Here is a 57671-nt window from a genome sequence, read left to right as displayed (position 1 = left end):
CTTCGATTGAAATCCCCTGCTTCCTACAGCCTGCATGAACGGCAGCGGAATCGGATGCTCCGGCAGCCTCAAGTCAATCACGGTATCTTTATCGCCCCAAGGTGGCTGCGCTTTCCGCTCTTCTTGAAGAGGGCCGTCCTCATCGCGCGACATCCGTACATCCAGAGAACAACCGCCGTCCCGCAGCCCGGAAACAATCCGCAGCGTCCCGTCGCTTGAGCCGTCGTCCATAAAGGTTACCCGCAGCCGCTTCCCCGTCAGAAAAGACTGGAGCGTCATCGCGCGGATGATCCCCTCCACTACAGATTCATGATTGCGGGCAATCAGAATGTAGTGAAGCCATTTTCCCGTCTCACGGGCCGCCTGCATCTTTTCGCGGAATTTAAGCGCATGCACGCACATTACCGCAGATGCATATACGGCTCCAATCCAGATTAGCTGGGCCATCATGGAGATGCACCTCCTCTTATACCAACACTATATGCCGGCAAAAGAGAAGAGGTGACTTGCGCAAAATTTCGGATACGCGCTTTCGGGGCTATTTTACAGCGTTACCCAACCGTATTTGATCGAATTGATAACCGCCTGGGTGCGGTCGTCAACCTCCATTTTTTGCAAAATGCTGCTGACATGGTTTTTGACCGTCTTTTCGCTGATAAACAAATATTCGCCGATCATCTTGTTGCTCTTTCCTTCAGCCATCAGTCGCAGCACCTCGGCTTCGCGGCGGGTCAGCGGATTGTTGTCCCCTGCCACGAACTTGACTCCCGCTTCCTTCACTGAAGTTTCCGCAATCGCGCCCGTTTCGTTCAGGTAAGTCATCCGCCGAAGCTGGTTAATCAGCTTGCCCGTCACTTTGGGATGGATAAAGGCATGCCCCTCGCAAACCGACCGGATCGCATTGATCAGCGACTCGGCTTCCATATCCTTCAGCAAATAACCGTTGGCGCCTTTTCGCAGCGTTTCGAATACGTAGCTTTCATCATCATGGATGGACAAAATAATCACTTTGACGTCGGGGAACATTTCCCTCAATTTTTCCGTCGCCTCCACGCCGTTCTCAATCGGCATATTGATGTCCATCAGCACGATGTCCGGTTTAGTCTGGTTGCAGAACTCCAATACCTGTATGCCGTCGCCGCACTCGCCGATGACCTCGATATCTTCCTCCATATTCAAAATACGTTTGAGTCCTTCTCTAAACAGCTGATGGTCGTCAGCCAAAAGCACTTTAATGGGTGTCTTGCAGGAATTCAGGTTCTCCATTACATTACTCCTTTCCCTTGTCCACGTTCGTTGGAATATGGATAATGATTGCGGTTCCTTGGTTCTCGGCAGATTCAATTTCCATTCTTCCTTCCAGCAGTTCCACGCGTTCACGCATCCCAACCAGTCCAAAGCTCTCCCTGTCGATCTGCTCTTTTTTCATTCTCTGTACGTTGAAGCCTATTCCATTATCCTTAACAACAATTTTAATCAACTGTGCCTGATATGTAATTTCCACCAATACGTAGCTGGCACAAGCATGCTTTGCCACATTGGACAACGCCTCTTGAATAAGCCGGTAAACGGCTGCTTCCATAGCTGACGAAAGGCGGTGTTCCTTGCCTCTTGTTTCAAAAGAGGTCCGAATTTTAGTCTTCTCCTCGTAGTCATGAACATACTTGCGCAGCGTGGGAATAAGTCCCAAGTCATCCAATGCCATCGGCCGCAAATTAAAAATGACTTTACGCATTTCCTCCAGGCTTGAACGCACCTGTCCTTTTAAATCTACTATTTCGTCCTGTACCAGTCGAAATTCCTGCTTCACGAACATTCTTTCCACAATTTCCGTCCTTAGCACCAGGTTGGCCAACATTTGAGCGGGGCCATCATGGATTTCGCGGGCAATCCGCTTGCGTTCCTCTTCTTGGGCCAAAATAATTTTGAGACCGATGATCTGACGGTTTTTTGCCGATTCGACAATTCGCGTTACATGTCCCAGTTCGCCGGTCAGATACTTTAAGACCACACTCATTTGCGAGCCGATCGATTCCGCCCGCTCCACCGAGTTCTCGACGCTTCGAACCCGCTTATGCAGCTCATCGCGTCTGTTTCTCAGATAAGCTTCTCTTTCCCTGCTCATCATAAGCTCAAGCTGGAGCTCCGTCGCCTTCTCGTAGGCAATTCGGATATCTTGTTCTGTATAACGAACAAAATCACGGCTGACCTCCGTTAACCGGATACGTGACCGGCGGTAATCCACCTCCAGCTTATCCACCTTTTGCAACGTTTCATCCGTCTCCTGCCGAACCTGGTGCAGTTCATTGTTGAGATTTGCAAGCTCCTCGCGGGCAGCTTGCAAAATCTCAAAAATCTGATACTTGCTGTCTTCCATTACGTCAATCGTATTCTTGATTACGCGGTCAATGGCATCGGTTTGGAATTCCACGGACAATGGCCCCATTTCTGTCGAATCATATAAAGGCACGCCTTTATATTAACATATCATGATTCGATCGTTACGGTCTTCGTTTCCTGTTCCCATTTTACGGTGAGTCCAAGCTGCTCGGAAACTAAACGAAGCGGGACTAAAGTCCTCCCTTGTAGGAGTAAAGGCGCTACTTCTGCGCTTTGCCGCTTTCCATTTAGGACAAATTCCTTCTTGTTCACAGTAAGGTCAAGCGCTTTGGAGCCACGGAGCACCATAATCTTCCGGGTTGCCGGATCCCAGGACGCGCTGCCGCCAAAAGCGTCCAACACATAACGTATCGGCACATAGGTTGTTCCGTTCTGAACCAGCGGCGCCGAATCAATGGCTTTCTTCGTTCCGTTTACCGTTAACGTCTTCTGTCCGATCGTCATGGCCGCCGTTCCCGTAGGCAATCCCGCCTCACTGGACAGCGAAGGCATCGTGAAGGAAATGTTGTCAAATGCCACAGTGCCGGTCTTGGCCCGTTCATCCTGCCCTTCCTCGACGTTGACGACATACATCCGTTTTAGCGTTACCGGAAACTTCATTCCTGAACCTGATAGGTCGATGTCCAATGTCTTCCATCCGGTCCAGTCGATCGTTTTGGCAAGATCTACGTAGACCGTCGCTCCGCCGGCGTCCGTAAATTCGGCGCGAAGCCAATTCAGACTCTGATCTCCCATCACATCAAGCGACATCGAGGTTGCCGCCGCCGGAACCGATTTGCCTGATGCGCCGTTGAACTGGGCGTAAGCGTACATTTTACCCGTACCCGCCGTCATGTCATAGCTAAGAGACAGCACCTTCGACCCGGCGTGATCGCCACTGCTGGTGGTGATGGCAGCTGTGCCCTGAACGCCCGAGGCATTCGTTGTAAAAGCGACCGGATAGGCCACATTTTCAAAATCCTCCCATGGGACTGCCGCAGCTGTCGTCAGAACAACCGCCGTGCTGAACCCGTCGTAACGCGCAATGGCGTACCCGGTCGTCACACCCGGATTCACCGAATTCACGGTCAGCTTGCCGCCCTGCACGCTGCCCTTGAAGCCGACAAACTCCCATTTTACCGCGGAATCCGGCACGCTGATGGAAGATCCGTTTTTCGCGGCCGCGGTAATCGGCACTGCAATCTCCGTCCCCGCCTTCAGCGGACCGGTTTCCGTTCCCGCCGTCAAACGGGTCAAATCGTCGCCGCCAAGCACGGTAACCGTCGTAGAGGCGCTTACCGACCCGCTGGTCGCGGTCAGAGCAGCCGTGCCCGGCTTCACCGCCGTAGCCTCGCCTCCGCTGACGCTCACACTGCCGCTGCTTGATTTCCAGGATGGATTGCCGGAGGCGACGTCAATCGGATTGTAATACGTATCGTAGCCTTTCAACGAATAGGCTGCTTTCTGGCCAATCAGCAGAATGCTGCTGCCGCTGATTTTGATTCCTTTAACTTCACCCTGCGGCGCGGTTGTATATACGCCAAGCCCATTCACAATGCTGCGCTGCTCTGTGCCGTATTCCGTATCGAACGTGAGGCTTGTCTCGGTTTCGGCAAGCGGCCGGTCGACCATTGTCGTTGAACCGCCGCCATCCAGGTTAAGTCCTTTATATACGCCGACGCTCGTCATAAAGGACTGCAATTCGGACAGGGACATCCCCGAGCTGCTGTCATTCTTCTCCACCGCGACAATGTAAGCGTAGCGCCCGTCCTCGGAATACCCAAGCGCCGTTCGTGCACGGTAGCCGCCGATACTGCTGACGGAACGGGAGAATGCTGCCGCTTTGCCTTTATCGACCAGAATCGTATGCCCTCCGATCATCATCTGCAGACTCGCCGGATCGACGGTCTCGCCCGTTGTTGCCGAGCGCAGCGAGCAGGCCATTGCCAAAGGCTGTCCGACCTGCAAATGATCGGCGACGAACTGTGCAGCCGTTCCATGCGTTCGCAAAATAAAGGCCCCCGCCGGCACAGTGATCGGCAGCGCGGTATTTCTAGCCGAAATTTGAGTAATGATTCCATTTTCGACAAGCACTTCGGTTGGGGAAGTCGAGCTGTTTTTCGGGCGATCCAGCGCTGTCCAAGCATCCGTATAAATATACGCTGCATTGACATGACTGTAAGTGGACGCTCCGCCTTCCGGATTGTATGCCCCTTTGTTGATTCCCGCTAAAGCAAGCTGCGAGCCGTCCGCCGCTGTGACCGTTCCCTCGAACGAGAATTGGTCAATTATCGGCTTTCTGTCAGTCGTTAGGGCAAAAGCATAAAGTCCATTCAGCTGTGATGGAGTCGATACCAGTGTCCCCCCGGATACTTCGCCACCAATCGGCGCACCTTCGCCGCCGGTATTGAAATAGTCCCCGTTCACCGCCGCTACCGCGCCCGTCTCTTTGGCCATCCCGCCGGTGCTCTGGCGCGTGGTTAACTTTCCATTCTTGCCTGTCATGACGTCAATGGAAACGTAAGGATTGTTCAGATCAACGCGGACGATATCCGCCAGGCCAGTTGCTTTGCTCCCGGAGCGCGTTACGGTATATTTATATTTCAGCTTCGTGGCGCCCGAAGTAATGATTTCTTCACTCACTTTGGTTGCCGTGAACGTGGAAGCGGCCTCCACTATTGAAGAAGATCCCTGTTGAAACAACGGCAGCTCGCCGCCAATTACAGGCATGATCCACAGCACACCCGCGAGTGAAGCAGCCACCCATTTAGGGGCGACGGATTTCTTATTGCTCCCTGGTTTATCTTTTCTAGTCTGGTTCGACGAACAACTACTATTCATTCACAGTAACTCTCCCATCCACATTTATTCCCCCACCGCTTTCCGCCTACATAATTAATAGACTAAGTTTTACCGAAAAAGTTACGAAATTGACATAAAAAATGTTCTTTCATAGACTTCGGGCAAGCAAAAAGGCCTTCCGTATGGAATCCGTTCATTAAGAACTTCTCCACACAAAAGGCCCTATTCTTAAATTTCCCGTAAGATGAAATCCATCTCGCTTGTTAAAATTACAGACCAGCCTGCTCCCTGAGCAGCGCCGCTTTGTCCACACGTTCCCAAGGAAGATCCAGATCGGTGCGTCCGAAATGTCCGTAAGCAGCGGTCTGTTTGTAGATCGGTCTGCGCAGATCCAGCATGGAAATAATTCCGGCAGGGCGAAGGTCGAAGTTGCCGCGCACCAGCTCGACAAGCTGTTCTTCACCAATCTTACCTGTGCCGTATGTATCGACGTTAATGGAAACCGGGTTCGCTACGCCAATTGCATAAGCCAGCTGAATTTCGCATTTGTCGGCAAGACCAGCGGCTACCAGATTTTTCGCTACATAACGCGCAGCATAGGCAGCGGAACGGTCGACCTTTGTCGGATCTTTTCCGGAAAAAGCGCCCCCGCCGTGACGGGCATAACCACCATACGTATCGACGATGATTTTCCGTCCGGTCAGCCCGGCATCTCCCTGCGGTCCGCCAATAACAAAGCGTCCGGTCGGATTGATGAAATACTTGGTCTCTTTATCCAGCAAGCCATCGGGCACCACCGGCAAAATGACATGCTCCTTGATATCCTTCTGGATTTGTTCCAGTGAAATTTCCTCCGCATGCTGTGTGGATACGACGATCGTATCAACACGTACAGGCTTGTCATCCTGATACTCAATCGTAACCTGTGTTTTACCATCCGGTCTCAAATAATCCAAAGTGCCATTTTTGCGAACTTCGGACAAACGGCGGGCGATTCGGTGGGACAAAGCAATCGGAAGCGGCATCAGTTCGGGCGTTTCATTGGTCGCGAAGCCGAACATTAATCCCTGGTCCCCTGCGCCAATATTGGCCGTTTCTTCAGCAACCTGAGCAGGGTCGCGATGCTCCAGCGCCGCGTTAACCCCTTGGGCAATGTCCGCGGACTGCTCGTTAAGCGAAGTCAGCACGGCACAGGTATTGTAATCAAAGCCGTATTTGGCGCGCACATATCCGATATCCTTAACTGTATTCCGTACAATGGCCGGGATATCCACATACTCCGACTTCGTGCTGATTTCTCCAATAACGAGAACTAGACCAGTCGCTACCGATACCTCACAAGCTACGCGCGCGTAGGGATCGTTGGTGAGGAACGCATCCAGAACCGCATCAGAAATTTGGTCGCAAATTTTATCCGGATGTCCCTCTGTAACAGACTCGGAAGTAAACAAATGACGTCCTTTAATAGGCATGAATCCAACCTCCTATATAATAGGTAGAAACTGCTCAACCAGTCCCCATATTCGATCTCATTTTGCATATAAATTCATATAAGTTCACTACTTAACCCGGCAAAAAAATCAACCTTTTCCACATGGAAAAGGTCGGTTTTCCTCAAAAGTCATATTAACTTATTTGCGTGGCAGTGTCAATCAAAGCCCCTCTGTTACATGCCTGATTGTCACCCTTCTATTCTATAAGAAAAGGGCTTGCTCGGCCTGCTTGACGAGCCGCTTCGTAATTTCACCGCCAACAGAACCATTATCCCGGGATGTTATATGTCCGAGATAGGGGGTCCGGGATGTTGCTGAAACTCCTCCCAGCGATCCCAATTCGGAAGCAAACTCCGTATCCGCTCCTGCTCCAGGAACGGGACCATAAAGACCAAATTCGGCTGCAATTTCGAACTTCATCTGCTTCAGCATTTCCCGGCTTTCAGGAACAACCGTGCGATTATTGCGGGCCATGAACTGCACCTCCTGTATAGTTGTATAAGTTACAGGATTATTGTGTGCAGCCATCTTTCTTTCAGTCGCAGTAATGTTTGTTGGTTTTGGCAGTATAAAACAAATCAAATCTGCCAATGCTTTTATAAATGCATCCCTGTGTCAACTAGTTGGTTACTTTAAAGTATGCCCGCCTCTTACCATAACAACTAATCCAAGGGTTTGACCGTCTTGTACGGCAATTCCGCGTCCATCCCTTGGAAAGGATAATAAATGGTTGGATGGCGCTGACTGGCCATTCGTTAAATCAAGGCCGTCTGTCAGATCGGCTACACCGTTTGAATCCTGAGAATAGATCACGGCCTTGCCAGCTCTAACAATAAATTCGGCTCCTGCAGAGGCGATTAAGGTTTGTCCCGGCTTCACATCCACAATAATGCTATCATTGCCGCTTCCCGTATTAGGTGCCGGAGATGCAGTGGCTGTTGCTGCTGGTTTCGCAGTGGCTGGTGTAGAAGTGGCCGCTGCAGTTGGACTGGGCGACGGGGATTTGGTGGCAACCGGAGACGTTACTATGCCACCCTGAAGCACTTTTTGAATCTGCTGATCCACGTAACTCTTGGTAACTACAGGATCATCGGCAGTTCCCGGCTGATTTCCGACATCAGCTCCTTGCGCCGTATTGCTGACAATTGAACCTGCCCAAATACCGCCTGCCAGCAGTACAGCGGCAAACGTTATTTTCCAAAGCGGCTTCATGGAGTTCCTCCTTCTAATGTAGGTATAAAAAAAGAATAGCCTCCGAAGAGGCTATTCTTGCTTCGGTTAGGAAGCTTATTATTTACCGGAAACCGTAGTTCCCTTAGTGATGTTGTTGCCAGCTCCGTCAACGATAGAAGTTGTAGTTTCATCCTTGACAGTTACAGTGATGGTGTAAACGTAGCTTGCAGCCAGGTTCAGGTTGCCAGCAGCATCGCCAGTGTAAGCGATGATTTCGTCTGCTTGAATACCAGCTTCTTTACCGTTCTCAACATAGAGGACGGAGTTTCCGCTGTAGTCACCCTTAGCTACCGGTACGTTCAGAACCCATTTCTTGCTGGAGCCAGTAGTTCCGCCTGTCAGCTTCTCTACGTTAGCAGCAGAAACTTCTACTCCGTTAACAACAACCTTCAGATCGCCAGCGTCCACTCCGCTAACATCCTCGGAGAAGGTCAGGATCAATCTGCTGGAGATGTCGGAAGATACTGCGGCAGAAGACAGAGTCGGAGCCACGCTATCAACGAAGTTTTTGATTGTTTTCACTACAGGAACAATAGTGTTGCCTGCAGTATCCTTGATACCGTTGATCACCAGATCTTGATCATCGGCCGAGGAGATGGAAGCAGAAGGAATGTACAGCGAAGCTGTTACATTAGTTGGGTTGCCTGTTCCATTGTAGCTAGTTGTGATGTAAGAACCTGCTGGAAGTGCTTTGCCACCCAGAGTGTAGTTGTTAACATCACGTACTGTGGAAAGGTTAAGGCCCGTTGTATCATATACATCGAACGTTACTCTTTGGTCAGTACCTACCACTACAGCATTACTGATGTTGTTAGCACCTGGTTTGTCGGTATCAGTTGAAGTCGTTGTCGTAATAGTTACAGGCAGAACAACTGCAGCGTTGGCATTCTTAGCAGCTGCTTTATCTTTAACCAGACCTGCTGGCAGACGCAGCGTGTAAGATCCGGCAGCCAGACCTGTTACATTCTTAAATGTAACTGTAGCGCCATCAACAGAGTAAGTGCTGTCGGAAACAGTGAAGCCATTTGCAAATCCAGTTGCATCGGAGATCAGCGTGATAGCATTTCCGGCAACAGTTACGTCTTCGGAGAACTTAACTACCAGACCAGCGCTTCCGTAAGTAGCACTTACTACTGTAGGAGCAGCTGTATCTTTAGTGAAGGTAACAGCTTGGGAATACGTGCTTGCCAGTGTATTGCCCAGGGAGTCACGGATGCTCGTTCCGAATACGATCGTACCAGTGAATGTGCCGCTGCTTGGGAACGAGAATGCCGGAGCAGTCAACGTGTAAGTTTTGGAATCTTTTTTGGTTACGATGAATGCGCCTTTGCTTTCGCCATTAGCGTCCAGCAAGCGGATGCTGCCGTTCAGGGAAAGCTGATCAATGCTCTTGTTGAATACAACTTTAACTGTGTTTTCGCCTGTTACCGTTACACTTGCTACCGTAGGAGCAACAGTATCGGAAACAACCGTTACAGTAGTCTTAGTTGGGTTAGGGGAAATGTAGTTGCCTGCAAAGTCTTTAACGTTAAGCAGGGATACGTCATAAGTTTTGCCGGCTTCCAGCGTACCGGTAGTCAGTACCAGTTCATCCAGGGAATCGCCGTTAGCAATGCTATTCACAGCAGCTCCGTTAACATAAGCGATAGTACCCAGAACTTGTACTGGTTCGCTCAGTTTAACCGTTACTTTGTTTGTTGTAGCTTTAGCTACTGCGGATACCGAAACAATAGCCGGAGCTACAGTGTCGTCAACATTCAGCAGTTGTGTATAAGCCGGGATTTTCTCTCCAGCTGTCGTCTTAACAGCGTCAGTCAGCGTGAAGGCATATTGACCGTCAAGATATTCAGAACCAGCAAGAGTAATAGTTGCGTCCGTACCATCGGCTCCAATAACAACGTTAGCGATGTTAGGAGTTACTGCAGGTGCGTCGCCAAGTTTGGTCAGGCTAACTACGCCGTCAACCAGAGTAGTGTTGCCATATACCGTTTCGGTAATAGTGCTAGCGTCAACCGGACGGTTGAATTTCACAACGACTTGCTTGCCGTTCGGAGCAGTTACGGAAACTACTTTCGGAGCAGCCAGCGTTACTTTCGCTGTGTAGTCATGACCGTTGTAAGTAAAGTTGATTGTTTTTTCAACGCCTGCAACCAGAGCTTCGGTCAAAGTAACTGTAGTCGTTGCTTTGTCGGAGAAAGTTACGAGCACGCTAGTCGGGCTCAGCGCTTCAGCAGATGCAACCACTGGAACAGTGGACAGGGTGCTTACAGCATAAGCAGTTTCAACTACCAGGGAACGAGTAGCGTTGCCTTTGAAGTTCGTGCTAGCTGCTACCAGGCCTTTGTTGATTACAGCTTGAGCATAACCTTTAGCCCATGTCGATGCGTTGTTGTCGGTAGTAGTAGGAGCTTCCAGTTTCAGAGCGCGGAACAGTACTGTTGCCACTTCTTCAACTGTTACTTTACCGTTATAGTCGAAGATACCTTTTACAGTATCTTTACCTTGCATCAGGTTAGCTGCAGTAACAGCTTCGATGTAAGGAACTGCCCAGTTCTTCGCGTTGTAACCTTTGTCTTTGTAAGACAGTTTGTTGGTTACTTCAGTCAGGTTGAACAGTTTGGTTACGATCTTCGCGAACTCAGCGCGAGTCAGATCTTTTTCCAGATGTGCTTGGCCGTCCGGATATCCGTTCAGGATACCTTTCGCTGCCAGAGCGTCGAATTTAGCTTGCGGGGTTGTTGCAGTTTCACCAAATGCTACAGAGGCAAACATCGAGAATGCCATTGCTGTAGACAGTGCTACGGACAAAATTTTCTTCATAACCTTTTTTTCTCCTCCTTGAACATTCATGAACTGAGATTCTTGTTTAGTTGGGTAGCTCATGTCACTCATTAGCCGATGCACCCCCTTTCCCGAGTTGAGCAAGTTAAGTATAAATGATGTCTGTGACGGGTATCACAGAAACTGGTAAATGAATTCAAGGCATAACAATACTAGATTCCTAATTCTACCTTAGTATTATACAATGTGCCTTAAGTCACGTAAAGCTAATTTTTCCAAGTGGTCTAACTAGCTTTACAGTCATTAATCCAACAATCCGCTGTTGTAATGACTCTACATCTTTAACGCAGTAGTTTCTCAAAAGTTGCGGTTCACTCAAAAAAAACTAAAAATATATTTTCCACCGAACTCCTATTAGATGAACCTCTTATATGTAATTCAAACTATTGTTAAACTTGTGCGGCTACGGAAGGCAGTTTATCACGCTCTTGATTCGATGGTCATTAAGAAATATTTTCTAAAGGGCTGCTAACTCATATCGATTATCCCCACAAAATAAAATGAGCGCCGAAATCCGGCGCCCTGAAACTACATAGTTATCTGATTTTCATGGAAAGCTGGATCAGTTCCTGCCGTTTTTCAGGGCTGGAATTCACATTATTATATAGAGCATCAATGGCCTCACGGTTCTCTCGGTAGCTTTTCTCATGTTTAATCGTGGAGTGGGACCAGTCAATCAGTGCGTTTTCCGCAATCACAAGGTCATTGTATGCATCATGGAATCCAGTCGCTTGAACAAGCTCTTCCATAACCTCCTGGGTAATTTCCTGAAGCGCGCGTTTCGCCTCAATTTCCTTCTCCATTATTTTTGCTGTATTCTCAAACTTGTTTTTGGCTTTCATGTAGTCAATTTGGGCTTTTGATAAAATCGGTTTCATCTAGCGTTCTCCTTCTTGCTTGAGTGTGTACTTTCACCTTCTTACGTCATTGTAACGTAAAGTACGCCACATTTCAAAGAATTGTAATTGGAAACTGCATAACAGAAGCCCCCCTCCCAATATCGGGGAGCAGAGGCTTCCGTTGCAGCTTGCATCCAAGCATTTAACAATGAATTACAGCTTCTTCATTTTCACCATCATTCGGTATGCCATTCCCGCTCCGTCGGCCCGAGTGAATTTCGCCTGCGGATCAAAGCGATAGGTTACTTTTTTCTGGCCTGCAACAAGCTTATTAGCGATTCCCGGGATAACTCCGGCTTTGTATACCGCCAAAATAGACGGCACCGAATATTTGGATACAATAGAGCCACTATCGGTAAACTGCTTTTGTAGTGTGGCCAAATCTTTGTCAACCGTGCCCAATTTCAGGTTCATAGCTCTGGCGATTATAACCGCAGCATCCTCCCGGGTTAGCGCACTATTGGGAGAGAATACTCGAGGAGCGGTTCCTTTGATCAGTCCCTTCCGAACTGCCGTTTCGATATAGCGGTAATCCCAAAGAACATTGCTGCTGATCGGAACGTCCGCGAACGTCATTTTTTGTTGGTCGGCTTCATAATCCAATTGAATACCCATAATCTTCACCAGCATCGTTGCAAATTCGCCACGTGTCATATTGTCGTATACACCAAACTCATTATTGTCTTTGGGATTCAGAATCCCTTTTGCCAGAACGGTTTCCAGTTCATTTTTCAGTGTAGGGTGAGCGACAATATCGTCGTAGCTATAACGCAGTCCCATGACGGTGTAATAGCCGAACCCATCAAATCTGGCGGTAATGGTCTTGCTGCCTGTGTTTACAGCTCCCCCCATATTATACCAGGTTCCGTCTACGTTTTTCCAAACTGACAGATTAGATGCCGCAGCATTGGCTATCGACGAATCATATTTCAAAGTAATGGTCCCTTGCTGTGTAGGCTCCATCCACTTTCCTTTATGCCCGGAATAGAATTCGTTTCCTACCTTGTAGGGATTAGAAGCCACGACAGTGTTGTAATCGTTCAAAGAAGCGCTCGATACAAAATAGCCGGGATCGATCCAGTAGAGATTAGACGCATAACCATAGTGTACTTTGGGCGTCAGATATGTGGTTGCCAACGAGTTGGCGTTAACTGGCGTAATCTTCCCATCCTTATATTCGAGAGTTGCACCGCTGCCTTCAGTTTCACCCACGCGATTATACTGCTTGACCGTACGGCCGTCCTGCTTGTCAGCAATACCGAGCAGAATATACTGTTCATTAAACAGATTAATTTGGGGGGTGTTGCTGCTTCCCGGCTGAGGCGAGGCGTCCCGCAGCATGGTGCCCTTCGGGAAATTCAAGACAACCGAATTCTGGAAAGCGTTCAGTTTGCCGGAGGAATTCAGCGTCGTCTTAAACTGTGCGCCCTGCAGCACTTCATCCGAATAGGTGATGCTGAATGAACCATTTGTCTTCTGTGTGCCATTGGTGATTGTAAACTTGATCGTATTAACGCCCTTCTTCAAACCCTTAAGCTCGGTCCTGAAAATATCCTCCTTACCTTTAACAAGCGCAGTCTTGCCGATAACAACGCTATCAGCGCCTTCTGCCTGAATGCTTACATCCACAAAGTTCTGCTTAATTACGCTCTCGTTCGGAAGCAAGGGCGACAAAATTTTATAAGGCGGCACCTCGCGTGTAATCTGCAGAGCCTGTGAGACAGTCGAGGTTTGCAGCCGTGCCGATATGACGAAAGTCCGGATTCCCGTAGCCGGCAGACTCTGCGCCTTCAACGTGAATACGCCATCCCGAACTGAAGGAGTCAATAACTGACCCGGTGTTGTCGTACTCCACGAAACGCTCCAGGCTGTGCCAGTCCAGCTTGCCTTCAAAATCTGCGATCCATCAACGGTAATAACAATCTCATCGGCGTTACCCGTCGTGAACTGGATATCCGCGTTCTTTTGGTTGGTAGTATATTGGAGCTTGTCCGTCTCGACAAACAGTTGGCCAGAATCAGTTGTCTGGTCATCTGGGTTAACGGGAAGCGGAGTGACATCTACCAGTTTTGGCAAGTTGCTCGAGAATAAATATACGTTGACACTGGAGGTTACGGGCACTCCATTGGCCGTTCCTGTAATCGTAATTTTATTCGCTCCTTCCACCAGGGAATAGAGAGCGTTGCCGGTCGTAGCAAAGTTAAATGTATTCGTTGTCGAATCAACTGTCAGACCCGTCGTGGAGCCATTGATCGAGATTTTCAGCGAGCCCGTATCCGTCGGCAAGAAATTGATAAGCTTACCCTGGACCGATGTGAAATCACTTGCGTTGGTAAATACCTGGTTATTGTACAGATTGCTGATCTCAATGTAAGGCGCTGATACATAGTTGATCGGAATATAGCGGCTGTCTTTATTGGCCCCGCTGCCTACAGTGATATGAAGCGTCTGTTTGCCGGTAGGCAGGCTAGTGATCTTGAATACCCGATAACCGCCGTCATTACTCGTATATGCCTGTTGTGCAAGCACTGGGCTGGCCGTCGAACTGCCATCCGGAATTGTCGTCAGCGATATACTGCTCAAAGTCGTCGAGTTGGTATCGCTTGTTTTAACAAGCAGCCACAACGGAAGTTGAAACAAGCTGGTGTTATCGCTGAATGTTCCCGCAGAAGTATAAGATACGGCCGTCGTACCAGTTACAGTGGGACTGTAAACTTGCTGGACATCCGTAATATATGGCGTTGTGCTGTTCCGGAATTTAAAGTCAACGGAAGAGATGCTCTTGCTGTCATAGCTTCCATTGAAATAGATTGTGTAATTACCATTACTAGTTAATGTATGATCCGTCGTACCCGTATAACCAAAAGTAATAAAGTTACCGGAGGTGGTCGGAGTGCTCACCGTCGCCGCCTCATTCAGAGCAATAATTTCACCGGTATCCGTGTTCTTGAGAGTGAAGGTAAGTGCGGTCAGGTTGGAGACCGCCGTATCCGGAACTGCGAAGGTGATGGAGCCGCTAAGCTTGCCTGTAGCGGAAGAGACGACCCCGCCCGTATCAACGGCTGTTGAGCCAATCTTGGTGTTGTACGGAGTCCCGGTTCCCGTAGGAGCATAGATCACCTCGCGGGTTACAGAATATGTCCGGGTTCCGCCATCCGTTGTCGCCACGAATGTCAGCTTATTATATCCAGGATTCAGCGTGTAATCGGCGATGACAAAAGTTGAACTGCCGCCGCCATACATCTTCGAAGAATTGAGCATGACCTCAGAGGCGTTCGGCGCTTCCAGCATCACTGTCAATCCTTGTGTATTTACCAATGTAGGCGCACTCTCGTTAAGAAGACTTCCATCCGGCAGAGCTATGTTATAAATCGCAGGCACATTGGAAAAATTGACGTAGGCCTCGCTGCTGACCATACTTCCATCCGATGTAGTTCCATATAGGGTAATCCGGTTAAGACCCTGAGTCAGTTGGACATTGGTAAACGAAAAATACTTCTCGTTCGTAATCGTTGGCTTGACATCGGTGCCATTAGCACCAGGTACCACTGTTCCGTTAATTAAACCATCCACTTTATAGTAGATACTGTCAGCAGACACACCATTAAAGGTCCCCTCGACATCAACGGTGCTTGTATTCACAGATGTTGGTGAGTTCTGGTCCGTACTGAATTTGGTAAAGGTAAAATATTGCCCTGCAGCGGCATATGCCGCTCCCGATGCCGAAAGAGTCGACAGCAGGATTACAGCCGCCATGACGAAACTGCCTATCGACTTGATTCTGTTCTTCACGTATGAAACCTCCTACTGCTATATTGGTTTGTGGTCTAGGACGTGACATCTCCCGTGCTTCATCCATCCTCTTTTATTTTATCGGCGAACCTCAATCTATTAATTAGCAATTAATTAACAGAACAATAAAAAACCTCATTCGAATGAATGAGGTTTCAGGAATTATATAAGTTCGTAAAAGACGCTTCATTATATATATCAGGATTTTGAACCTTTTTCCGCGCTCACTTTCATGAATACCCGGGAAAGGAAGCTCAGCAGCGGTTTCTTGGTTTGTCCAACCAAGCCGATAACCTCGGCGCCAATCTGCAGGAAGAAGAGCATTACACAAATGACTACGAAAGTAACCCAGTTCGCTTCATACAGAGCGGAAGAGGATTGAATAACGGCCAGGATTCCGAAAAAGCCTGCAATTCCGTAAATAATGAGCACCGTCTGCCGATGGCTGAATCCAAGCTCACGGAGGCAATGATGCAGATGGCCTTTGTCCGGAGCAAAAATCGGTTTCTTCTGCAGCTTGCGGCGAACGATCGCGAAGAACGTGTCCGACAACGGCACACCGATAATAAGCAGCGGCGTAATAAAGGAAACGACGGCGATCTGTTTGAACCCGAGCAGTGCCAGCATGGCCAGACAGAATCCGAGGAACAGGGAGCCCGCATCACCCATAAAGATTTTGGCCGGGTGGAAATTGAAAAAGAGAAAGCCCACAATGCTGCCGAGGAGCAGCAGACAGAGCATGGCAACCATCACATTACCCATCAAGAAGGCCATTGTAGCAATAGTTGCAATAGCGATACCCGAAACGCCGGCAGCCAGCCCGTCCAATCCGTCGATCAAATTAACGGCGTTCGTGACGCCGACAATCCAAAAAATCGTAAGCGGAATAGCGATCCAGCTCTCAAGCGAAGAATAAGTATTGTTAAAAGGAATATTCACAAAGTCCACCGTAATGTCAAAGCCGAACACTACGATGCAGGCTGCGGCAATTTGACCAAGCAGCTTTACTTTGGCCGATAACTCAAACTTGTCGTCAAGTCCGCCAAGCAGCACAATAAGACCGCCGCCGCTAAGCAGCGCCTTAATAAAATTAATATCCCGTGTGGAAAACTCGTAAGGAACAAACGGCGATATGGCAAGCAGTCCTAACACAAACGCCAGAAAAATACCCAAGCCTCCAAGGCGCGGCATTATTCTCGTGTGCACTTTGCGGGCATTAGGCACATCCGTGGCGCCAATAGCAAGAGCGAATTTCTTGACAAGCGGCGTCAAGCATAATGCAAGTCCCATGCATACGATAAATCCGGCGATGTATATGATTAACATTGGTCTAGTCAACCCCCATTTCTCTACCGCATTGAATTATACTCTGTTCCAAAAACAAATTCCAATTCCGTTTTCAGGCGATTTTCGATATATATTCGAGGAAAATCGGCGTTTTATCCGTTTTTTGTGACTCTATCTCTCTCCCGTATCACTTTTACTGCGAATTTCGGCAGCGCAAGCATTCTTTTGTACCTGGTCGGTTCTTTGAGAAGACGGTAAAACCACTCCAACCGCAGTTTTTGGAACGCTAGAGGCGCACGCTTCGTTTTGCCGGAAATGACGTCAAAGCTTCCGCCGACCCCCATCATAACCGGAATGCCCAAACGCGATTTATGCTTCGCAATCCAAGGTTCCTGGGTATCCGCGCCGCGAGCGACAAATAAAAGATCCGGTTTTGCTTCAACGATCGTCGCGATGACTTCATCATCCTCCGCCGCACCGAAAAATCCATCGCGAAAACCGGCGATCGTTATCCCCGGATATTGCATTTGTAACCTACTTGCCGTCTCACGAATCACTTCGGGAGTCGAACCAAGCAGATAGACCCTCCAGTGATAGTGTTCTCCCTCTTTCATCAATTCATGTAGCAAATCGTATCCGGGCACTCTTTCCTTGACGGGATTTCCGCCGCGTTCGGCCGCCCACACCACTCCCGTGCCGTCGGGAACGACCAGCTCCGCGGAGACCATGATCTCCTTATAAGCCGGATTTTCCAAAGCGGCCATTACCATGATCGGATTCGCTGTGATCACCTGATGCGGCGTCCTGGAATGTATGGCTTCAATTAAATAGGAGATCGTTTCCTTCATATCCATTTTGGACACCGGTATGCCAAAAATCGCTACCGTAGGCAAAGCGCCTGCGTGTTTCACTATAAATCACCCTTTATGGCTTAAATATTCAACAATTTGCCGGGCCGGAGCTTCCGCTTCATGGATTAATGAATCAATCCGCGATTCCCGCTGCCCCCGCCAAGCGGCTCCGTCCTTCAGAAGCCTGACAATCTCCCCGGAAAGGGTTCTGCTGTCCAAGGAAGCCGTTGTGCCGACAGGACGGCAATCGATACGGCTTAAAAAATGATCGATCTTGGGATCGTACGATATTCCGAGCAGCGGCACGCGGCGTCCGGCGGCATAAATGAGGCTGTGCAGCCGCATACCGAGCAGCACGCTGCACGCTCCAACTTCGCGGAGCATTTTCTGCGGATGGTCGGCTTCTTCGCTCAGGCTTACAACGCTTCCGCTTTCAGCGATATCGCCAAGCCTGTCCATGCAATATTTCGACGCTTCGGTATCGGAAGGAAGATGAAACGGCAGAAACCGCAGGTGCACCGGAAGGGTACGGCATACCTGCCGCAAACCTTGGGCGATAGCCTCCAGCTCCCGCCGGTCCTTCTCCCAGTAACGCACGGAGACACCGACGATCGGAAGCTCAGAACTCCTGAAGCCGGGACTGGCGCCAGAATCTGCTTTAGCTCCATCCGCCTCGCGAGGCTGTCCCGCCAACGCGCTGCTGGGGGCTGTTTCTTCCGGCAGGGTCAGACCCATGACGGGATCCGGCACAACCTGCACATCGGCCTGCCGAAGGCCCATGGACATAAGCAATGCCCTGGATTGTTCATCACGTACGGACACATAAGCACATTTGCGGAATACCGATTTGATCATCGGATGGAACCATTTCCGCTGCACCGGCCCGATTCCTTGGGCATATATGAATGTCGGCTTGCCCATCCATTGAGCAAGCTTGATAATGCCGAGATAATACGGAATGGATTTGCCGCTTGTTACATCCTGCAGCAGGCTTCCTCCGCCGCTGATCAGCCCGGAGCTTTCGCCTATAACCCGTCGGACCTCAGCCAGCTTCATGCGGTGCACCGCTTCAACGCCGTAAGTAGCGGAAGTCCATTCCGGATCGATGGATAGTACGACCGGTTTAATGGATATACCCGCCGATTCAGATTGGCGCTTCAGTGCAATCAAAATCGATTGAAGCACCGCTTCATCTCCGCTGTTGCGGAAGCCGTAGTAACCGGACAACACTATTTTTTGAGCAGGGGCAGCCATCGTTTCCAACATCCTTCCGCAATTTGCCACACGATTACCGCGATCACGCCAAGGATAAGACCCAGGCCAAGCCCAAGCAGCCCACGGACAAGCGAAATCAGAACAGGCGAATGAATATGCGCGAACGTATCCACCATAGACAGTTGGCCGATTACGGCAACAATCATAAGATAGGCGGCGTTCCGGTATTTAAGGGCCAGAAAAGTTCCAAGAATAAACACAGGATGGGCAAGCAAAAATTCCTTGCTGCGCGGCCGCACGCCGAAGACATTTTCCATAAAGTTCCGGAAGGCCAGCTCATAGGAACTGGCGGTGCCGCTGTTCCCGGTGCGACTTAAATAGTACAAGCCGATTATCCCCAGCACCCCGGCCGCAACAACCATGGCCAGCGTGATAGGCGTTCTTAACAGCTTGCCCGTTTTATTCAAGACGAACTCGCCCCGGTACAGAAGCACATAAATGGCTACAAGCCCGATCGGAGCGATATGCAGCAGACTGACACCTCGGAATTGGTTTAACACCAGGCTGTAAGTAATATTATTCAGCAGCGCGATAACGAACGGCACCGCGCTGAGTGAGATCAAGGCTGTCTTTACGTACAAAACAAGACTCTGGACCAAGCGTCGCTGCGGATTCATAACTCCCTGCACGGAACCGGGGATGCTCCCCCGAACCGTTGTCGCTCCCTGAACGGCCAGCGGCGGACCCGATCTATTGATTTTGCGAATGGCGAGCACCATCGCTACTGTCGGCGCGCTGATGGCAACCGCAAGAGCAAGCGCTTGTTCAAACAGCACGGGCCTCACAAGCAGCAGTCCCGCGCTTCCGATAAGACCAAGGGTCCAAGCCAAAAGCGTCAGCCACGGAACGAAGTAAGAGATCATCAGCGCAACCATCGCCACGGCTCCGATGACGGCGGCCAGCTTGAAATAACGTTGGAACGGTGAATCTACTACATCAAAAGCAGCAGCTTGTCCCAGCGTAAAGCCGTTGTCCTTGATCTTGTCCACTGCCCCGCCCGGCTCACTCAGACTGGTAACCAAATTGTCCACAGAGTCGTCGATCTGCGCCTTGGCGGTATTTCTCGTGGGGGCGGTGTTCAAGTACAGCATGCGAATATTGCGGTCCTTGGTCGCCAGTGCGAAGCGGTCGGCAATAACATCCGGTTTCAGCGTTGAATCGTTCTCGCTCAGTGAGTACAACCGGGTCACATTGTAATCGAGCAAAAATGCAAGCTTGTTGAACCCTTTTTGCTGCTCTTTAAGATTCTCGATGGTGGCTATGCCGATGCCGTTTTGTTTCAGCAGCTCAGCAAAGGAAGCAATACTCTGAAGGTCCTCATTGTCGTTAAATCCTTTGACCGAATCGCCCTCGAACAGGATTCGCTTCACATCAAGACTTTTAAAACGTTGGATTAGCCGATTCATCGCTTCTTCATTATAGGGAAGGGAATCCACAAGCCGGGGAACGATATGGAATCCCTTGTCATGCAAAGTTATAAGCGTAGATTCGTCCGGAGCCATCGGCTTCAACAGCGCATCTTCCACCGGAGTCTCAATAATCAAGCCCTGTTGGCCGCGAAAGTTCCAATCCTCCGCCCTAATCCCAAGATCGCTGAACGTATCCCGGATCGTGGGCGCAAGCGCCTCAGCGTTAGCTTTGCTTGTAAAAAGCACATACGTATAATTCTCGTTCTCCGGAATGACGCTATCCGTTAAGTTGGCGATATCCTGTGCGCCCCAATACATGACGCGACGGGCTTTGCGATAATCCTCAAGCGTATTTTCATATACAGCCATACTTTGTACACCGGCTTCTTTAAGCCGATCCAACTGCCGGGATATGTAGTCCTGCGGGTTGGCCCGGTAGCTCGCGGCGTCCACGAGATCTCGGTAATCGAATACAATTTCCACCGTCTTAGATGATTTCTCAGTCTGCAAACGGTCGTAAACAACAGGCAAAGCCGCAATCAGGCCAATCACAACCACGATCCAGAGCCATTTCCGGGAATTCAGGTTCCAACGCTGCCATTTGTGCTGCACCAAAAGCTCCTCCTCTTTCCATAAACGAATCTCTTCTACAAAAGACAACCCCACAAAGTGAGGACTTGGCTTCGAAGCCTGATCAGGTACTTTTCGTGGTCCCCGAAAAAAGAAACGGTTTCGCCCTCCATTCCCAATCGGAGGGCGGCACCCGTTTCCCGTAAAAGAGATTCAAATCATCATCTATTAGTTGCTTCCGCCGTCCACTCGTCCCATAACTTCCCCGGTGAGTGCGGCAACCTTGGATTTGGCATCCTCTAGCGACTCACCGCGTACGGCGAAGTACACCTTGATCTTGGGCTCGGTGCCCGAAGGACGCAGGCAGAACCAGGAGCCGTCGGCAAGCAGATATTTCAGCACATTCTCCTTCGGAAGTCCATCCAGACCCAGAGAGTAATCCAGCACCTCGCTTACGGCAATTCCCGCGACTTCCTTAGGCGGGTTCTGCCGCCAATCGCTCATGATGCCCTGGATTTGGGCGACTCCGTCCTTGCCCTTAAGTGTACGGGATTCCAGGCTTTCCAGGAAATAGCCGAACTGCGCATAAAGCTCCTGAAGCACCTCGTAAAGGGTCTTTCCTTGAGCTTTGTAATAAGCGCCCGCTTCGGCAATCAGCATGGAAGCCAGAACGGCATCCTTGTCCCGGGCATAGTTACCGGCAAGATATCCATAGCTTTCCTCATATCCGAACAGATATGTGTAGTCGCCCGACGCCTCAAACTGCGTCATTTTTTCACCGATGTACTTAAAGCCCGTCAATGTGTTAAACACTGTTGCTCCATAATGGCTGGCGACCGCAGCGCCCATTTCACTGGTTACAATCGTCTTGACTACCGCGCCATTGCTCGGCAGCTTGCCCAGTTCCTGCAACCGGCTCAGATAGTAGTGAATCATCAGCGCGCCGGACTGGTTGCCCGACAGGACGACGAATTTCCCCTCCGGGTCGCGCACGACGGCGCCCATCCGGTCCGCGTCTGGGTCAGTCCCGATGAGCAGATCGGCCCCAAGTTCCTCGCCAAGCTTGATCGCCAGCGTAAAGGCTTCCCGCTCTTCCGGATTGGGCGATTTCACTGTAGAGAATTCGGAATCCGGCTGTTCCTGCTCCGGCACGACAAGCACGTCCATGAAGCCGATCTTGTTCAGTACGCTGCGCACCGGAAGATTGCCTGTCCCATGCAGCGGCGTATATACAATTTTAAATTTGCTGCCGAGACCGCCGGCGATATCCGACTTGCCGACACTGACCGCCGCAACGGTGTCGGTGTAGGCTTCGTCTTCTTTCTCGCCCAGCCAATGAAGGAGTCCGGCAGCTTCAGCCTCTTCCTTATCGGCACGCTTGACGGCATTAAAGGAACCAACTTCGAATATGTAGGAGATCACCTTCTCGGCTTCATCCGGAACAAGCTGACCGCCTTGAGAATTATATACTTTATACCCGTTATATTCCGGAGGATTATGACTCGCTGTAATGACGACTCCGCCTGTGGCTCCCAGATGGCGAACGCTGAAGGACAGCTGCGGTGTGGAGCGAAGAGAAGGATACAAATAAGCTTCGATTCCGTTGCCGGCCAGAACCAGCGCGGTTTCCAGCGCGAACTCCGGGGAGAAGCGGCGGGAGTCATGAGCAATAACTACAGATGGACGACCCTCGCCAATATGCTGTTCCAATATAAAATTGGCGAAACCTTGAGTTGCTCTTGCTATCGTGTAGCGGTTCATCCGGTTGCTTCCTGCGCCGATCACGCCGCGCAAGCCGCCTGTCCCGAATTCCAAATCCCGGTAGAAGCGCTCTTCAAGCTCCTGCGGATCATTTTCCAGTCCGCGCAGCTCCTGCTTGGTGGTCTCGTCAATGGATGGATCTTGCAGCCAGCGTTCCAGGGTTTCTGCAGCTTTTGGACTCAATTGGGTCATAAAAATCTCTCCTTCTCCAGGTATGATTTAATTCAGCGCAAACATAATTTCGCCTTCGGCCACAACTTTGTCTTCCACTTTGGCAACTGCTTTCCCTTTGCCGATACTTCCTTTAAGACGCGTAATTTCCACTTCTAGCTTCAGGGTATCCCCCGGCACTACCTGTCCACGGAAACGGAAACCGTCCAGACCCGCCAAAAAGCCGATTTTGCCGCGGTTGGCTTCGACGCCCAGGATCGCTACTGCCCCAACCTGCGCGAGAGCCTCCGTAATCAGTACGCCGGGCATAACGGGGTAACCTGGAAAGTGCCCTGTAAAAAAGGGCTCGTTCACCGTGACATTCTTAATGCCTACCGCCCGTTTCCCCATTTCGATTTCGATGATTTTGTCCACCAGCAGAAAAGGGGGACGATGGGGGATAATTTCCTGAATTTGATTGACATCCAACATGTAACCTTGCTCCTTCCGGTTCGAGAGAAGGGCCTTGAAAGACAGCCTCTCGGTATAAAGGCCTCTTATTCCCGCCGGCATGCATAAATAAAGCTCTCTTTGGCAAGAACTATACTTATCCTTCACCGGCTGCAGAAGTGGAGGTTGAGATAAGGGGCTTCTCTCGCTGCAACAGCGGAGAGGGCCCTTTTTGATCTCCAAAGCCCCCAATCATTATACATTTTCCAGTATAAAAAAGAAAACTCCCTTGTACAAGTGTACAAGAGAGTGCATTATCCTGGTCTTTACGGAGCAAAGACCAGATCGTATACGTGCTTCCAGGTGCTCCAATGAAACACATCGCTCAGTTCCTTATTTCCGAGGACGACGTAACCCGCCGCCAAGCCGCCCCCGAGAGCAAGCAGAAGCAGCAAAGGAATCAGAAACCATTGAATAATTTTCCACTTTGATCGTTTGCGCTTTATCGGCGCATTATCCTCGGTCAGTTGTTCTTGTTTCAAACGATCTTCTTTCTGACGGCTCATTCCTTCACCTACCCGCGCATGTTATTTGCCAAACCAAGCATTTGGTCGCTGGAGGAGAGGGCTCTGGCGGCAAGCTGATACGTGCGCTGAATCTGCATCATTTCCGTCATTTCTTTGTTCAGATCAACATTGGACTGTTCAAGCCAGCCGGAGCGAACTGCCACTCCTCCGCCTTGGCCCGATGCCGCAAAGGCCTGCCCTGTTGTGACCCCATCGGCCAGAACGAACCTGCCGCCGTCCACCCCTTGCAGCACCTGGCCGTTACGCGGTTCGACCAGCATTAGCCGGCCGGCTAGCGTCGGCGTGTCGTTTTCATTACGCTTCATCCATACATTGCCCGTCTCGTCAAAGGCGACACTAGTTCCCGCTTCCACCGTCAGCGGATTCCCCTGAGCATTCAGCACCGGATTGCCGGTATTGTCCACCAGCATCATATTGGCCGGATTGGCGTTATCGGGCGTAAAATGGAAATCCCCCTGACGGGTATACGTCGTTACGCCGTTCACTTGAACGGCGAACAAGCCGTTCCCTTGAAGCGCCAAATCGCTCGGATTGCCGGTTTCCTTAAGCGCTCCCTGTTCCCAACTCGTGGTGATCTTGGGAATCCGCATCCCGTAGCCGATGTCAAACCCCAGCGGCATAATGCGTCCCGCCAGCTCGTACTCCTTCGTCTGCTGCTGCACCCGGGTCAGCACATCTTCAAAAGATCCTTCTTTGCTCTTGTAGCCTGCCGTATTGACGTTGGCAATATTATCGGCGATAAGATCGAGCCGCTGCTGAAGGCTGGCCATCGAGACGGCCGCGCCAATTGTCGAATTGTTCATCGATCATCAACCTCCTATACTCTGCCGACATCGTTTACAGCCTTTTGCAGGCTGCTGTCATAGAACTGGATTACCTTCTGGTTCGCTTCATACGCCCGGTAAGCCGCGTTCAAATCCACGGTAGCCTGCGTAGCATCGACATTGGAGCCTTCAATGTATCCCTGGCGCACCTGCACCTGCATATTATCTCCCGCAGCCGCATAACGCACTCCCGCAGCCGCAGCATCGGCGACGTGAAAGACGCCATTTCCGTCTCGCACCAATTCCTGCGGCCTGGTAATAATACTGACTCCGAGACGAATGCCGGTTGCCGCGCCGGTTGAAGCATCCAGAAGATTGCCTTCCGCGTCGACCTTAAGACTGTCCACCGGACCGTTAAGCACCACCGGTTGGCCATCGGCGCCAAGCACCTTGTATCCTCCGGAACTCAGCAGTTCACCGGACGGGCTTACGGTAAAGCTGCCGTTGCGCGTAAACAGCGTATTCCCATCATTGTCCTGAACCGTAAAAAAAGCCTGCGGCTGGTAAACAATTTCGCCTTGATTGCTTATATACTTACCGGAGCGGTCAAAAGCGATGTTGCCGCCCGTGGCGGGATCGGTCAGACGCAAATCGGCCGACAGCGCAAAGTCGGTGGACTTGCCGCTTTCAATCAAATCCCCTTGCAGGTATTTGGATATGGACTGCTCGGCGAACACGCCCGTATTCATTCTGCCAATCGGCTTCACCGTTCCGCTCTGCATAGAGGAGATCAGCACCTCCGGGAAGGAACGGCTGACGCTTTCGACCTGCTTGTACCCCGTCGTATTCAGATTGGCTATATTTTGCGTAGCCGTGTCGTGTCTGCGCTGCTCCGTGACCATGCCGGCAGCGGCCGTATATAACCCTCTTATCATAAAGGCGTTTCCCCTTCCTAAACCGCAGAAGCTCGAACTTCAGCTTTCGAACCTTTACCTTATATCTTTGAACCTTTACTTCATATATCGGCTGCTTAAAATTTTTTCTTAACAACCTTATCCAAATGATCCAGCAAAATGCCCGTTCCTTTTACGACGCAGTGCATCGGATCTTCAGCCACCCAAACCGGCACGTGCAATTCTTCGGCTAGCAGCTCGTCCAATCCGGTCAGCAGGGCTCCTCCTCCGGTCAGCACGACGCCGCGGTCAATGATATCGGCGGACAGCTCCGGAGGCGTCCGTTCCAAAACCGTCTTCGCCGCGACCACAATGGACGATACCGGGTCCCAAAGCGCCTCCTGCACCTCGGCCGATGTGATCGTCAAAGTCTGGGGAAGCCCGCTAACCATATCCCGGCCGCGAATATCCATCTCGGCCTGCATGCCGCCCGGACGCACATTGCCGATGGCAAGCTTGATGTCTTCCGCCGTCCGTTCACCGATAAGCAGCTTATACTTCTGCTTGATATATCTTAAAATGGATTCGTCGAACTTGTCCCCCGCCACTTTAATGGAGGAGGCGGTAACAACGTCGCCCATCGATAACACGGCTACGTCCGTCGTTCCGCCGCCGATGTCGACGACCATATTTCCGCTGGGTTGATAAATATCCATGCCCGCTCCGATTGCGGCGGCTTTGGGCTCTTCTTCCATGAAGACTTCCTTCGCCCCGCTGCGTTCGGCCGCTTCCCGGATCGATTTCTGCTCAACAGACGTGATATTCGTGGGGGCGCAAATCAAGATGCGGGGACGCGAATACCAGGTACGGCCCCCGACGCGGTCGATGAAGTATTTCAGCATCGTTTCCGTAATTTCAAAATCGGCGATAACGCCGTCGCGGAGCGGACGAATCGTTGAGATATTGCCGGGGGTGCGGCCGACCATACGGCGCGCCTGCTCTCCCACCGCAAGGACCTTCTTCGTGTCGCTTTCAAGCGTGACCACGGAAGGCTCATCCAGAACGACTCCTTTTCCTTTAACATGAATAAGCACATTGGCTGTGCCGAGATCGATTCCGATGTCCTTGCTAAGCATAATGAAAGAGCCCCCAAAGTATTATTTTAGATGAGAAAGATGAGTTAGTGCCAAATTTAAAACTACCATACTTTAGGGGAAGAATTCAATGGATTCTGTCTGAAAATCACCTTAAAAATCCGAGAATATTACGGCTGCGCCGCTACGGCCACCTCCCGTTTCTTCCCCGTGTTCTTCTTATATTTGATTTTTGTGGCCTCGCCCCCCCGGAGATGACGGATGGATTTGTGGTATTCAAGAATGTGCTTCACCTGATCGGCCAGATCAGGATTGATTTCCGGCAACCGCTCGGTCAAATCTTTATGCACCGTGCTTTTGGAAACGCCGAATTCTTTGGCTATGGTCCGGACCGTATGCCTGGTTTCCACGATGCAGCGTCCGATTTTAATGGTACGTTCCTTGATGTAATCGTGCACGCTCCCGCCTCCCAACTGTGGATAGTTTGGTACATTATATGAGGGGCGGGCCTATATATTCGCGCTTTAACGGGATGACAAGCCGGTGCAGGCTCATTTTATTTGCGGGACAACCGTAAAATAGCCCTAGAAAGCGGGGACTATGCTCCTATTCCGAAAGATGAAACACGAAAAAGCAGGAGGACGAGCGTCCCCCTGCCTTAGGCATTTGTTTCTTATTTTTGCGGAAGCAGTTCCGAAGGATTGACGAGCTTGCCGTCCTGGTACACCTCAAAATGCAGGTGGTTGCCCAGACTCTTCTCGATTTCATTGCGTCCGGCGGCGGCGAGAATATCACCCTGCTTGACCTGGTCGCCCTGCTTCACTTTGGCTTCTCCGAGACTTTGGTAGACCGTCTTCAGATTGCCTTGGGTCACTTCGACTACCGTACCGAGTGTAGGAACGTCCTCGACCCGGGTCACTTCGCCGCTGATGGCGGACTTGACGTCAAACGTCTTGTTGTCTTCGCGGGCAAGATCGATGCCGCTGTTGGGCGTAAAGGTATCGCCGTTTTGCACCGTAGCCTCGATATGGTTCTCTTCGGTGCCATTCTCGTCATAGTACGGCTTGACTACTTCCACGTCGCTCGGGTTGGCCACCGGCCAAGCCAGGCTTTCTGCCGAAGCGGTAACCTCCAGCGCATTCTGCTCCTTGCCGGCATCCGCGGTTCCAGCCGTATCGCCGGAAGCTCCAACATCCTCGGAAACAACGGCGGCGGTGTCAGTCGAAAGCGGCTTGTGGCCGGCATCCTGATAGACCCACACCAAGGTTAGTATAATTGCCGCTGCCGCTGTGTAGACTGCCGGAAATACCCAACGTTTGGAGAACAGTCTGTTCCATGAAGACGGCTGGCTGCCGGTTTCTCCCTGATTTGTTTTGAGAGAATCTTCATGGGATGGTTTGTTTTTGTTTTGTTCATTCATTTGCTATCACCTCAGTAACCATTGTTACCGGGCGGTTCGCTTTTATACGTTTCTTTCACTTTATTTTTTCAAAAGAATTGAGACTTGCGTAAACGATATTCCGCTGTAGTAGTGTTTGAGAATTTGCGTCGCCGTGCCGCCCTCCTTCGCCATCCCGTTCGCTCCCCACTGGCTCATGCCGACGCCGTGGCCGTTGCCGTAGGTCGTGATGGCAATCTGCCCATTCTTCATCGTCCAGGTGAACTGGCTGGAACGAAGCCCAAGCCGCTCCCGCACTTCGCGTCCCGTAAATACCCGGCCGTCAATTGAAATCTCTTTAACCCGGTGTCCGGCGGTAACGGACAACACCTCTATTTGCGGCAGTCCTGCGGAAATCCGGTCTGCGGAGAGCGGTTTTACCTTCCCGGCCGCTCCTCCCGAGGAGGCTAGCACTCTCCGCGCACCCGATGCGGCGATTCCGTCGATTCCCAGCTTCTCTCTCAGCTCGGAAACGCTGAAGGTGGAGGTAGCCTTAAGCTCCGGATTCACCTCCCGGTCCCAGGGACTCGCCACGCTCCGCAGATAAGGTACGGCAGCCTTCCAGTAATCCTCTGAATTCTCTGTAAACCCTCCGCTGGAGGCAAAAAAGGATGCCGTAATCGGCTCTCCCTTATACGTCATTACGATGCCGCGCGTCTCCCGGACTGCGCGGCGGAGCTTGGCCAGGTCGGCGCTGCGGCCGGCCTTCGTCCAGTCCCGTTCCAGCACGGCGGACGAGACGTAAGCCTGATGGCTTACGGTGTCGGTCACATCCGCTCCCGGAACGGGAACGCCGCTTCGGTCGCCGGCCCGCAGGCGGCGGACGATAAAGGTGCGGGCCGCGATCGCCTGCGCTTTGAGCGCTTCGAGCTCAAAGCCGGCCGGCATCTCGGCCGCGGTTACGCCGGTGACGTAGTCCTCCAGCGGCAGGGTTTCAATTTGCCTTGTGCGCGACAAATAGACGGACACCTTCGGCTGCGCGGCTTCCGCCGCAGCCGGTTCCCGCGTCGCGGGTGCGCCGGTGTGCTGCGGCGCGGCCGGCGGCGCAGGCGGCGCCGGGTCGTGCCGCAGGTGCACGACCGTCAGCGGCAGCAGCAGCGCCGCCAGCAGCGGCGCGGCCAGCCAGGCGGCGGGCGCCAACCGCCTGGACCACACCCGGGCCGGAAGGTTGCGTCTCCGGCGGCCGGGTCTCCACCGCGCCGCTTTGCGGCGCCAAGGGCGGAAATCTTTCATCTCTTCCTTCTCCCCTCCTGATTATCCTCGTACTACATCATATGAGTCCTGGATAATTGATAGAACGGAGTATCCGAGAGAAGAAAGAGTAGAAGCCAGCCCGCACTGCCGCCAGCCTTATATCCGCTTCGATAAAACGCGGACAATTTAGTTCAAAAAAAGAGGCCCGCCGTATGGACGGACCTCTTATTATTTAATTGTCAGAGAGTTATACCCAGGTCGGTTGAATCTGAACCTGGAACCGGGGCTTCGCTTCCTCAGCGGCGTTCTTGGCCGTTTCCGGTTTGAGTGTTTCTCCTGCGGCGACATCAGCCGGACTTTCATCCAGCGTCACGCGCCAAATGTCCGCTCCAAGGCCGGACAGCTTCTCAGCCAGATGAACATAGCCGCGGTCGATATGATGCGTGCCGCTCACTTCCGTCGTTCCTTCCGCGACCAGACCAGCCAGAATCAGCGCCGCTCCCGCACGCAGGTCCGTTGCGCAGACCTTTGCTCCGACCAGACGGGCGTCGCCGGTAACGATCGCGGAGCGTCCTTCAATCTTGATTTCCGCGTTCATGAGTTGGAATTCGTCCACATGCATGAACCGGTTCTCAAAGACCGTCTCCGTAATGACGCTCGTTCCTTCCGAACGAAGCAGCAGCGCCATCATCTGAGACTGCATATCGGTCGGAAAGCCCGGATAAGGCAAAGTCTTCACGTCGACGGCCTTCAGCGGCTTATCGCTGATCACGCGGACGCCATTGTCGCCCGGAATAACGGTGACGCCCATCTCTTCCATCTTGGCGATAACCGGGCCGAGATGATCGGCAATAGCGCCTTCCACGTAGACATCACCGCCGGTAATCGCCGCAGCCACCATATAAGTGCCCGCTTCGATCCGGTCGGGAATGACATGATGTTTTACACCGTGCAGACGCTCTACCCCTTCAATCCGGATAACGCCGGTGCCCGCGCCGCGAACGACAGCGCCCATACTGTTCAGGTAGTTGGCCAAATCGACAATTTCCGGCTCCTTCGCCGCATTCTCGATCGTTGTCACGCCTTCAGCCAAGGCTGCGGCCATCATGATATTTTCGGTTGCGCCGACGCTGGCAACGTCCAGATAGATCTTGGCTCCGCGCAGCCGACCGTTGCTCTTCGCTTCGATATATCCCTGCCCCAGGCTGATCTCGGCTCCAAGGGCCTCAAACCCTTTCAGATGCTGGTCAATGGGACGCGTTCCGATCGCGCAGCCGCCGGGCAGCGAAATACGTGTACGGCCCAATCGGGACAAAAGAGGTCCCATCACCAAAAAAGAAGCCCGCATTTTGCGCACCCACTCGTAGGGCGCTTCACAAGTGGAGAGATTTCGGGCATCCACCTGAATGATATCGTTCTGATATGTAACTCCCGCCCCCAGAGATTCCAGTACCTTGCTGATTGTTAATACATCATCTAGCGGAGGCGCGTCGACAATGACGCTTTCTCCTTCTTCTGCCAATAGAGAGGCGGCTATGATCGGTAGTACGGAATTTTTAGCGCCGCTTACTTTCACGCTTCCGGTCAATCTTTTGCCACCGCGGACGATAAATTTACTCATCTTTCGGTTCCCTCCGCGTCCATTATTTTCACTGACATTCGTGTTATTCTCCATATCCTTGCTTGTTTGAGTAACAATTTTAGTTAAAAGTCAATTTAAAAATGCTTCGATTTCCGCTACTTGGCCCCGGCTGTGCGTGGGACACTTCTTAGATTTAAGTTTTAACCTAAAAAAATGTAATTATGCGGCGCTTTTTGACGAATCTGGCCCAAGACATTAATAACCTAACCGCCCGCCATTAAAACATGTGGCGTATTTGGACGCTATAGCCCAGATAATCCAGCAGGAAGCCCGCCACAAAATGCCCCAATACGATAGCCAGCAATAAATGAAGCAGCCGCCCTTGCGGGCTCTTGGGATATCTTATGATCAAATCCAGCTTAAGGTTCTGCAGGGCCCACCAGGATAATGCTACACACAACAGCGATACAATCATCGACATCAGCCCACTGATTCCTATAGAGCTGGTTAATTCGTTTGCCATGATTTTATCCATCCTAACCCCCCAAACCTAGACTTGCTCGGAAATCGACTCTTATATCATACTTGCGTAATGAAAAAGAATCCAGTACTTTTACATTATTTTAACTAAAATGCTCCAGGTAAACGCTATCACACATAGTGTCCTTCCAGAAGTTACAAAATGACATCTTTTGTTAAAGACGTGTCGCTAAAAAATAACCCGCTATCGATAAGAAAGTCCAATAAAAAACAAGAATTTCAGCAATAAAAAAAGCAGCCCGGCGCAAGGCCAGACTGCATTTCATTTTATTTTTGTCCTTTTCTGGTGGACACTTTAATCCGTGTAACCGCACGCTGCAGCGCAAGCTCAGCTCGGCGATGATCAATCTCGTCCTGTTTGCCGCGGGACTGCAAGCGGCGCTGTGCCCGTTCCTTGGCAGCCTCGGCGCGTTCAAGATCGATATCGCTGGGCAGCTCGGCGCTTTCCGCCAGCACGGTCACTTTATCCTTATGCACTTCAATAAAGCCGCCATGAACGGCGACCGTTGTTACACCGGCGTCCGATTTAATGGTCATCGGTGCAACCTGAAGCGGAGTTACAAGCGGAACATGTCCCGGCAATATGCCCAGATCGCCTTCTGCCCCCCGTACGGTCAAGCTGTAAACCTGCTTGGCATATACGAGGTGATCCGGCGTGACAATTTCCAACAAAAAGGTGTTCACTTCGAATTCCTCCTCAAAGCTTCAGGTTACAACGTTTTCGCCTTTTCTACAGCTTCCTCGATCGTGCCTACGTAAAGGAATGCCGCTTCCGGAAGATCGTCATGCTTGCCTTCCAGAATCTCCTTGAAGCTGCGGACCGTTTCTTTAATCGGTACATATGCACCTTTAAAGCCGGTGAACTGCTCCGCCACATGGAAAGGCTGCGACAAGAAGCGCTCCACCTTACGGGCACGGGCCACGATCAGCTTATCTTCCTCGCTCAGCTCATCCATACCGAGGATGGCGATAATATCCTGAAGCTCGGTATAGCGCTGCAGCAATTGCTTAACGCCCTGAGCCACAGTGTAATGCTCTTCGCCGACGACATCAGGAGCCAAGATCCGGGAACTGGATGCCAGCGGGTCCACTGCAGGGAAAATCCCTTTTTCGGAGATTTTACGCTCCAAGTTCGTCGTTGCGTCCAAGTGGGCAAATGCCGTTGCCGGAGCGGGGTCAGTGTAATCGTCCGCTGGAACGTAGATCGCCTGGATGGATGTAACGGAGCCTTTTTTGGTGGAAGTAATCCGTTCCTGCAATTGGCCCATTTCCGTTGCCAGTGTCGGTTGGTAACCTACCGCGGAAGGCATGCGGCCCAGCAAAGCGGATACTTCGGAGCCGGCTTGGGTGAAGCGGAAAATGTTATCGATAAACAGCAGGGTGTCGCGGCCTTCCACATCGCGGAAATATTCCGCCATCGTCAGACCCGTCAGCGCAACGCGCAGACGTGCGCCCGGCGGCTCGTTCATTTGTCCGAACACCATCGCCGTCTTCTTGATAACGCCGGAGTCGGTCATTTCGTGGTAAAGGTCATTTCCTTCGCGCGTCCGTTCGCCGACGCCCGCAAATACGGAAATACCGCCGTGCTCCTGCGCGATGTTATTGATCAGTTCCTGGATCGTTACCGTTTTGCCTACGCCCGCGCCGCCGAACAGGCCGATTTTACCGCCTTTGGCGTAAGGGGCGAGCAGGTCGATAACCTTAATTCCGGTTTCCAGAATTTCCGCCTGCGTCGACAGCTCATCGAACGTCGGCGCCAAGCGGTGAATCGGGTTCTTTTGCGAGGCGGCGATTTCCGCTCCGTTGTCAATCGTGTTGCCCAGCACGTTGAATACGCGGCCAAGCGTTACATCTCCAACGGGAACCGAAATCGGGGCTCCTTGGTCTACGGCTTCCAAGCCGCGAACCAGTCCGTCAGTGGAGGACATGGCAATACAGCGTACCAGATTGTCGCCCAGATGATTGGATACTTCCAGTGTCAGCTCGTTCTGACGCCCTTGCTCTGGGCTGGCTCCGATCTTGATCGCATTGAAGATTTCGGGCAACTGGCCGCGTCCAAATTCAATATCGACAACCGGACCCATAATACTTACTACGCGTCCTACGTTCATCTATGTTTCCCTCCTTGAAAACTGTTACCCAAGAAGAAACGACTGCGCCTTCCTATTAAGTCGGCGTTCGTTTCTCGTCGAAATAGAAGACCTATTGATATGCGCCCAGCAAATAAATTCTTTTATAAGCCGATGCTTCCAAAGCCGGCGATTCATGTATCGCTATTCAGGAATCCGTTTCTCGTATAAATATAAGACAAAGGTTAAGCCAGCAGCTTATCCTTTCTTATATTAAGACTGCGCGTTGGCACCCGCTACGATCTCGGTAATTTCCTGAGTAATAGCCGCCTGACGGGCACGGTTGTACGTAAGCGTCAGATTTCCGATCATTTTCGAGGCATTCTTGGTCGCACTGCCCATTGCCGTCATCTTGGCGCCAAGCTCGCTGGCTTTGCCGTCGAGGATGGCGCTGTAAATCAAAGTCTCCGCATACTTGGGCAGCAGAACCTCCAGCACGCCTTCCGGCGACGGCTCGTATTCATAGCCCGCTTTGAGCTCATGACCTTGAGATTCCTCCGTCTGCAGGGCTCCATCCATCGGAAGAAGCCGTTCCACAGTCGGAATTTGGCTGATCGGATTGACAAACACGTTATAGCATATATAGATCTCATCGAACATGCCTTCTTCGAATTGCCCCACCGCCGCATAGGCGATCGATTTAATGTCGGAGAAGGAAGGGGTATCGGAAAGATCGGTGACTTCCTCGGTGATCGGATAATTACGCCGACGCAGGAAGTCGCGGCCTTTGCGGCCGATGACAAACAGACCGTATTCATCCTTGGACTTGTGACGCTCCTGGATAAGGGTTGTCACTTTGCGCAAAATATTGGCGTTGTAGCCCCCGGCAAGGCCGCGATCCGAAGTGACGACGATATAACCGGTTTTCTTGACGGGACGGCTCACCAGCATGGGATGCTGGATTCCTTTCGTGCCGGCAGCGATATTCGACACGACTTCTTTCAGCTTCTGCGAATAAGGGCGGGCCGCTTCCGCTTTCTCCTGAGCCTTTCTAAGCTTGGAGGCGGCGACCATTTCCATCGCTTTGGTGATTTGTCTGGTGTTCTGAACGCTTTTGATTTGACGTTTAATATCACGCATGCTTCTTGCCATGATTTCACCACCTTAAAACTTTTGCCGTGCAAAAGCTACTTCGTAAGCCTAATCCTATAAGCTTTGGTGAAGCCAAAGCTTACTTCGTGAGTACCGCCAAGCCCGGGACAAGCCCGAAAGCCCGGCATCATACCCCTTTTCCTTATTAATTGCGTTAGGCCAATCCCTTAGCTTGTCGCAAATCCTTTTTTGAACTTCTCGATAGCAGCCTTCAGCGCCGCTTCGTTATCAGCCGTCAGGTCCTTTGTTTCCGTTATGGATGCGGCCACTTCCGGCACATTGCTGTCCATATAAGAAAGGAATTCTTTTTCAAAACGTCTGACATCCTTGACCGGAATCTCATCCAAATATCCTTTGACCGCCGTGTACAAGCTGATTACCTGATGCTCGACGGAGAGAGGCTGGTTGACACCCTGTTTCAGAATTTCCATCATCCGCGCGCCGCGGTTCAGACGGGCTTGAGTCGATTTGTCCAGGTCGGAGCCGAACTGGGCAAACGCCTGCAGCTCGCGGTATTGGGCAAGATCCAGACGGAGCGAGCCGGCAACCTTCTTCATCGCTTTGATCTGCGCCGATCCGCCTACGCGGGATACGGAGATACCTACGTTGATCGCAGGACGCTGGCCGGAGTAGAACAGGTCGGACTCCAGGAAGATCTGGCCGTCGGTGATCGAAATAACGTTCGTCGGGATGTACGCGGATACGTCGGAAGCTTGCGTCTCGATGAACGGTAGAGCGGTCAGTGAACCGCCGCCAAGTTCGTCGCTAAGCTTCGCGGCACGTTCCAGCAGACGGGAATGCAGATAGAATACGTCGCCAGGGAATGCCTCACGGCCCGGAGGGCGGCGGAGCAGCAGGGACAGTTCGCGGTAAGCGGCAGCCTGTTTCGACAGGTCATCATAGATGACCAGAACGTGCTCGCCCTTGTACATGAAGTATTCGCCCATTGCACAGCCTGCGTATGGAGCGATGTACAGCAGCGGGGATGGCTCGGAAGCCGACGCGGTAACGACGATCGTGTAGTCCAGCGCGCCGTGGCGGCGAAGGGTTTCAACGACCTGTGCTACCGTGGATTGCTTTTGTCCGATGGCAACGTAGATACACTTCATTCCGTTACCCTTTTGGTTGATGATGGCATCGATGGCGATTGCCGTTTTACCGGTCTGACGGTCACCGATGATCAGTTCGCGCTGACCGCGGCCGATCGGCACCATGGAGTCAATCGCCTTAAGGCCGGTCTGCATCGGTTCATGCACCGATTTACGCTCGATAACGCCCGGGGCGTTGTTCTCGACAGGACGGAATTCCGTCGTCTCGATCGGTCCCTTGCCGTCCAGCGGCTGGCCAAGCGGGTTAACGACGCGGCCGAGCAGAGCTTCACCGACGGGAACCTGCATAATGCGGCCCGTACGCTTCACTTGATCGCCTTCGCGGATTTCCGTATATTCACCGAGGATAACGACACCGACGTTGCTTTCCTCCAGATTGAGCGCCATGCCCACGACGCCGTTGGAGAACTCCAGCAGTTCGCCTGCCATCGCATTTTCCAGACCGTACACGCGGGCGATCCCGTCGCCGACTTGAATAACGGTTCCGATTTCGGCTACTTCAATATCGGATTTATATTGTTCGATTTGACTTTTAATCAAAGTGCTGATTTCTTCAGGTCTGATGCTCAAGTACGCTCACCCCTATCTTCTATGCTTATCGTTAAAGGATTTTTCCAGACGTTCCAGCTTGCCGGCAAGACTGCCGTCGTACAGCGTATCGCCGATGACCACTTTAAGTCCGCCCAGCAGGCTTTTGTCGACTACATTGGCAGCGCGGATTGTCCGGCCGGACAAGGTGCCGAACTCTTCGGCAACAGCCTTCATTTCCCGTTCGTCCAGCTTGTAGGTGGAGTACACGGTAGCGTCGGCCAACCCTAAGCTTTCGCCTTCAATCTTGATGTAGCTGTCCAGAAGGTCCGAAAGAATGCTCATTCTGCCGCGCTCCACGAGAAGTTCAAGCGTGTTGATTACAAGCGTCGAGAGCTTGCCATTCAGCGTGTTCTTGAGCACAGCGAGCTTGTCTTCCCCCGAAATCTTCGGGGTGCTGATGAATCTTTGAAGATCGGTATCCGAAGCCAGCGCGGAAACCAGGGCTTTCAGCTCTTCTTCCACTTCCAGCGTCTTCTTCTCTTCAAAAGCCACCTCGAACAATGCCTTCGCGTATCTTTTGGCGACTACCGTATCCTGACTCATGATCTGCCCCCAACCTCTTTGAGGTACTGATCAACGAGCTCCTCCTGCGCGGCGTCCGAGCTGACTTCCTTCTCAAGCAGCTTGGATGCGATTTTTACGGATGCCGAACCGAGCTCGCTGCGGAGCGCCTCGACGGCCTTGTTCTTTTCGCTCTGAATGTCGCGAACGGCTTCTTCCTTGATTCGAGCCGCTTCCGCCTTTGCCTGTTCAAGCAACTGTTCGGTTTGCTTACTGCTCGTCTGTCTGGACTGCTCGATAATATCGTAAGCTTCTTTGCGGGCATCTTGGAGAGCCTGCTTCTGTTCCTCTACGTAAGCGACCGCCTGCTCGCGCGTCTGCGAAGCTTCATTAATTTGCTGCAATACAAGCTCGCGCCGTTTCTCCATAACGGAGAACAAGGGGCCGAAAGCGTATTTGTTAAGCAGAAAATACAAGATTAGAAAAGCGATCAGCGCCAGGACGAGGGATGGAATTGAAAAACTCAATTAGGGTCACTCCTTTCCGGTAACTTCGTTAATCGAAATACTATAGATAAGGCTCTTGCCCAAAAAGAAAGCGCGGAGGGCCGTGGCCTTCCCCGCCAAGTTATGTGCAATTAAATTAGGCGTTTCCGAAGAAGATGAACGCCAAGACAACGCCGATAATCGGCAGGGCCTCTACCAGACCTACCCCGATGAAAGCAGTCGTTTGCAGTGTGGATTTCGCTTCCGGTTGACGGGCGATGCCTTCAATCGTTTTACTGAAAATCAGACCGTTACCGATACCGGCGCCAAGCGCGCCCAGTCCTACTGCAATTGCAGCTGCCAAATATGCCCAAACTCCCATTTGATAAATCCTCCTTAGAGATGTGTGATAGTGTTGTTAATTTATTTCAGAGACGGACGCTAACCACGCGCCCAACCCGGAATTAATGCTCTTCGTGAGTGTCGATTGCTTGAGAAATGTACACGAATGTCAAAATCGTAAAGACGAAAGCCTGGATAGAACCGACAAATATACTGAAGCCCTGCCAAATCACAAGGAACGGAATAGAGGCAACGGTTCCGATAGGTCCCGATGATCCCAGCTGTACCAGCACCGAAATCAGCACTTCACCGGCAAAAATATTACCGAATAGACGCATGCCGTGCGTGAGCAGCTTGGAGAACTGCTCAATAAGGTTGATGGGGAAGAAGAACCAGAACGGCTGGAAATAGTGTTTCAGGTACCCCTTCGTATTCCGGGTAAGCCCCAGGAAGTGAACCATTACGAAAATCAAACCGGCCAGTCCCAAAGCAACCGCCGGGTCGGCCGTCGGAGATTTCCACCAAGCCACTCCAATTTCCGCTTCTTCTCCAGGGTGTGCAGCCTCTTCTGTATGTAGCTTCTCCGTTACGGTCACAAGCTCATGGCCGAAAATATGGGCCTTGCTCGCATCGTGATACTCCGTCACAATACTGAACGGAAGTCCGAGCATATTGCCGACGAAGATAAACATAATCAGCGTCATACCGAGGGACAGAAAAGGCTTGCCCTTCTTAAGATCCATCGTACTGGAGATCAGGCCCTGAACGAACTCGACCACCCATTCCAGGAAGTTCTGCATCTTCCCGGGATTCTCCACGGACAAATTGCGCGTAGCCAGACGGGCGATAAGGAAGACGATGGCGCAGGTCACAATCAGCATCAGTACGATGGAAAGGTCTATCTCTTGTCCCGCCAAATTAATAATCGGCGATTCATGCATGTTTACTCACCCCTTTCTCAGCAGGAAGGTTCAATCATTTTTTCAACATAAGAACAGCACTTATAATTAAAACCAAAAATTGGCCAATTACCAAACTTGCGCACACCGCAATTTCATTGAAGAGATGCGGAAACTTCAGCGCCAGCATAATTGCAAGAATGGAGGTTGCGATTCTCACGCCAAAACCGAAGCCCGCCCCCTTGCGCCCTTCCGTCAAATTCCGGGTAACGCGGCTTACCCTGTAACCCGTATGCAAGACGTTCAGACAGCTGACGGCGGAACCTAGCATTACTCCATAAAAAACCGTGCGGTGATGAGGCAACAGCTCCGCGATGACAAGACAAACCGCTATCATCCCCATCATGGTTGCTAACAGCAGCCTGTTCAGCTTAAATGTGTCACTCATCGCTTTCCTTCATCACCCTCTTAATAACAGCGATTATGCTTGCCGCCCCTGATAACATGCCGAAGAGAACGCCCACACCGATCCAAAGTCCCGGGTTTCCCCACTTGCCTCCCAGCCAGTTCCCCAGAAAATAGCCTCCTAAGGTACAGCCTGCTAGATCGACTCCTATCGCACTGACAAGGCCCATGGCCCTAAGCGATTTGCCCATGTTTTGTTCTCCATTATTCGGTTGTTCAGGCTGTTTCATAGTACCCCACCCTTGGAATTCCAATTCATTTTACTGAATGTTACAAGAGTTTGTCAAACTAACGCAGCAGAGCGCAAAATAACTGAAAGTATGAAAATAATCACAGCAAAACATTCCAAAACCATATAAACCGTACAGTTTTACTGTATACTATTCAAAACTCTTTCACCGTTTGACTTCGGGTGCCTCCGAACCATTTGTGAACATTCTGTGAAACTGCTCTGGACGCTCTTCATTTACTCCGAAATGGTGCAAAATCGCACTGACAATTCGCCCAGATGCTTTACCGTCTCCATACGGGTTGGCGGCCCGGCTCATGGACTGATAGAGATCCTGATCAGTCAACAAAGCATGTGTCCGTTGATACACCTTCTCCTCGTCCGTACCCACCAGTTCAAGCGTTCCGGCCTCGATGCCTTCCGGGCGCTCCGTTGTGTCGCGCAGCACGAGAACAGGAACTCCAAAAGATGGAGCTTCCTCCTGCAAGCCGCCGGAATCGGTCAAAATCAAGTGGGTATGCGGATAAAAATTGTGCAAGTCCACGACATCCAGCGGATCGATCAGCTTGATTCGGGGATGTCCGCCCAAAATCTCGTACGCCGGTTCCTTAACCGCGGGACTCGGATGCACGGGATAACAGATGGCGACATCTTCGAATTCATCAGCAATTCTTTTGACGGCACGGAAAATATGACGGTGCGGTTCGCCTTGGGATTCCCTGCGGTGCGCCGTCATCAAAATAAGTCTTTTTCCTGAAGCCCATTCCAGTACCGGATGCCGGTAGCCCGGCTGTACGGTATATTGAAACACATCGGTCACAGTATTGCCTGTGATATAAACACTTGATTCTTTTTTGTTTTCATGTCTCAAATTCCCTGCCGACCAGTCGGTCGGAGCGAAGTGCAAATCGGCGAGCACGCCGGTCAGCTGACGGTTCATTTCCTCGGGATAAGGGGACAGTTTGTTCCAGGTACGCAGACCCGCTTCTACGTGCCCTACCTGAATTTGCTGCAAAAAGGATGCATAGCTTGCCAAAAAAGTGGTCAGCGTGTCTCCGTGCACTAGCACAAGATCAGGCCGCGCTTCCCGCAGTACAGGTTCCAGTCCTTCAAGAACACGGATGGTAATCTCGTTCAGCGTCTGCCGATCCTTCATGACGTCCAAATCGTAATCGGGTACTATATTGAACACCTCCAGCACCTGGTCGAGGAGCTGCCGGTGCTGGGCCGTCACGCAAACGAGCGATTCGATATGCTCGGGATGCTTTTGAAGCTCAAGCACCAGCGGAGCCATCTTGATCGCTTCGGGACGGACGCCGAAAATCGTCATTACTTTAATCTTGGACATGATACAATTCCTTTCTTCTTCCGCTTCTGGAAGTCACTTTGTTCCGTACAGCCGGTCTCCTGCATCGCCGAGGCCCGGCACGATGTAGCCGTGATCGTTCAGATGGTCGTCAAGCGCGGCGACATAGATGTCAACATCTGGATGGGCTTCCTGTACTGCCGCAACGCCTTCGGGAGCTGCGATCAGATTCATCATTTTGATCTGGGTGCACCCGCGGTTCTTCAGAGAAGTAATGGCCGCGATCGCGGAGCCTCCGGTAGCCAGCATCGGATCGATGACGATCAGCTCACGCTGCTGCACATCCGTAGGCAGCTTGATATAATATTCGACGGGCTGAAGCGTCTCCGGGTCGCGGAACAGGCCGACATGACCCACCTTCGCCGCAGGGAGCAGCTTCAGAACGCCTTCAAGCATTCCCAGACCGGCCCGCAGGATCGGAATAAGCCCCAGCATTCTGCCGGAAATAACCTTGCTCTGCGTTTCGGCGACCGGAGTCTGCACAGTAATCGTTTCCAAAGGGATATCCCGCGTAATTTCATAGGCCATCAGAGTAGCCACTTCGTCCACATGTTCCCTAAATTCCTTCGTATTGGTTCGCACATCGCGTATAAATGTCAGTTTGTGCTGAATCAAAGGATGATCGCAAATCACCAATTTTCCCATTCGCTTGTCCCTCCGGTAGTTATAAGTCTTATGCAAGCCGAGGCGGGGCAACCCCTTTCGCGGCTAAATCCTGTATATTATATCATCCTCAGGGGCGCATTTCACCTAGGAAGGGACGGAATACCGGGATGAAGACGCTGAGGTCGCCGGACCGACCTTAAGACGAAAGAATAAGGTTATGTTTCCAATTCAAGGAAATAGGCTGTTATTTACAATTTCCCATTTTCATCGCATACATACTTTTCACACTTTTTTCACGCTTTTTCTTGAAAGTTACATGAACTTTCTGCATTATTTTCTTCAATTTTCATTCCACTAACCGCGTATTCCTGTGAACGTTCTGTCAAAAAAGCCCCCGCAGGCCGAAATACGGACATGCAGGGGCTTTAAATGAAACGCAGGCCGCACGCGTTTCAGCAGTAATTAGTATTGGAGAGCAGGATAGATAGGGAAGCGCTCAGTCAGCGCAGCAACCCGGCGGGCAGCGTCTTGCAGCGTCGCTTCATCCTTTGGATTCTTAAGCACAGCGGCGATAAGCTGACCGATCTCGGTCATCGCCTGCTCGTCCATGCCGCGCGAAGTCACCGCAGGCGTGCCGATCCGGATGCCGCTTGTAACGAACGGACTGGTTGGGTCGAACGGAATCGCATTTTTGTTAACGGTGATGCCGATGGAATCGAGCACTTTCTCTGCATCCTTGCCGGTAATGTTTAAATTGCGCGTATCGATCAGCATCAGATGGTTGTCGGTTCCGCCAGAAACGATATTGACGCCTTCGCCCAGCAGGGTTTCAGCAAGAACCTTGGCATTCTTTACCACGTTCTCCGCATAGGTCTTGAAAGACGGCTGAAGGGCTTCGCCGAAGGATACGGCTTTGGCGGCGATGACATGCATCAACGGACCGCCTTGCGATCCCGGGAATACGGCCTTGTCAATCGCCGCAGCCCACGGTTGTTTGCAGAGAATCATGCCGCCCCGCGGACCGCGCAGCGTCTTATGGGTAGTCGTGGTTACAAAATGGGCATGCGGAACAGGGCTCGGATGCAGCCCTGCGGCTACCAGACCGGCGATATGCGCCATGTCGACCATAAACAGCGATCCGACGTCGCTTGCGATCGAAGCCAAAGCTTCGAAATCGATCGTGCGCGGATAGGCGCTTGCGCCGGCGACGATCAGCTTCGGACGATGCTTGAATGCCGCTTTGCGCACTTCGTCGTAATCGATAAGGAAGGTATCTTCCTGAACGCCGTAAGCGACAAAATTATAGAGCAGGCCGGAAGCGTTAACCGGGCTGCCATGCGTCAAATGACCGCCATGAGCCAGGTTCATGCCGAGTACGGTATCTCCGGGGTTGAGCGCAGCAAGGTAAACGGCCATATTCGCCTGCGCGCCGGAGTGCGGCTGCACATTGGCATGATCCGCGCCGAACAGCTGCTTGGCGCGGTCGCGGGCCAAGTTCTCCACGATGTCCACATCTTCACAGCCGCCGTAGTAACGCTTGCCCGGGTAACCTTCCGCGTATTTATTCGTCAATACGGAGCCCATGGCTTCTATGACCGCCTCGCTCACGATATTCTCCGAAGCGATCAGTTCGATATTGGCTTTCTGACGCTTCAATTCCAATCCCATCGCTTTCAGCACTTCCGGATCACTCTTGCGCAATTGTTCCATTTTTCTTGTTTCCTCCCTGAATATAGTTTATGAGATGTAATTTATCCTTCCCTAGTCACACAGCTTCGAGCCGCCTTCTTCCTGCTTCCGGTACACGGCGCGCTCGCCGCCGATCAGCGGCGGCCGGGTGTAAGCCGCATTCACGCGGGCTTCTCCGATATAGCGCAGTGAAGGCCGGAAAGGAACCGCAACGCGGCGCAGATGCATGCCGATCAGGGTCTCGCCGATGTCGATGCCGGCATGGGCCTGTACCGTTTCGGCCAGTACGGGATCGGTCATCGCCCGGTACGCCGCAGCGCCCATGGAACCGCCGGCGCCGGGGATCGGCACCGCCGACACTTCGGTCAGACCTAGCTGCTCCAGCAGACTCCGTTCCATCACAATCGCCCGGTTCAAATGCTCGCAGCACTGGTATACCGGAGAAAAGCCAAATTGCTCCGCAGCCTCGCGGACGCCGGATAACAGCTGCTCCGCCACTTCCAGCGCGCCGCCGGTGCCGATGCGCGCACCGGCCACCTCGCTCGTACTGACGCCGACAACCAGTACCTTGCCCGGCCCGATCCCGCCGGCATCCGCCAGTTCACGCAGCACGAGCAGCGTCTGTTCGGCAATAGACAGTTCCACCGCAAGAACGCGTCCGCTTCCGGACGGGTCCGGGGCGGCGAAGATTTTATCCTCCGTTCGCTTTCCGTAATGTTTCACCGCTTTACCTCCTCAGAGATCCAAGTTGTCTGATACCATCAGGATAACATGACCGCTGCTTGCTCATTCATAGATTTTAAACAAAAAAGAGCAGTCCGCAGACTGCTGCGGAATTGCTCTTTCGCCCAGGCGACCGGCCGTTTACTCCGATGCTCCATCGTGGTTTGTCCACACTTGTCGCCAGTTACACCGGAACCGATATTTGTCTATATCTTAAATCATCATGCTCCGAAAATCAACCGTCTTAACAAGAAAAGACTCTGCCGTCCGTTCGAAAAATCAGCCGTTTCCCGCCGAAATATGAGGCCTGTTTATTAACATCAAGCTTACAAAGCCTAATATTTCACAATCGGCGCAAGGCTTCAAGTTTATCCAGCAGCCTGTGAAGCGATGAACGGATTTCCGCCGCCGCATATTCGTAGTCCTCTCGGCTTCCCCCGAACGGGTCCATTATATCTGCACTAGGAATACGCTGGCGGATCTCGATAATCCGCTGCAGATCGGCGGCCTCCGGTTCTTGTCCCAGCGAAGCGGCCAGTTCAGTTCCGGCGTACAAGCTGTCAAGCTCTTCAAGGTCCCTGCGGACCGCTTCTTCGTCCTGCACGTACTCCTTCAGGGTAAACGTCTTGGATACGGCTTTTGGAAAATAGTGCAGCACATGCCGTTTATGGCTTTGGGTGAGGGTCAGCACCAGATCGGCCCAACTCAGCAGTTCGCCCGAAAGCTGGGAGGAAGTAATCGTATCGTTAACGCCCTCATCCCGCAATATGGCCGCCGCATGCCTTGACATCGGCGTTCCGGCGATCGCGGAAACCCCGGCGGACCGCACCTCCAGATTGACCCCCCGCTCCGCCGACAGTTTGCGTAAAAGCCCTTCAGCCATGGGACTGCGGCATGTATTGCCGGTGCAGATGAACAAAATATGAAGCATGCAGATCACCTCCATGGGATTACTCTTTTGCCGCTATTGTATCAGAAGATGAACAGCAAGCCAAACCCAAGCAGGATCGCCCCGCCGAGCGCTTCCCCGTATTCTCCGAGCCCGCGGCTCACACGCCTCCCGAGCAGCAGACCGGTGATCGACATTATTCCGCCGCAGGCCCCGAAGGCCAGCACCGTCAGCAGCACATGGCTCACAAAAACCCCGAGCGAGACGCCCACCGAGAACGAATCGATGCTGACGCTGAGCGAAATGAGCAGCATTCCCCACAGCGTACGGTGATCCACTCCTCTCATTCCGGCGCCCTCGCCGTTTCGAAACGAGCCAAGCACCATGTGCCCGCCCAGCGCAATGAGCAGGCCCCCGGCTGCAATCCCCGCCACCCGGCCAAGCAGGTGACCGACATAGTTTCCGGTAACAAGCCCCAGCAGAGGCATCAACACATGAAAAAAAGCAACGAGCAGGCCCATTTGCAGTACATGAAGAAGACGGATGCCTCTCATCCCGATTCCTACGCCAAGCGAAAAGGCATCCATGCCCAGAGCGATCGCCATGATTGCAATGGTTACGATCTGACCCCAACCGGCCTGCACTTCCCCCATGCCCATGCTCATTCCCATACCTCCATGTCCGAATATCTTGTACCATCACGATATGCGGACAAGAGGACAATCATTCTATAAATTGGAAAAAAGAGGGCTATTCGGCGTCGATCACGCGGCCCGCGGCGGCCTTCATCAGCCGATTCATAATGGCGGACCCGAGCCCTGTCTCCGGGCAAGCTTCAGCCAGGATATAGGTCGCTTCCGCTTCATCAAAGCGCCGCAGCGCGGCATAGAGGGAGCGGGCGGCCGTCTCCGGCGAGGCCAGCGGGCCGAGCGAGACGACGCAGTCGGCGGCGCCGGCGGGATACAGGGGCAGATGCTCCTCGAAGAGGAGCATCCCCGTCGTCTCGCCGCGCTCGCGGGCCGCGGCCAGCAGGCCCGCCGCCGCCTTCGCCGCGCCCGCCGGCGAAGACCCGCGCACGACACCGAGCCAGCCCCGCGGCGCGTAGTGCGCGTACTTCATGCCCGGCGCGCGCGGCGCCGGGCTGCCGTCCCCCGCCGCGTCCGGGGCGGGGCGTTCCGGAGCCTCCGCCGCTTCCTGCGGAGGCGTGAAATCAGGCGCCGCTGAAACGCCCGTGACGGCGGCTTCTCCCGCGACGGCCGCCAGCTGCGCGGCCGTGATGCCGCCGGGACGGAGCACGGCGACGGAGCCGTCCGGCTGTACCTGCACGACGGTCGACTCCAGACCGACGCCCGCGGCTCCGCCGTCCAGCACGCCGCCGATCTTGCCGGCAAGATCGTCCAGCACATGTCCGGCCAGCGTCGGGCTCGGCCGCCCGGAGCGGTTGGCGCTGGGAGCAGCGACCGGACATCCGGCTTCGGCCAGCAGAGCCAGCGCCACGGGATGATCCGGCATGCGCACGCCGACCGTGTCCAGCCCTGCCGTTACGCGCGCGGACAGCACGCCGGCCCGGAGCGGCAGCACCACGGTCAGCGGGCCGGGCCAGTAGGCGTCCATTAAGGCTGCCGCCACCGCGGGCACCTCCGTCACAAGCTCTCCGAGCGCCGCCCGGTCGGCGATGTGGACAATCAGGGGATTGTCCGAAGGCCGTCCCTTGGCCTTGAAAATCGCCTCGACCGCCTCCGCATTCCTCGCGTCCGCCCCGAGGCCGTACACCGTCTCAGTCGGAAAAGCGACCGTATTGCCTGCCTTCAGCATCTCCGCCGCTTCCGCAATCGCCGCAACGTCCGCCGGGTTCCGTTCCCGTCCGGTTACCCCCTCCGCGTAGCTCAGCTTCCAATATTTCGTTTCCATGTTCACAGGCCTCCGTTCAAAAATAACGGCCCCACCGCGTGGGGCCGTTTATCTATAAGAAAATAGTAACATATCCGGCGGCAAAACAATAGAATCTATGCCCACAAACTGCTGATCCAGCCTCCGATTTTCACCAGCAGGTCCCAGACAAAGAACCGCACCTTCGGTTCCTCTCCGGCGGCTCCCGCTTGAGCCGTGGAATCCGGCTGCCGGTCACCCGCCAGCGCCGCCTGGCCTTCCTTCGCTATTCCGGCGTAGCCCTTTCCATCCGCAGACAACTTCGCGGCCTTGGCATCCCCTGCCGGTTTGGCCGCCGCATCGCCCGAACCCGCATCGATGAAGCAGAGCGGCGGGAACAGCACGCACCACCAATTCTGTCCATTGCCTTCTCCAAGTGTGACGCGAAGCGCTTCATATTCCCCGGCGGGATAAACCGTCCCTCCGTACAGCTTGGTCGGAAACGGAACGACCCCCAGCTCCACCTTATAGCCGTAGCCGATGCCGCGCTTGTCCAGTTCGCCGCCCACCAATTTTTCCAGCTCCGGCAAATGCTCGCGTATAACGGCACGCGCCTGATCGAGGCTTTGCGGGTCCTCCAGTTCAGCGACCCACCCGTTCATCTGCTCGACAATTTTATCGCGGATCTGCCGCTTGACCAGCTGATCCTGCGCCCCGTCCGAATTGGCGAGAATCCGCAGCCGGATCGATTCCTGCGGAATGGGTCCGCCGCTAACGGCGGCATCGGTTTTTTGCCCTTCCCAGGCCATCATGACAAACATAAAGATACAAATTAAAATGGCAGTATACGTAAAGGTCTTACGCAGCGAATCTCTGGCAATTTCTCTTTTGACGTTCATTTGGGATACCCCTCTCCACTGGCTTCATGTCAGTCAGTATCCCCGGAAGGCGGAGCGTCCAAACCTATTAATCTATTTATTTTTGCTGTGCGCATACACTGTTCGTAGAGTATGGATCATACATACAAGAGGAGGAAAAGCTTTGAACCAATCCATCCGCTACCCCGCCCCCCTGCTTGCCGGCGGCGTCATTGCCGTCACCGCCCCTTCCAGCGGAGTCCGCCCGGAGCATGTCGGCTTATTTAATCAGGCCGCCGAGCATGCGCAGGAGCTCGGATTTATCGTGAGGGAAGGCGCCGTTCTCCGCTCCCGGGCCAAATTGGCCCTCGCCCCGGCGGCTGAACGGGCGGCCGAGCTTCAAGCTTTTTTGCTGGATGATACGGTCGGTGTTGTAATGCCTCCGTGGGGCGGCGAATTTCTGATGGAAATCCTGCCGCTCATGGACTGGGAGAAGCTGCGGACGGCGCCGCCGAAGTGGATGATCGGCTACTCGGATACAAGCACCTTCCTGTTCGCTTACACCCTGATGACCGGCTGCGCGACCGCACACGGCACCAATTTCATCGACCTGCGGGCCCGGCCGCTGGATGATGTTACCGCCCGCTGGCGGGACGTGGTTGGAACCGGGGCCGGCGGGACGGTTGCCCAGACCTCGTCGGCTATGTATCAATCAGCCTGGGATATAACCAAGCCGGGCTTTATCCTGGATACGCCAACAAGCTGGCGGACGATCGCCCCGGGCGGCGCAAGCGGCGAAGACCCCGCCGTCTCTTTTGGCGGCAGACTCATCGGCGGCTGCCTTGAGACGCTGACCACGCTGATCGGTACGCCTTACGCTCCGGTTCCCACCTTCATCCGCGATTACTGCGGTGAGGAAGGCACGGTCTGGTTCCTGGAAAGCTCGCAGCGGAACGCTGGCGATATTCACCGGCAGCTGTGGCAGATGAAAGAGTGCAGCTGGTTTGAGAACTGCCGCGGGCTTTTGTACGGCAGACCGGCGGGATACTCGCCCGTGCAGGATTTCGGCCTCGCCGACTCCTTGGAGCAGCTTGCGGGCGAGCTTGGCATTCCGGTCGTCTACGAGGCGGATATCGGACATGTGCCTCCCCAGTTGACACTCGTTAACGGAGCTGTCGCGGCAGTGACTGCCGGGGGAGGCAGAGGAACAGTTACAATGAGCTTTAACTAAGCGGGTGAAAGGTCCTGAGTCGGCAGAACAATAAAAACAACCGCCAGGCGGCCTTAACAAAGGCATCCTGGCGGTTGTGGGTTTTCGTCTTATTTTTGTCTTATAAGGTCTTACAAGGTCTTACAAGGTCTTACAAGGTCTTACAAGGTCTTACAAGAAAGCGTCTGGGTCATCCTTGTCTGGCCGGAGCCGTATACGAGGCCTTCGGCAAATCCTCTTCTTCCTCCTGCCCGTACAACCGCACGCTCATCACGAGCCCGATGCTCGCCATATTGATCAGCAGCGAGGTTCCCCCGTAACTGATGAAAGGCAGGGTAATTCCGGTAAGCGGCATAAGTCCGATAAAAGCTCCGATATTCTCAAAAATCTGGTACAGCATCATGGCGACAATGCCGACAATAATGAACGGCCCGCCCCTGTCCCTGCATTCGAGCGCGATCAGAATCATCCGGTGGATCAGAATAAAGTAAAGGAGCAGCACCACAGCCGAGCCCACGAAGCCGAATTCTTCCGCAATCTCGACAAAAATTGAATCCGAATAAGTGTAAGGAACCCGCTCCGTCTGCACCGAGCTTCCTTCCATATACCCTTCGCCGCTCATACCGCCGGAGGCTATCGCAAGCTTGGCGTTTTTCGTATGGTAGCTGGCCTTCGCGGACGCTTCATCCGGCACAAGCCAGGGGTCGAAGCGCTCCACCAAGTGGGGGCGCAATTCATTCAGAAATTTCGAGATGGGTTCATGATAATGAATATATGAAAAAATACTGCCGCCCACCAGCCCGCCTACAACCACAAGTCCGATCAGCGCATGGGAAAATTTGATGTTCCCGATCCAGAGCAGGCCGCCGAGAATGACAATATAGGAAAGCGCGTTTCCCAGGTCGTTTTGCATGATAACAATACCAAAAGGAAGCAGCGTCAGCAGACCGAGCGGTACGATATCCCTCCAGAAATGAAGCCGGTTCTTGTTCTTCCGAAACAGAACAGCCGCCAGAAACAAAATAAGGATCAGCTTGAACAGCTCCGCTGGTTGAAGGCTGAAGCCTCCGAACTTGATCCAGCCCTTGGCACCGTTCTCCTCCGCACCGATGAAGGTAACCAGCACAAGCAGAGCGATCCCGAACGTGTAAATATACACCGCGTACTTGATCAGCAGGCGATAGTCCAAAAACATCAACCCGAAAAAGGCGATGAATCCCAAAATATAAAACTTCAACATTTTAATGTGAAAACCGTCCAGGCCTTGCCGGCCATGAGTCACGCTGTATATCGAGAACAGACTGATCACCATCAACAGCACAAGAACCACGACGATTACGCCGTCGATTTTTTTAAACTTCTGGAGCAATGCTCTGCCTCCCTGTGGTTTTACTGGCTTTGTCCGTGTTTCACGTAAATTTCAGGCCGCTGACTTTATTGTAAGGGATTGGGTTGCTAACGCGCAATCCCCAGCACATGGCGGGGAATGCCCGCGAGATCGGGAACGGTCACGATCTCGCTCCAATGCCCGGCCGCCGTAAGCAGGGCGGCCACCTGCTCCGCCTGGCCGAAGCCTAGCTCGAAGCCGACGAGGCGCGGCGGAGCCGGGAGCAGCGGAAGCTGCTCCATCATGCGGCGATACGGGTCCAGCCCGTCCTCGCCGCCGTCCAGTGCGGTGCGCGGCTCATGGTCGCGCACTTCGCGCTGAAGCCCGGCGATGTCCGCGCCGGGGATGTAGGGCGGGTTGGAGACGAGAATATCCGTCTCCAAGCCCTTGAACGGCTCGAGCAGGTCACCGAGCCGCAGCTCCACCGCCGCGCCGAGACGCTCCGCGTTGCGGCCGGCCACGGCCAGGGCCGCCGGCGAGATGTCGCCGGCGAGCACCCGCCACGCCGGCGCTTCGGCCGCCAGCGTGACGGAGATCGCGCCGCTGCCCGCGCCGATGTCGATCGCGGTTAGGCGGCGTAGCCCGCCGCGCTCCGCGGCGTCCGGCCTTTCGCCTTGCACACCGGCAGCGCCCGGCTCATCCGCGGCTGTTCCACCGGAACAGGCCGGGCCGCTTGCAGCTGCGCAGGTCCCGGCCTCGCCGCGAGCTCCATCCCCGCAGGCTCCGTTCTTTCCGCCGGTCTTATCGGCCGTTCCGGCCGGCTTGCCCGCAAGCTCAGCCGCTCCCTCCGGCCACAGCTCCGCCGCATAGCGCAGCACCGCCTCCACGAGCAGCTCTGTCTCCGGGCGGGGAATCAGAACATCCGGCGTCACCTCAAAGGGGCGGCCGTAGAATTCCTGCTCACCGGTAATATACTGTACCGGCTCTCCGCCCGCCCTGCGCGTCACGGCGATCTCCCACTGCTCCCGCTTGTCCGCCGGAAAGGGATCGGCCAAGGCCATGTAGTAAGCCGCGCCGGACAGGTCCAGCACATGCTCCAGCAGTAGCTGGGAGCTGCGCTGCGGCTCGCTGACGCCGAGATCGCTTAAAAAAGAAGAAGCCTCCGCAAAGGCTTCCCGGATGCTTTGCACCTGCGGCATGATATATGCGCTCTGTTTCAAAGCATTATTCTCCCTTTTCCAACAGATCCGCCTGTTCCGCAATGGAGAGCGCCGAAATAATCTCTTCGATTTCGCCGTTCATAACCGAATCCAGACGGTGCAGCGTCAGGCCGATCCGGTGATCGGTCACCCGGCTCTGAGGGAAGTTGTAGGTCCGAATCCGCTCACTGCGGTCGCCGGTGCCGACCTTGCTCTTGCGCTCGCCGGCATACTTGGCTTCTTCTTCCTGCCGCTTCATGTCGGAAATCCGGGCGCGCAGCACCTGAAGAGCCTTCTCTTTGTTGGAATTCTGCGATTTGCCGTCCTGACAGGTCGCCACGATTCCCGTAGGAACATGCGTCACGCGGACTGCGGATTTTGTCGTATTGACGGACTGGCCGCCCGCGCCGCTGGAACAGAACGTATCCACGCGGATATCCTTGTCAAGGATTTCGATATCGACTTCCTCCGCTTCCGGCATGACCGCCACGGTCGAAGTCGAAGTGTGAATCCGGCCGCCCGATTCCGTCGTCGGGATGCGCTGAACGCGGTGCGCGCCGCTTTCGTACTTCATTTTGCTGTAAGCTCCACGGCCATTGATCATAAAGATGACCTCTTTAAATCCGCCCAGATCGTTCGTATTGGCGTCCATCAGCTCCACGCGCCAGCCCTGGGTATCTGCAAAGCGGGTGTACATACGGTACAGGTCGGAAGCGAACAGAGCCGCTTCGTCCCCGCCGGCCGCCCCCCGGATTTCGACGATCACGTTCTTGTCGTCGTTCGGGTCCTTCGGCAGCAGCAGAATGCGGATTTTCTCCTCCAGCTCGGTCTGGCGCTGCGACAATTCCTCGATTTCCATCTTCACCATGTCGCGCATTTCATCGTCGAGCTTCTCGCCGAGCATCGCTTTGGCGGCGTCGAGCTCTTCCATCACATTTCTATATTCGGTATAAGCCTCGTAGGCGGGCTGCAGATCGGATTGTTCTTTGGAATAGTCCCTCAGTTTCTTACTATCGCTTGCAACATCCGGATCGCAAAGCAGTTCACTGAGTTTCTCATAGCGGTCCGCCAGAGATTGCAATCGGTCCAACAAGGGAATTCACCTCTTTAGTTCATTTTTCATTTTAAATACAGTTTCACGACTTTATATTATATCACGAATCCGCCGATTTGGCTACATTTCGTCATCCGACAGCCGACAAACCGGTGCAGGGTCCAAAATCGCGCAAAAGGCCATCCCGCGTAAAGAATATTCTGCCGCGAAATGGCCTATCGTTCCCTCTCGGCGACAGGCAGCTCCGCTCCACCCGCGAAGTTACCCGCCTGTCAGAGGCAAACATTAAAAATCAACAAGCTTTATACGTTAAACCGGAAATGCATAACGTCTCCGTCCTGCACCACATATTCCTTGCCTTCAAGCCGAAGCTGGCCGCGCTCTTTAGCGCCGTTCATCGAACCTGCGGCAACCAGATCGTCGTAAGCCACCACTTCCGCGCGGATAAAGCCGCGTTCGAAGTCGGAGTGAATAACCCCGGCCGCTCCGGGGGCTTTGGTCCCTTTGCGGATCGTCCAGGCGCGAACCTCCTGCACGCCCGCCGTAAAGTACGTATACAGCCCAAGCAGCTTATAAGCAGCCTTGATCAGTCGATTCAACCCCGACTCTTCAAGCCCCAGTTCTTCGAGGAACATCGCCTTGTCTTCGCCTTCCAGCTCGGCGATTTCCGCCTCCACCTTCGCGCTGATCGGCACCACTTCCGCGTTCTCGGCGGCGGCGAACTCGCGAACCTGCTTCACATACGGATTCTCTTCCGCTGTGGCAACCTCGTCTTCGCCGACATTGGCCGCGTACAGCACCGGCTTCAGTGTCAGCAGATGAAGATCGCGCACGATGAGTTGTTCTTCATCGTTAAGCTCCACGCTGCGGGCGGGCATGTCGTTGTACAGCGCTTCTTTGACGCGATCGAGCACTTCCACTTCCTGAGCGTACTGCTTGTTGCCGCCCTTCATGTTTTTGCGGGAACGGTCGATCCGTTTCTCCACGCTCTCCACGTCGGCCAGAATCAGCTCCAGGTTAATCGTCTGGATATCGCTGATCGGATTAACCTTGCCGTCAACGTGGGTAACGTTCTCGTCCTCGAAGCAGCGCACGACATGGACGATGGCGTCCACCTCGCGGATATGCGCCAGGAACTTGTTGCCCAGCCCCTCGCCCTTGCTCGCTCCGCGCACCAGTCCGGCAATGTCGACGAACTCAAATGCGGTCGGCACTGTTTTGTTCGGCACAACCAGTTCAGTCAGCTTGTCGAGGCGCTCATCCGGAACTTCCACGACTCCGACGTTCGGGTCGATTGTGCAAAAGGGATAATTCGCGGACTCCGCGCCCGCCTGCGTAATTGCATTAAACAATGTCGATTTGCCCACGTTGGGCAGACCTACGATACCCGCTTTCAAAGCCATATATATGACAACTCCCATTTTTCGTTAATTGACCAGTAAGCCTTGCGATCTAAACTATTATATATTAGAACAAACACCCCAGCAATACCGGGGGACGGAACCCTTAAAGAGACCAGTGGCGCTTCCCGCATAACTAAAATAAACAGCCTATTCCCCGCACTGCCGGACAAGCGGCGTAAACGCCTTATTTCTGCGCCGGCTAACGCCTTATGCAGCTGATCTGTCCATTTCACAGATACAAAATCCAAAAAAATGTCTTTTAAAGCGTGGACACTTCCACAAAACCGAGATCTACACGGCCAATCTGTCCTCAAGCAACATTATTACTATATATTGAAACCGTTCCGTTTATTTTATCAATATATAGAATCTTGGCTTAAAGGTGACTACCTTGTGCCGATGTCCACCTTTTAAAAGACATGTCCATCCAAATGTCCTTACCGAGGGGACGGTGTACTCCGCATTCCTCCTATAGAGGACGATCTACTCAGCACGCCTCTCCACTGCCACTCTCTTGAACCTCTCGGCAAAAAAGGCCAGCCTGAACCTCCGGCTGACCTAATCACATGAAGGACCTCACCCCATCGGACATCCTTCGTATTCTTCCTGCGGTGTGGGCGTCGCCCGCTCTTTATAGGCTTACCGTGTTTATATAACGGCGAAGCCGAACGCGGCGCATCACACGCTACAGATCCTTGGACATCGTAATGTCGGTCACTCCGAAGCCCATTTTTTTGTACAGCTCGAACGCGCGTTGGTTCTGACCGAACACATGCAGCCCGATCTTGCTGACATTCATGCTGCGGGCCTCTTCGTCGAGCGCCTGCATGGCCTGCTTGCCGTAGCCCTTGCCCTGGAACGGTTCATAAATATAAATGTCATAAATAAAAGCTTCCCGGCTGCGCCGGCCCTCGGTAACGTTGAACCAAATGTACCCGACATGGGTATCGCTCTCTTCTTCGACCACAGAGTATAGATAAGCTCCTTCGGTATGCAGCCCCCGGGGCAAAAAGCGCGTCATCGCCTCTTTGGACTGTTTCAGCGCGTTATCCGGTTCCCATGCTCCCGATTTCACTTTTTCTTCGGCATAGTCGCTGGTCGATTGACTCATGAAAAATTGAAACGTCGCTTCGTCCATTTGAACCAGTTTTATCATTATGATTAGACCTTCCTTATTTCGGTATTTAGATGCGCACCAGCCGCGGCGTTCCGCGCAAGTCCGCCACGGAGGAGACGCCGATGCCGAACATCACCGTCCGCAGCTCCAGCTCGGTCTGCTCAAGCGCCGCTTCCAGCGCTGCCTCCGATTCCACCGCCGGGCCAAGCAGATTTCGGCCAAAACCGGCCAGATCCGCGCCGAGGGCCAGTGCCTTGGCGGCGTCCACGCCGCTGCGGAGGCCTCCGCTGCCGATCAACGCGCCTTCAGGCGCCGCGGAGCGCACTTCAGCAATGCAGTCGGCGGTCGGGATGCCCCAATCGGCGAACGCCTCGGCGGCGCCGCGCTTAACCGGATCGGCGCTGCGGAACTTCTCGACCTGGCTCCAGGACGTCCCGCCCGCTCCGGCCACATCGATGAAGGCGGCGCCGGCGCTGTACAGTTTAACCGCCGTCTCGCCGTCGATGCCCCAGCCGACCTCCTTGATGCCGACCGGAACTTCCAGGCTGCGGCATAAACGCTCAATCTTGGGCAGCAGCGAGCCGAATCCGGTATTGCCTTCAGGCTGGAACACCTCCTGGAGGCCGTTTAAATGCAGCACCAGCCAGTCGGCCCCGGCGATTTCCACCGCCCGGCGGCAGTCGTCTACGCCGAAGCCGTAGGACAGCTGAACCGCTCCGAGGTTCGCGATGACCGGAACATCCGGCGCGCGGTCCCGCACCCGGAACGTAGCCTCAAGCTCCGGCCGTTCCACCGCGGCCCGGACTGAACCGACGCCCAGCGTCCAGCCGCGTCCCTGGGCCGCCTGGGCCAGCCGCGCATTGATCTCGCCGGTCGCGGCGCTGCCGCCGGTCATCGAGCTGATCAGCAGAGGTGTGTGCAGACTCCGGCCGAGAAAAGAGGTATTCAGCATGATATCTTCAAAGTTCAGCTCCGGCAGCGCATTATGCCGGAACCGGTAATGTTCGAAGCCCGTGGTAATACCTTGGCCTGCGACGTCTTCATTCAGGCAAAGACGCACGTGTTCGATCTTGCGCCCTCCGGTCGTTCCTTCCGGTATATGTTCATTATTCATATTAATCGGCACTTGGCCTTTCATCAATTTTTTGTTCCTGCTGTCATAGTATAGCACAACCGAGTAAGCGAATTTAACAGCTTCATCCGCACCTAAGCCCGGATAAGCGTTGTTTTTCAACTTGGTCAATGGTGCAGCAACAGCATAGGCGGCATATCAGATGGCGGCCATACTGCTTCACCCGTTTCCTCCTGGCGGTAATAATAAATAGCAGGACGAAACGGACAACCGCTGCACACCTTTTTTCAGGAGGAACCTTCTATGAATCCGAGCCGCTCCAACAATCGTTCGATAAATGATAGTCCGCCCGCAATCCTTTCGGATCGCCCCCCTGAACGGAACTATTCCGGACATTTCTCAAGACGCCCTCATAAATGGACATTGGCCGTTATTACCACTCTTCTTCTCTGGCTGATCGGCGTGATGATCTATCAGACGCACAAGCCGCTGCCTCCCGGCCTTTCGTTCGAAAGCCCTTTGTACCGTGTGGAGAACGTAACGTTATGGCAGGATCTGACTTACCCGGACGGCAGTCCGGAAGGCAGGCATGAGAGCGGTATTTTGCCGAGAATTCTGCAAATTATTGACGAATCCAGACAATTTCTGATTGTCGATATGTTCCTGTTCAACAATTATACGCATAAAGGGCAGCATTTCCCCCCAGTAAGCCGCACGCTCGCCGACAAGCTGATTGCCCACAAAATGAAATACCCGGATATGGATATCGCGTTCATCACGGACGAAGTTAATACTAACTACGGCTCCGCCCCCAATGCCCTGCTCGAAAAAATGAAACAAGCGGGCATCAACGTTATCATTACGAATGTCGATCCTTTGCGGGATTCGACTCCCGCTTACTCCGCCGTCTGGCGCACATTCATCCAGTGGTTCGGGCAATCCGGCAAGGGCTGGGTTCCCAATCTAATGGCAAACAACGGACCGGATATTACCGTAAGGTCCTATTTAAAGCTGCTGAACGTCAAGGCTAATCACCGAAAAGTCATCGTCAGCGAACGGTCGGCACTAATCAGTTCGGCCAACGTGCACGACGCAAGCGCCTTTAATTCCAATATCGCGCTTGAGGTGCAGGGACCGGTTATCGCGGATATTGTGCGGACGGAGCAGGCCGCGGCGGATTTGTCCGGTGCGGGTCCGCTGCTGAAGACACAGCCATCTTTTCCGCAGTCTCCGGCTAACGGCGGCGGTCCGGTGGACATTCGTTATTTGACGGAAGGGAAAATATACAAATATGCGCTTCAGGCTCTCCGCAGCTCGTCCAAGGGTGACACGGTATGGATGGGCATGTTCTATCTCGCCGACGACGCCATTATAGACGAAGTGGTAAAGACCTCGGAACGGGGAGCTTCCGTGCGGCTTCTGCTGGACCCGAACCAGAACGCTTTTGGCCGCAGCAAAATCGGCATTCCCAACCGCCCCGTGGCCTTGGAGCTGAACCGCAGGTCAGGCGGGCAAATATCCATCCGCTGGTATAACACGACAAAAGAGCAGTACCATACGAAACTGCTCTTTGTGGACAAAGAAAGCGGCAAGTCCATCGCAATCGGCGGCTCCGCCAATTTTACGGCCCGCAATCTGGACGATTATAATCTCGAGAACGATCTGTGGGCTGCATTTGACTCCAGTCAGCCGATTTACGGGCAGCTTGACGCCTATTTCAACCGGCTGTGGAACAATGAAGGGGCCGAGTACAGTCTGCCGCCGGCAAGCTATCAGAGCGAAATCACCTGGCTGAAATATGCCATCATGCGTATTCAGAACGCACTGGGTTTAACGACGTACTAGATAGAGTTCCTTGACCGGTCATGGCAGCCGGTGTACGGATAGAAAGAACTTCGCGCCGATTCTTTACAGCAGCGGCGACATCAGCCTTGCCGCAGACTCCAGCAGCCGCTCCAGCAGCCGCTTATCCATAAACTTCTCGTGGATAATCTCCGATGTAGACAGCAAGTCGCGCTCGAAGTCGGCAACGATGCGCTTGACGCTTTCGGTCTGCAGCAGCAGCGCATTGACCTCGAAGTTCAAATGGAAGCTGCGCATATCCATATTGGCCGTGCCGATCGTGGCAATTTCGCCGTCAATGATGAGCAGCTTGGAATGAATA

General features: G+C 53.1%; 52 protein-coding genes and 1 riboswitch (2 of these 53 running past the window's edge). Of the genes, 2 read left to right on the top strand and 50 right to left on the bottom strand.

Annotated features, from left to right (window positions below; all coding sequences use genetic code 11):
* The 43 genes from EH198_RS16250 to spoIIR all read right to left on the bottom strand — a co-directional run.
* Positions 1 to 450, bottom strand: partial view of a glycosyltransferase family A protein gene (locus EH198_RS16250; RefSeq protein ID WP_124696562.1) — the 5' portion only. It extends 15 nt beyond the left edge of the window; 450 of the gene's 465 nt are visible here — the first part of the coding sequence; its start codon is at positions 448 to 450; the stop codon falls past the left edge of the window.
* A 93-nt stretch (positions 451 to 543) separates the two neighbouring features.
* Complete coding sequence (locus tag EH198_RS16245) at positions 544 to 1266, bottom strand: response regulator (protein WP_124696561.1); 723 nt, start codon at positions 1264 to 1266, stop codon at positions 544 to 546.
* A 4-nt stretch (positions 1267 to 1270) separates the two neighbouring features.
* A complete protein-coding gene (locus EH198_RS16240) occupies positions 1271 to 2431 on the bottom strand; it encodes a sensor histidine kinase (protein ID WP_124696560.1) in 1161 nt (386 codons plus the stop codon).
* 56 nt (positions 2432 to 2487) lie between these two features.
* Positions 2488 to 5220, bottom strand: a complete 2733-nt coding sequence (locus tag EH198_RS16235) for a stalk domain-containing protein (protein ID WP_124696559.1) — start codon at positions 5218 to 5220, stop codon at positions 2488 to 2490.
* Positions 5221 to 5450: 230 nt separating this feature from the next.
* Positions 5451 to 6653, bottom strand: a complete 1203-nt coding sequence (metK, locus tag EH198_RS16230; RefSeq protein ID WP_124696558.1) for a methionine adenosyltransferase — start codon at positions 6651 to 6653, stop codon at positions 5451 to 5453.
* Between the two features lie 222 nt (positions 6654 to 6875).
* A complete protein-coding gene (locus EH198_RS16225; protein ID WP_124696600.1) occupies positions 6876 to 7148 on the bottom strand; it encodes an alpha/beta-type small acid-soluble spore protein in 273 nt (90 codons plus the stop codon).
* A 153-nt stretch (positions 7149 to 7301) separates the two neighbouring features.
* The gene (locus EH198_RS16220; RefSeq protein WP_124696557.1) at positions 7302 to 7886 is read right to left on the bottom strand and encodes a hypothetical protein; all 585 of its coding nucleotides are present in this window, start codon (positions 7884 to 7886) and stop codon (positions 7302 to 7304) included.
* A 78-nt stretch (positions 7887 to 7964) separates the two neighbouring features.
* Positions 7965 to 10799, bottom strand: coding sequence for an S-layer homology domain-containing protein (locus tag EH198_RS16215; protein ID WP_124696556.1), 2835 nt, complete (start codon positions 10797 to 10799; stop codon positions 7965 to 7967).
* Positions 10800 to 11284: 485 nt separating this feature from the next.
* Positions 11285 to 11626, bottom strand: coding sequence for a hypothetical protein (locus EH198_RS16210; protein WP_124696555.1), 342 nt, complete (start codon positions 11624 to 11626; stop codon positions 11285 to 11287).
* 174 nt (positions 11627 to 11800) lie between these two features.
* Positions 11801 to 15439 (bottom strand): S-layer homology domain-containing protein, encoded by a 3639-nt coding sequence (locus EH198_RS16205; RefSeq protein ID WP_124696554.1) that lies wholly within the window; start codon positions 15437 to 15439, stop codon positions 11801 to 11803.
* 198 nt (positions 15440 to 15637) lie between these two features.
* Entirely contained in the window at positions 15638 to 16765 is a 1128-nt protein-coding gene (locus tag EH198_RS16200) for a glycosyltransferase family 4 protein (RefSeq protein ID WP_124696553.1), read from the bottom strand.
* Positions 16766 to 16878: 113 nt separating this feature from the next.
* Entirely contained in the window at positions 16879 to 17580 is a 702-nt protein-coding gene (locus EH198_RS16195; RefSeq protein ID WP_124696599.1) for a WecB/TagA/CpsF family glycosyltransferase, read from the bottom strand.
* Between the two features lie 63 nt (positions 17581 to 17643).
* Positions 17644 to 18831 carry a polysaccharide pyruvyl transferase CsaB gene (gene csaB / locus EH198_RS16190; protein WP_124696552.1) on the bottom strand — a complete coding sequence of 396 codons (1188 nt, stop codon included), beginning with the start codon at positions 18829 to 18831 and terminating at the stop codon, positions 17644 to 17646.
* Entirely contained in the window at positions 18807 to 20873 is a 2067-nt protein-coding gene (locus EH198_RS16185) for a DUF5693 family protein (protein WP_124696551.1), read from the bottom strand. The genes csaB and EH198_RS16185 overlap by 25 nt, the downstream gene beginning before the upstream one ends.
* A gap of 186 nt (positions 20874 to 21059) precedes the next feature.
* Positions 21060 to 22784 (bottom strand): phospho-sugar mutase, encoded by a 1725-nt coding sequence (locus tag EH198_RS16180; protein ID WP_124696550.1) that lies wholly within the window; start codon positions 22782 to 22784, stop codon positions 21060 to 21062.
* Between the two features lie 27 nt (positions 22785 to 22811).
* Complete coding sequence (gene fabZ / locus EH198_RS16175; RefSeq protein ID WP_025336820.1) at positions 22812 to 23234, bottom strand: 3-hydroxyacyl-ACP dehydratase FabZ; 423 nt, start codon at positions 23232 to 23234, stop codon at positions 22812 to 22814.
* 284 nt (positions 23235 to 23518) lie between these two features.
* On the bottom strand, positions 23519 to 23734 hold the full coding sequence (locus EH198_RS16170; protein WP_246014369.1) for a DNA-directed RNA polymerase subunit beta: 216 nt from the start codon (positions 23732 to 23734) through the stop codon (positions 23519 to 23521).
* 32 nt (positions 23735 to 23766) lie between these two features.
* Positions 23767 to 24582 carry a flagellar hook-basal body protein gene (locus tag EH198_RS16165; RefSeq protein WP_124696549.1) on the bottom strand — a complete coding sequence of 272 codons (816 nt, stop codon included), beginning with the start codon at positions 24580 to 24582 and terminating at the stop codon, positions 23767 to 23769.
* Between the two features lie 14 nt (positions 24583 to 24596).
* Positions 24597 to 25478, bottom strand: coding sequence for a flagellar hook-basal body protein (locus EH198_RS16160; protein ID WP_124696548.1), 882 nt, complete (start codon positions 25476 to 25478; stop codon positions 24597 to 24599).
* Positions 25479 to 25573: 95 nt separating this feature from the next.
* Positions 25574 to 26572: a rod shape-determining protein gene (mreB, locus tag EH198_RS16155; RefSeq protein WP_124696547.1), complete on the bottom strand. Its 999-nt coding sequence runs from the start codon at positions 26570 to 26572 to the stop codon at positions 25574 to 25576.
* Between the two features lie 128 nt (positions 26573 to 26700).
* Positions 26701 to 26988, bottom strand: a complete 288-nt coding sequence (spoIIID, locus tag EH198_RS16150; RefSeq protein ID WP_124696546.1) for a sporulation transcriptional regulator SpoIIID — start codon at positions 26986 to 26988, stop codon at positions 26701 to 26703.
* A gap of 215 nt (positions 26989 to 27203) precedes the next feature.
* Entirely contained in the window at positions 27204 to 27950 is a 747-nt protein-coding gene (locus EH198_RS16145) for a M23 family metallopeptidase (protein WP_124696545.1), read from the bottom strand.
* Between the two features lie 60 nt (positions 27951 to 28010).
* Positions 28011 to 29201 carry a stage II sporulation protein D gene (gene spoIID, locus EH198_RS16140; protein WP_124696544.1) on the bottom strand — a complete coding sequence of 397 codons (1191 nt, stop codon included), beginning with the start codon at positions 29199 to 29201 and terminating at the stop codon, positions 28011 to 28013.
* A 208-nt stretch (positions 29202 to 29409) separates the two neighbouring features.
* A complete protein-coding gene (gene murA, locus EH198_RS16135; RefSeq protein ID WP_124696543.1) occupies positions 29410 to 30783 on the bottom strand; it encodes a UDP-N-acetylglucosamine 1-carboxyvinyltransferase in 1374 nt (457 codons plus the stop codon).
* Positions 30784 to 31021: 238 nt separating this feature from the next.
* On the bottom strand, positions 31022 to 31267 hold the full coding sequence (locus tag EH198_RS16130; protein ID WP_379310993.1) for a DUF1146 family protein: 246 nt from the start codon (positions 31265 to 31267) through the stop codon (positions 31022 to 31024).
* A gap of 284 nt (positions 31268 to 31551) precedes the next feature.
* On the bottom strand, positions 31552 to 31968 hold the full coding sequence (locus EH198_RS16125; RefSeq protein ID WP_124696541.1) for a F0F1 ATP synthase subunit epsilon: 417 nt from the start codon (positions 31966 to 31968) through the stop codon (positions 31552 to 31554).
* 26 nt (positions 31969 to 31994) lie between these two features.
* Entirely contained in the window at positions 31995 to 33395 is a 1401-nt protein-coding gene (atpD, locus tag EH198_RS16120) for a F0F1 ATP synthase subunit beta (protein ID WP_124696540.1), read from the bottom strand.
* A 231-nt stretch (positions 33396 to 33626) separates the two neighbouring features.
* Entirely contained in the window at positions 33627 to 34505 is an 879-nt protein-coding gene (atpG, locus tag EH198_RS16115; protein ID WP_124696539.1) for an ATP synthase F1 subunit gamma, read from the bottom strand.
* A 167-nt stretch (positions 34506 to 34672) separates the two neighbouring features.
* Positions 34673 to 36184: a F0F1 ATP synthase subunit alpha gene (gene atpA, locus EH198_RS16110; RefSeq protein WP_124696538.1), complete on the bottom strand. Its 1512-nt coding sequence runs from the start codon at positions 36182 to 36184 to the stop codon at positions 34673 to 34675.
* 12 nt (positions 36185 to 36196) lie between these two features.
* The gene (locus EH198_RS16105; protein WP_124696537.1) at positions 36197 to 36748 is read right to left on the bottom strand and encodes a F0F1 ATP synthase subunit delta; all 552 of its coding nucleotides are present in this window, start codon (positions 36746 to 36748) and stop codon (positions 36197 to 36199) included.
* Positions 36745 to 37233: a F0F1 ATP synthase subunit B gene (atpF, locus tag EH198_RS16100; RefSeq protein WP_124696536.1), complete on the bottom strand. Its 489-nt coding sequence runs from the start codon at positions 37231 to 37233 to the stop codon at positions 36745 to 36747. The genes EH198_RS16105 and atpF overlap by 4 nt, the downstream gene beginning before the upstream one ends.
* 115 nt (positions 37234 to 37348) lie before the next feature.
* Positions 37349 to 37573, bottom strand: coding sequence for a F0F1 ATP synthase subunit C (gene atpE / locus EH198_RS16095; protein ID WP_124696535.1), 225 nt, complete (start codon positions 37571 to 37573; stop codon positions 37349 to 37351).
* A gap of 82 nt (positions 37574 to 37655) precedes the next feature.
* Positions 37656 to 38474, bottom strand: a complete 819-nt coding sequence (gene atpB / locus EH198_RS16090) for a F0F1 ATP synthase subunit A (protein ID WP_124696534.1) — start codon at positions 38472 to 38474, stop codon at positions 37656 to 37658.
* A 34-nt stretch (positions 38475 to 38508) separates the two neighbouring features.
* On the bottom strand, positions 38509 to 38880 hold the full coding sequence (locus EH198_RS16085) for an ATP synthase subunit I (RefSeq protein WP_124696533.1): 372 nt from the start codon (positions 38878 to 38880) through the stop codon (positions 38509 to 38511).
* On the bottom strand, positions 38873 to 39127 hold the full coding sequence (locus EH198_RS16080; protein WP_124696532.1) for an AtpZ/AtpI family protein: 255 nt from the start codon (positions 39125 to 39127) through the stop codon (positions 38873 to 38875). Before EH198_RS16080 ends, EH198_RS16085 begins: the two co-directional genes overlap by 8 nt.
* A 165-nt stretch (positions 39128 to 39292) precedes the next feature.
* Positions 39293 to 40474, bottom strand: coding sequence for a non-hydrolyzing UDP-N-acetylglucosamine 2-epimerase (gene wecB, locus EH198_RS16075; RefSeq protein WP_124696531.1), 1182 nt, complete (start codon positions 40472 to 40474; stop codon positions 39293 to 39295).
* 33 nt (positions 40475 to 40507) lie between these two features.
* Positions 40508 to 41137 carry a uracil phosphoribosyltransferase gene (gene upp / locus EH198_RS16070; protein ID WP_124696530.1) on the bottom strand — a complete coding sequence of 210 codons (630 nt, stop codon included), beginning with the start codon at positions 41135 to 41137 and terminating at the stop codon, positions 40508 to 40510.
* Positions 41138 to 41560: 423 nt separating this feature from the next.
* Positions 41561 to 42808, bottom strand: a complete 1248-nt coding sequence (locus EH198_RS16065; protein WP_124696529.1) for a serine hydroxymethyltransferase — start codon at positions 42806 to 42808, stop codon at positions 41561 to 41563.
* A 51-nt stretch (positions 42809 to 42859) separates the two neighbouring features.
* A complete protein-coding gene (locus EH198_RS16060) occupies positions 42860 to 43432 on the bottom strand; it encodes a TIGR01440 family protein (protein WP_124696597.1) in 573 nt (190 codons plus the stop codon).
* Between the two features lie 194 nt (positions 43433 to 43626).
* Positions 43627 to 43708, bottom strand: a riboswitch (ZMP/ZTP riboswitch).
* Between the two features lie 145 nt (positions 43709 to 43853).
* A complete protein-coding gene (locus EH198_RS16055; RefSeq protein ID WP_124696528.1) occupies positions 43854 to 44441 on the bottom strand; it encodes a low molecular weight protein arginine phosphatase in 588 nt (195 codons plus the stop codon).
* A 41-nt stretch (positions 44442 to 44482) separates the two neighbouring features.
* Entirely contained in the window at positions 44483 to 45064 is a 582-nt protein-coding gene (locus EH198_RS16050) for a manganese efflux pump MntP (protein WP_379311000.1), read from the bottom strand.
* Positions 45065 to 45149: 85 nt separating this feature from the next.
* The gene (locus EH198_RS16045) at positions 45150 to 46310 is read right to left on the bottom strand and encodes an L-threonylcarbamoyladenylate synthase (protein ID WP_124696527.1); all 1161 of its coding nucleotides are present in this window, start codon (positions 46308 to 46310) and stop codon (positions 45150 to 45152) included.
* Positions 46311 to 46405: 95 nt separating this feature from the next.
* Complete coding sequence (gene spoIIR / locus EH198_RS16040) at positions 46406 to 47167, bottom strand: stage II sporulation protein R (protein WP_124696526.1); 762 nt, start codon at positions 47165 to 47167, stop codon at positions 46406 to 46408.
* A 142-nt stretch (positions 47168 to 47309) separates the two neighbouring features.
* Between spoIIR and EH198_RS16035 the strand changes: the two genes are divergently transcribed.
* Positions 47310 to 48356 carry a S66 family peptidase gene (locus EH198_RS16035; protein ID WP_124696525.1) on the top strand — a complete coding sequence of 349 codons (1047 nt, stop codon included), beginning with the start codon at positions 47310 to 47312 and terminating at the stop codon, positions 48354 to 48356.
* A 169-nt stretch (positions 48357 to 48525) separates the two neighbouring features.
* Here EH198_RS16035 and EH198_RS16030 read toward each other — a convergent pair whose 3' ends face one another.
* From EH198_RS16030 to fni, 6 genes are all read right to left on the bottom strand, one after another.
* Positions 48526 to 49704, bottom strand: a complete 1179-nt coding sequence (locus tag EH198_RS16030; protein ID WP_124696524.1) for an FtsW/RodA/SpoVE family cell cycle protein — start codon at positions 49702 to 49704, stop codon at positions 48526 to 48528.
* Positions 49705 to 49790: 86 nt separating this feature from the next.
* A complete protein-coding gene (locus tag EH198_RS16025) occupies positions 49791 to 50924 on the bottom strand; it encodes a N5-glutamine methyltransferase family protein (RefSeq protein ID WP_379311004.1) in 1134 nt (377 codons plus the stop codon).
* Positions 50887 to 51954, bottom strand: a complete 1068-nt coding sequence (gene prfA, locus EH198_RS16020; RefSeq protein ID WP_124696523.1) for a peptide chain release factor 1 — start codon at positions 51952 to 51954, stop codon at positions 50887 to 50889. The genes EH198_RS16025 and prfA overlap by 38 nt, the downstream gene beginning before the upstream one ends.
* A 263-nt stretch (positions 51955 to 52217) precedes the next feature.
* On the bottom strand, positions 52218 to 53318 hold the full coding sequence (gene ychF, locus EH198_RS16015; protein WP_124696522.1) for a redox-regulated ATPase YchF: 1101 nt from the start codon (positions 53316 to 53318) through the stop codon (positions 52218 to 52220).
* A 685-nt stretch (positions 53319 to 54003) separates the two neighbouring features.
* Complete coding sequence (locus EH198_RS16010) at positions 54004 to 54474, bottom strand: GNAT family N-acetyltransferase (protein WP_246014367.1); 471 nt, start codon at positions 54472 to 54474, stop codon at positions 54004 to 54006.
* 28 nt (positions 54475 to 54502) lie between these two features.
* Positions 54503 to 55573, bottom strand: coding sequence for a type 2 isopentenyl-diphosphate Delta-isomerase (gene fni, locus EH198_RS16005; protein WP_124696521.1), 1071 nt, complete (start codon positions 55571 to 55573; stop codon positions 54503 to 54505).
* 237 nt (positions 55574 to 55810) lie between these two features.
* On the opposite strand from fni, the gene EH198_RS16000 reads away from it, so the two are divergent.
* Complete coding sequence (locus EH198_RS16000; protein WP_124696520.1) at positions 55811 to 57352, top strand: phospholipase D family protein; 1542 nt, start codon at positions 55811 to 55813, stop codon at positions 57350 to 57352.
* Between the two features lie 63 nt (positions 57353 to 57415).
* Here the strand turns inward: EH198_RS16000 and cls are convergent, their stop codons facing one another.
* Positions 57416 to 57671, bottom strand: partial view of a cardiolipin synthase gene (cls, locus tag EH198_RS15995; RefSeq protein ID WP_124696519.1) — the 3' portion only. The gene runs 1253 nt beyond the window's last position; only the last 256 of its 1509 coding nucleotides appear in the window; its start codon lies off the right edge, out of view — the gene reads right to left on this strand; its stop codon occupies positions 57416 to 57418.

The organism is Paenibacillus rhizophilus, from assembly GCF_003854965.1.
In the GTDB taxonomy this organism is placed as follows: domain Bacteria; phylum Bacillota; class Bacilli; order Paenibacillales; family Paenibacillaceae; genus Paenibacillus_AQ; species Paenibacillus_AQ rhizophilus.
The sequence above is the reverse complement of the archived record's forward strand: the minus strand, read 5'-3'. Positions and strand labels throughout refer to the sequence as shown.

Coding starts and splice junctions, on each gene's coding strand:
- EH198_RS16045 (WP_124696527.1), bottom strand. CDS start 46,310: ATGGAAACGAAATATTGGAAGCTGAGCTACGCGGAGGGGGTAACCGGA.
- metK (WP_124696558.1), bottom strand. CDS start 6,653: ATGCCTATTAAAGGACGTCATTTGTTTACTTCCGAGTCTGTTACAGAG.
- EH198_RS16080 (WP_124696532.1), bottom strand. CDS start 39,127: ATGAAACAGCCTGAACAACCGAATAATGGAGAACAAAACATGGGCAAA.
- EH198_RS16160 (WP_124696548.1), bottom strand. CDS start 25,478: ATGATAAGAGGGTTATATACGGCCGCTGCCGGCATGGTCACGGAGCAG.
- EH198_RS16180 (WP_124696550.1), bottom strand. CDS start 22,784: ATGACCCAATTGAGTCCAAAAGCTGCAGAAACCCTGGAACGCTGGCTG.
- EH198_RS16065 (WP_124696529.1), bottom strand. CDS start 42,808: ATGGAACAATTGCGCAAGAGTGATCCGGAAGTGCTGAAAGCGATGGGA.
- atpD (WP_124696540.1), bottom strand. CDS start 33,395: ATGAACGTAGGACGCGTAGTAAGTATTATGGGTCCGGTTGTCGATATT.
- murA (WP_124696543.1), bottom strand. CDS start 30,783: ATGAGTAAATTTATCGTCCGCGGTGGCAAAAGATTGACCGGAAGCGTG.
- EH198_RS16050 (WP_379311000.1), bottom strand. CDS start 45,064: ATGAGCATGGGCATGGGGGAAGTGCAGGCCGGTTGGGGTCAGATCGTA.
- EH198_RS16010 (WP_246014367.1), bottom strand. CDS start 54,474: ATGATAAAACTGGTTCAAATGGACGAAGCGACGTTTCAATTTTTCATG.
- upp (WP_124696530.1), bottom strand. CDS start 41,137: ATGGGAAAATTGGTGATTTGCGATCATCCTTTGATTCAGCACAAACTG.
- csaB (WP_124696552.1), bottom strand. CDS start 18,831: ATGGCTGCCCCTGCTCAAAAAATAGTGTTGTCCGGTTACTACGGCTTC.
- EH198_RS16105 (WP_124696537.1), bottom strand. CDS start 36,748: ATGAGTCAGGATACGGTAGTCGCCAAAAGATACGCGAAGGCATTGTTC.
- atpE (WP_124696535.1), bottom strand. CDS start 37,573: ATGGGAGTTTGGGCATATTTGGCAGCTGCAATTGCAGTAGGACTGGGC.
- atpB (WP_124696534.1), bottom strand. CDS start 38,474: ATGCATGAATCGCCGATTATTAATTTGGCGGGACAAGAGATAGACCTT.
- ychF (WP_124696522.1), bottom strand. CDS start 53,318: ATGGCTTTGAAAGCGGGTATCGTAGGTCTGCCCAACGTGGGCAAATCG.
- EH198_RS16085 (WP_124696533.1), bottom strand. CDS start 38,880: ATGAGTGACACATTTAAGCTGAACAGGCTGCTGTTAGCAACCATGATG.
- atpG (WP_124696539.1), bottom strand. CDS start 34,505: ATGGCAAGAAGCATGCGTGATATTAAACGTCAAATCAAAAGCGTTCAG.
- EH198_RS16195 (WP_124696599.1), bottom strand. CDS start 17,580: ATGGATATGAAGGAAACGATCTCCTATTTAATTGAAGCCATACATTCC.
- EH198_RS16000 (WP_124696520.1), top strand. CDS start 55,811: ATGAATCCGAGCCGCTCCAACAATCGTTCGATAAATGATAGTCCGCCC.
- EH198_RS16235 (WP_124696559.1), bottom strand. CDS start 5,220: ATGAATAGTAGTTGTTCGTCGAACCAGACTAGAAAAGATAAACCAGGG.
- spoIIR (WP_124696526.1), bottom strand. CDS start 47,167: ATGAACGTCAAAAGAGAAATTGCCAGAGATTCGCTGCGTAAGACCTTT.
- EH198_RS16165 (WP_124696549.1), bottom strand. CDS start 24,582: ATGAACAATTCGACAATTGGCGCGGCCGTCTCGATGGCCAGCCTTCAG.
- wecB (WP_124696531.1), bottom strand. CDS start 40,474: ATGTCCAAGATTAAAGTAATGACGATTTTCGGCGTCCGTCCCGAAGCG.
- EH198_RS16055 (WP_124696528.1), bottom strand. CDS start 44,441: ATGCTTCATATTTTGTTCATCTGCACCGGCAATACATGCCGCAGTCCC.
- EH198_RS16200 (WP_124696553.1), bottom strand. CDS start 16,765: ATGTTAATCATATACATCGCCGGATTTATCGTATGCATGGGACTTGCA.
- EH198_RS16220 (WP_124696557.1), bottom strand. CDS start 7,886: ATGAAGCCGCTTTGGAAAATAACGTTTGCCGCTGTACTGCTGGCAGGC.
- EH198_RS16145 (WP_124696545.1), bottom strand. CDS start 27,950: ATGAATGAACAAAACAAAAACAAACCATCCCATGAAGATTCTCTCAAA.
- spoIID (WP_124696544.1), bottom strand. CDS start 29,201: ATGAAAGATTTCCGCCCTTGGCGCCGCAAAGCGGCGCGGTGGAGACCC.
- EH198_RS16215 (WP_124696556.1), bottom strand. CDS start 10,799: ATGAGTGACATGAGCTACCCAACTAAACAAGAATCTCAGTTCATGAAT.
- fabZ (WP_025336820.1), bottom strand. CDS start 23,234: ATGTTGGATGTCAATCAAATTCAGGAAATTATCCCCCATCGTCCCCCT.
- fni (WP_124696521.1), bottom strand. CDS start 55,573: ATGAAAGGCCAAGTGCCGATTAATATGAATAATGAACATATACCGGAA.
- mreB (WP_124696547.1), bottom strand. CDS start 26,572: ATGCTTAGCAAGGACATCGGAATCGATCTCGGCACAGCCAATGTGCTT.
- EH198_RS16130 (WP_379310993.1), bottom strand. CDS start 31,267: ATGGCAAACGAATTAACCAGCTCTATAGGAATCAGTGGGCTGATGTCG.
- EH198_RS16245 (WP_124696561.1), bottom strand. CDS start 1,266: ATGGAGAACCTGAATTCCTGCAAGACACCCATTAAAGTGCTTTTGGCT.
- EH198_RS16210 (WP_124696555.1), bottom strand. CDS start 11,626: ATGAAACCGATTTTATCAAAAGCCCAAATTGACTACATGAAAGCCAAA.
- EH198_RS16225 (WP_124696600.1), bottom strand. CDS start 7,148: ATGGCCCGCAATAATCGCACGGTTGTTCCTGAAAGCCGGGAAATGCTG.